Origin of the sequence: Rhizobium ecuadorense (assembly GCF_001187535.1) — a bacterium.
Taxonomy (GTDB): domain Bacteria; phylum Pseudomonadota; class Alphaproteobacteria; order Rhizobiales; family Rhizobiaceae; genus Rhizobium; species Rhizobium ecuadorense.
In genome coordinates this window covers 53,047-93,830 of the sequence record NZ_LFIO01000935.1, presented here as the reverse complement: position 1 = coordinate 93,830, position 40,784 = coordinate 53,047, and the positions used below count along the sequence as shown (strand labels likewise).

Genomic DNA, 40,784 nt, shown 5'->3' with positions numbered 1-40,784 from the left:
GATTGACCTGCTTCAGCCGGATCGCCGCAGAAAGACCGGCCGGACCACCGCCGACCATCACCACGTCGAATTCCATGCTCTCGCGGCTCTCGTCTGCGTGTTCTTCGGTCATGATAAATGCCTGATAATCTCGATGTTGGAATGCGATGGGGTCAGCGAGTTGGCCGAGCCGGCGTGTAGCTGTAGTCATAGAACCCGCGTTGCGCCTTGCGACCGAGCCAGCCGGCCTCGACATATTTGACCAGCAGCGGGCACGGGCGGTATTTGCTATCGGCCAGCCCTTCGTGAAGGACCTGCATGATGGAAAGGCATGTGTCCAAACCGATGAAGTCGGCCAGTTCAAGCGGCCCCATCGGATGATTGGCGCCGAGTTTCATGCCGGTGTCTATGGCTTCCACGTTTCCGACCCCCTCATACAGGGTGTAGATCGCTTCGTTGATCATAGGGATGAGGACGCGGTTTACGATGAAAGCCGGAAAATCCTCGGAGACGGTGACGGTCTTGCCGATGGATTCGGCGAAATCCCTGGCGATGGCAAACGTCTCTTGATCCGTTCCGATGCCGCGAACCAGTTCGACCAGCTTCATAACCGGTACCGGATTCATGAAGTGTATCCCTATAAAGCGATGGGGCCTGTCGGTCGACGCGGCGAGCCGCGTTATGGAGAGCGACGATGTGTTCGTCGCCAGGATCGCCTCGGGCTTCAGGACGGGGCAGACGCCCGTAAAGACTTTCCTCTTGACGTCTTCATTCTCGCTGACCGCTTCGACGACCAAATCGGCGCTCGCCAGATCCGAGAGCGAGAATGCTCCCTTTATTCGGGAGATCGCCTGCGCAGCCGCCTCGCCCGGCATTTTGCCGGATTCGACCTGCCGTTCGAAATATCCGGCACTTGCTTCGATGCTCGCGCGAACCCGATTGCCATCGAGGTCGTAGACCATTGCCTCGTACCCGTGTTTCGCCACGACTTCCGCGATGCCAGTCCCCATCTGGCCGGCGCCGATGACGGCGACGGTAGATATCTTATTCGCTATAGGCATGCTGCCTCTCGTTGATCCGGAGATTGAAGGACGATCTCTGCCAAACAGTTTATGGGGAATTAGAAGAACGCCTGGAGGCCCGTCTGGGCCCGTCCAAGGATCAGGGCGTGGACGTCGTGGGTGCCTTCATATGTGTTGACCGTTTCCAGGTTCTGCGCATGGCGCATGACATGGTATTCGATCTGAATACCGTTGCCGCCATGCATATCCCGGGCCTGCCGCGCGATATCCAGCGCCTTCCCGCAGTTGTTGCGCTTGACGAGCGACACCATTTCCGGGGCCATCTTGTGCTCATCCATCAGGCGGCCAACCCGAAGCGAACCCTGCAGTCCGAGCGTGATCTCGGTCATCATATCGGCGAGCTTCTTTTGATAGAGCTGCATCCCTGCAAGCGGTTTGCCGAACTGCTTGCGGTCCAGGCCATATTGACGAGCGCGGAACCAGCAGTCCTCGGCCGCTCCCATGACGCCCCAGGAGATGCCGTAACGGGCGCGATTGAGACAGCCGAACGGCCCCTTGAGACCGGAAACGCCGGGCAGGAGCGCATCCTCGGTAACCTCGACACTGTCCATCACGATTTCGCCTGTGATCGAGGCACGCAGCGAAAGCTTGCCGCCGATCTTCGGAGCCGAAAGTCCCTTCATGCCCTTTTCGAGAACGAAGCCGCGTATTTCATTGTTGTGGGCCTCGGACTTTGCCCAGACGACGAAGACATCGGCAATCGGCGAGTTCGAGATCCACATCTTCGAGCCGCGCAATCGGTAGCCGCCTTCAATTTTCTCGGCGCGGGTTTTCATGCCACCGGGATCAGAGCCGGCATCAGGCTCGGTCAGGCCGAAACAGCCGATCAGCTCACCCGAGACGAGGCCCGGCAGGTACTTTTTCTTCTGCTCGTCGGAGCCGTAGGCGAAGATCGGGTAGATGACCAGCGAGGATTGCACGCTCATCATCGAGCGATATCCGGAGTCGATGCGTTCGACCTCGCGAGCGACAAGGCCGTAAGCGACGTATGATGCGTTCGCGGCCCCGTATTCTTCCGGCAGCGTTATACCGAGAAGACCAGTCTGCCCCATCAACCTGAACAGCTCCGGGTCGGTCGTTTCGTCGAGATAGGCGTCGTGGACGCGCGGCAAGAGTTCGGATTCAGCGAAAGCCGCGGCGGACTCGCGGATCATCCGTTCATCTTCGGTCAGCTGGTCATCGAGCAGAAAGGGGTCATTCCAAGAAAAGGCCAAGATCGTCATCCTCCCGTTGAGGTTTTTGGCAGTTCGATTTGGTGGAATGAAAGCCGTTTTTCCGGCATTGCGAAAGCGAGGTTTACTCATTGGCCCATGAGCTATAGTAATAGCCTATGGCAAACCTTTCGCGACGACTGCTTCCCTCGACCTCCGCTCTGGCGGCCTTCGATTCCGTCGCACGGCTGAGCACCTTCTCCGCGGCGGCCGCGGAGCTTTCCCTGACGCAGGGCGCCATCAGCCGGCAGATTGCTGCGCTGGAAGAACAGCTGGGCGTTTTGCTGTTCGAGCGCACCAGCCGCGGCGTCATTCTCACAGAGGCCGGCACCGATTATGCGCGGGCTATTGCCAGCGCTCTGGCGGAAATCCGCTCCGCTTCATTGCATGCCATGACCAAACAGCATAACGATCAGCTCAATCTCGCCATCTTGCCAACATTCGGCACCCGCTGGCTGATGCCGCGCATTCCGCAGTTTGTCGCCAGACATCCGGAGATCACATTGAACTTCGCGACGCGCATAGGAGTGTTCGATTTCGACCGCGACGACATCGATATGGCCATCCATATCGGCCAGCCTGACTGGCCGGGTGCGGAAAGCACATTTCTCATGGAGGAAATGGTGGCACCGGTCGCCTCCCCGTCTTTTCTCAGTTCGCATCCCATCTTGAAGGCCGAAGATCTGCTTCGCCTGCCGCTACTGCAGATGGCGTCCCGTCCGGGGGCCTGGGGCCATTTTTTCGAGAGCCTCCAGGTCAGCGGCACCCCATCGCAGGCCATGCGGTTCGAACAGTTCAGCAACGTGGCCCAGGCATGCATCGCCGGACTGGGGCTCGCGTTGATGCCGCTTTTCCTCGTCGACTCCGAACTCGCGAATGGCCAGCTCGTTCAAGCCTTTCCGCATCAGGTCAAAAGCCCCAGCGCCTATTATGCGGTTGCGCCACTCAGCAGGAAGGACTTCCGTCCTGTCGTGGCGTTCCGTGCATGGCTTCTGGAAGAGGCAGCGCGTTATCAGAAAGACGTTGCCGGCTGATGTGGATTGGTTGCAATAGCGGCCGGTAATCCGGGCCTATTGGACCGCTACCCAAGTTCGATTGCGAGCGTTCTTGACTCATCGGCCAAATCCTGCCAGTTTATGCTAACGTTAGCACAAGGAATGCGCATTTGCACCTTCAGTTGAAGAAAGCAAGCCTGCAGGGCAGACACCTTTCGGCCAGCAGAGCCCTGGTGAAGGACGTTCGGCTCCTTGGCCGCCTGTTGTGCGACGCTATTGAAGCAAGCGACGGCAAGGAGGCCCGCGAGATCGTGGAACAGGTCCGCACGCTCTCGGTGACCGGCCACGGAAAGACCAGCCCGCGGTTGAGCGACAAGCTCGCCCCGTTTTGCGCGGACATGCCTCCCCGCACCCTCAAGCGCGTGATCCGCGCCTTCAGCCAGTTCTCTCAGTTGGTGAACATCGCCGAAGACGCTCATCAAGCCAGAGTGCAGCGCTTCGGCATCGTCGATGGCGAACCTGCCATGTCGGGAACGATTGCCAGATCGCTTTCCGTTCTGGCCGCCGCCGGGGTAGAGGCGGAAGATATCCGCAAGCTGCTGTCTGAAGCGGTCGTCTCGCCTGTTTTCACGGCACACCCGACCGAGGTTCGGCGCAAGAGCGTTATCGACATCGAGCAGGAGCTTGCCCGATGCTTGGGCCGGCTCGATCAGGCCGGCCTGACTGCAAAGGAGGCGGATCGATATCAGGAGGATTTGGAAAGAGCAACGACAACGCTTTGGCAAACGAACAGCTTGCGAGGTCGGCGACTGCAGGTCGTGGATGAAATCCTCAATGGCTTGTCCTATTACGACAGCACCATTTTCCGCGTTATTCCGGAAGTTTATGAAGCTCTCGAAAATCAACTTCGCGCTTCGTCTTGGAGCCTCGGTCAAGAGGCGCTGCCGCCGTTCCTGCGCATGGGTTCGTGGATCGGCGGCGACCGCGATGGCAACCCCTATGTCAACGGCGAGACCCTGAGGGAGGCGCTCCGGCTGCAGAGTGAGAGGGTTTTCTCTTTCTATCTCGGCGAACTGCACAGCCTCGGAGCGGAACTTTCCTTGGATGATCGGTATGTGAAGGTCTCGCGGGACCTTCAGCGCCTAGCGACCGACTCTCCCGATCGATCGGAGCAGCGCCGGCACGAGCCATATCGCCTGGCGATCTCGGGTATCTATGCTCGCCTGGCGGCCACGGCCCGTAAGTTTGGCAGCACGGAATTGGTGCGCGAACCCGTGGCGATTGCCCCTTCCTACCCGTGCCCTGCTGAGTTCGCCGACGACCTGGCGACGATCAGCAAATCCCTGACAGCCAATGGCGCAGAGAAGATCGCTGCTGGAAAATTGCGCAGGCTGCAACGCGCCGTGGACGTCTTCGGATTTCACCTTGTCAGCCTCGACCTCAGACAAAATTCCGAGGTCCATCAGCGGGTTGTTCACGAGCTTTTCGAGAAGGTGCGACCTGGCACCGGCTACGAGGCGCTCACCGAGGGTGACAAGATGCGCCTGCTCACCGAGGAGCTCCGCTCATCTCAGCTGCTGATTACACCGCTCAAGACCTATTCGGCCGAGATGATGTCCGAGCTTTCGGTGCTGCGTGAAGCCGCCGAAGCCCACCAGCATTATGGCCGCGGCAGCATCCCGAATTACATCATTTCGAAGGCCGCAAGCCCTTCCGACCTTTTGGAGGTCATGGTCTTGTTCCGCGAGGTGGGGCTGTTCCGGCCCGATGAGCCTGACGCGGCGTCAGTCAACATCATACCGCTTTTCGAGACGATCTCGGATCTTTCAAGGTCGCATGACGTGATGCAGACAGTTTTGGCCAGCGAGGCCTATCGGCCATACCTGGAAGCGCTCGGCGGCAAACAGGAAATCATGCTCGGCTATTCCGACAGCAACAAGGATGGCGGTTATCTGACGTCGGGATGGGAGCTTTATAAGGCAGAGATGGCCTTCATTCAGCTCTTCGAGCGTGAAGGCATTCGCCTCAGCCTGTTTCACGGCCGCGGCGGTTCCGTCGGACGCGGCGGCGGTCCAAGCTATGAAGCCATCACTGCCCTGCCTCCCGGCGCGGTTGCCGGATCGATCCGGCTGACGGAGCAAGGTGAAGTCATTGCAGCGAAATATTCCAATCCGGCACTCGGTCGCCGAAATCTCGAACTTCTTATCGCCGCGACGCTGGAAGCGTCCTTGCTGCCTTCCGACGCACAAGAGCCGGATCCCCGCTATCTTGATGCCATGGAGGAGCTGTCCGGCCTGGCTTTTGCCGCCTATCGCTCTTTGGTTTACGAAACCGAGGGATTCGAACGGTTCTTCTGGGAAGCCACGATCATCGGCGAAATCGCCAAGCTGAATATTGGCAGCCGCCCAGCCTCACGCAGTTCGTCACGCCGCATCGAAGACCTTCGTGCAATACCCTGGGTGTTCGGCTGGTCACAGAGCCGTATCATGTTGCCGGGCTGGTTTGGATTTGGCTCGGCCGTCAGACAGTGGCTGGCCAGACATCCCGATGGATTGCAAACCCTCCAAAGGATGCATCGGGACTGGCCTTTCTTCCAGACGCTGATTGCGAACATGGAGATGGTGCTGGCCAAAACCAACATGGCGATCGCGGCCCGGTACGTGGACCTTGCCCCCGACGCTGCCGGCCATGAGAAAATCTTCGCGCGCATAAAAGACGAATGGGAAGCGACGACGGCCGCGCTCTTCGGCATCACGGATCAGGCCTCGCTGCTGGAGAACAATCCGGCGCTGAAACAGTCGATCCATCACCGCTTTCCCTGCCTCGATCCGCTGAACCACATGCAGATCGACCTTCTTCGCCGTCACCGAGCCGGCGAACGCGACCAGGATACGGAAGAGGCGCTGCATCTGACCATCAACGGAATTGCCGCCGGGCTGCGAAACAGCGGCTAGCGAGCCGCCAATGCGGATGGCGTAAGCCTATTTTTCTTGACCTCGGCAAAAATATTGCGCTAACGTTTGCACAAACTGGGAGGAAATCATGACACGGACCGTGCTGTTGACGGACTACGCCTGGCCGGATGACAAGGTGGAGCGCGAAGTGATCGAGGGGGCCGGTTTCACCCTCGTCAGCGGCCCTGCCGAGCCGTCTTCGTCTGCTGAGATCGACGCTTTGGCGGCAGAGCATCGGCCGGACGCCATCCTGACCTGCTGGGCTCAGGTCAGCGAGAGGGCGATCGATGCGTCCCCCAATCTGAAGATCGTCGCTCGCCTCGGAGTCGGCCTGGACAATATCGCTGTCGATGCGGCGACCGAGCGGGGGATTTGGGTCACCAACGTTCCCGACTATTGCGTCGCAGAAGTGTCCGACCATGCCGTCGGTTTTGCAATTGCCTGGGCCCGCGGCCTGATCCACTTCGATCGCGACGTTCGCAAGGGCCGCTGGGACCCTGCTTCGGCAAATCTCCGCAGGCTTTCGGAGCTGACCTGCGGCATCGTCGGCTTTGGTCGCATCGGCCGTGCGACGGCGGCAAAAATGCAGGCACTCGGTTGCCGGGTGGTTGCACACGATCCCCATGCCTCGAATATCCCTGCCGATGTGGAGCTTGCCGACTTCGACACGCTTCTGGCCAGGAGCGATATCGTCATTGTCCATGCGCCGCTTTCGCCTGCGACGCGTCATCTGATCAACAAGGACGCCATCTCTAGGATGCGTCGTGGAAGCCTGCTGATCAACGTTAGCCGAGGCGGCGTCGTCGACACTGCCGCGGTGATCGAAGGCTTGGACTCCGGCATTCTGAGCGGCGTCGGCCTGGATGTCCTCGAGGATGAGCCACGCGTTCCACCGGAGCTGATCGCTCACCCCGGAGCGATGATCACCCCACACGTCGCCTTCTCCTCGGATGCCTCGCTGATCGAGCTGCGTCGCCGGGCAGCGGAGGAGGTCGTCAGGGTTCTCTGCGGAGAGATGCCTGAACAAGCCCGCAACAGCCCCCGCCGCTAACGCCGCAAGGACGCTCTATTCATGTCTGTAGCCGAGACGACGATTTTCGACGATTTCTTGCTGAAGAGCGGCTTGAAGAGCGCTTCCGAGGAAGCGATCTACAAGCCCCTGACGGGTGGTGTTTCCTCGGATATCTACCGTGTGGAGCTTCCCGGCCGGCTCATCTGCGTGAAACGCGCACTTGCCAAGCTTAAGGTCTCTGCCGATTGGCAAGCGCCGGTGTCGAGAAATGTTTACGAATGGAACTGGATCTCCTTCGTCGCGCAGCATTTCCCTTCTGCCGTTCCGAAGCCTCTCGCGCACGACGCGTCCTCCGGTGTTTTCGCAATGGAGTTTCTTGCCGGCGACGAGTATCCGCTTTGGAAGACCGCCCTGCTCCACGGGAGCGTTGACCGAAAGGCGGCAGAGGCGACGGGCCAGCGGATGGGACAGATCCATTCCGTCAGTGCCCGGACATCTGGATTGCCGCAAAAGTTCGACTCCGGACCGAACTTCTACGCTCTCCGGCTTGAGCCATACCTGGTGGCGACTGCCGTCAAACACCCTTTCGTCAGCGATCGCCTGGCGGAGCTGGTTCGGCGCACGGCCGAAACAAGGCTGGCGCTGGTCCACGGCGACGTCAGCCCGAAGAACATCCTGCTGGGGAAGAACGGCCCCGTGTTCCTGGATGCCGAATGCGCCTGGTTCGGCGATCCGGCTTTCGATTTGGCATTCTGCCTCAACCATCTGCTGTTGAAGAAGATCGTTGTCGGAAAGGCGGCATCCCAGCTCGCATCGTCATTCGCGGCTTTGACGGCAGCCTACATGGATCAGGTCGACTGGGAGGATCGGGACGCTCTCGAGGCGCGGGCCGCAAGCTTATTGCCCGCCCTCTTTCTCGCCCGGGTCGACGGCAAATCGCCCGTCGAATACATCACCGACGAATTTCAGCGCGAAACGGTTCGCAAAGCCGCTATCCCGCTGATCGTGTCGCCTCGGCAAAAGCTGGTTGACGTGGCACAAGCCTGGTTTCCATAACGGAAGCCATTCCTCAGGCAGCGGCATTATTTCTTTGCCGCTGAATATCTCCGGCTCTGCTCATAGCCGTTGACGATAGCGGTGAGCGTGGCACGCGCCATTGCAGGTCGGCCCACGTACGGCCAAAAGCGCGTCGTGATCTCTGGGATTCGCTCCTCGCGCTTTAGCTCTTTGTTTTTGCGCATGTGGCGCAAAACCGCTGCGCACTTTTGCGCGACATGCTTAGGGCTGTCGTTCAATTTCACAGTAGACAACGCTGCGGTTCGCGCCGGGCCAAACAGACACCTTCACATCCGCCCCAGTCACGCTCTCGGTGGCGATCACGCCCATCTCGCGTTCTGACCGCAACAGCAGCGCCCAGTTCATAAATGTCTCCATATAACCATCGACGTCCGTCTCCGGGGAGAAGTTGGCGAATAGGAAGATGCCGCCAGGCTTAAGCATACTGACGCACTTCTTGGTCAGCTTCACGGCCACCGCGTCCGGCAGATAGTCATAGAGACCCGCGGCATAGACGAAATCGAACATTCCCAGCGCATGCCTTCCGCCGAGCAGCGATTTGACCGACCCGTTGACCGCCTCGACGGATGTGCCGGCGAAATCGCGGGCTACGGTTCCAACGCTCACCGGGTCCTGATCCAAAGCCACCCAGCGTTTGATCGCGCCGGCGCCGAGCGCGCGCGACAAGGGCCCCTCCCGAAGATGCCCCGACGCGATGGCCAGGACTTCGGTGGAACCAGGCCGAGCCGAAGCGATTTCGTCTACGCGGCGCGCCAGAATGTCCCGACGCTCCCTTACCGCGATGGATGACGAAGCATTTCGAGTATAGGCGTAGATCGAACGTCCCAAGGTGCTCGACGATGCCACGGCGTCCTCGACCTCAGGCCTGCCGTAGATGAAGTCGAGAAGACGTGCATCGCCGGAATAGCCGCGCGGCTTTTCAAACGACCAGCGGGTCAAAGGATCTTGATGCAGATAGTGAGCAACTGGATGAGATTGCGCGATCGGAACGATGACGTCCCACACCTGCGGATGAAAGCGACGCCGTAACTGATGCAAGGCTTCAGCCAGACGCTCGATTATCGCATTAGGCGCAACGCCGGATTTGAACTGACGGGCTGACACGTCCAGGCTGATGGCAAGCTCCGCCTTCGCGACAACAAGGTCGCTGGGATTTGGCGCAGCAAACCTCCTTGCGGCCTTACGCATTTCACCGGGCACAACAAGACTTTCACCATCCAAGACAAGATTTCGTGCCATATCGAGACCTCGTTGACATCGCGTTAAGCATAATCAACCTCGAAATGGGATGCGACTGGAATCTACACGGGATAGGAGTAATTCTACTATTGCGGGCGGGAACCTGCTCCTCTACGAATGTTAAGTAATAAGACAAACCAGTCGCAGGTTGCCGAATGACATTTTGGAGGGCGCCGAAGCATGGGTTACTTTTTACCTTCTTTAGATCGTAACCAGGCTGGTATCGTTGCATGAACGCGTCTTACGCTCCTGTGCAGCGCGATGAATCAACCGGCGGCTTTTCCTTTTCCGAGGCTTGCAAGTCTCTAGAAGCTGAAAATGATGCTGTCCAAAGGCAAAGCTCACGGCATGGTCTTTGGATCGCGGTCGCCGTTTACGTGTCCTTCGCCGTTCCCGACCAATGGCTTATTCCTGACGTTGCGCCTGTGACGATCGCCGCGCGATTCGTGGTTGCGACGATCGCGCTGTTGGTTTTCGAAGCCTTGCGACTGGCAAAAGCGAAAACCGTCTGGCTGGACGTCACATGCGCCTCTGCACTGCTTGTGGGTTATGTGGGCTGGCTTTACCCGGCGATCGGCACCCGTGACGTCACGGCCATGTCATACTACATGATTTTTGGCGCCATCTTCATGATGGGCGCCAACCTGTTTTTCACTTTTCCGTTTCGGCTGTCGGTGATTACCTCCAGCTTCGTGCTCTGCGCATTTTTCATTACGATCGAGGTGGTTTTTCCTTCGAGCCAGACCTACAAGCTTGCTTTTGGAATGTTCTACATTTCTTGCTTTGTCTTCACGACTTCGATCAATTGGCGATTGAATATCGAGCGTCGAAACGTTTTGCTGAACGCGGCGGAGGCTCGCTATCAGCACTGGGAAGCGTCCGAGCGTGGCCGGTCGCTGCTCGAGCTTTCAAATACCGATTACCTGACGGGCATCAGCAACCGACGCGCGCTGGATCGGCGACTCGACGAATGCTGGGCCGCCTGGAAGGACGAACGCCGCGACTTCGTGGTGTTCCTCATCGACGTCGATTTTTTCAAACGCTTCAATGATCGCTACGGGCATCAGGAAGGAGACCGATGCCTGACTGTCATCGCCAATGCGCTGAAGGCGGTTGTAGAATCGTCCGGCGGCATGATCGGCAGGTATGGCGGCGAGGAGTTCATCGTGGTCATGCCGGCTGGGATTCCCAAGTTCGCGATGAACCTGGCCGAAAAGATCAGAATGGAAGTCGAGCTTCTTGCGATTGCGCACGACGGGCGTCCTGATGATAGCCCGATCGTAACCGTCAGCATTGGCGTCGCCTTCACCCGCGAGAAAGTGGGGGAGAAAGTCGAACGACTAGTGCGTGAGGCCGATCTTGCTCTCTACAATGCCAAAGCAAGTGGCCGAAACTGCATTCGCAGGTTTGATCCGTTGCTGCCCCGCCCCGACGACAATGCCGGTAAACTCGTCCCGTTGCTGACGGCCGCCATTGATCGCAAACTGGTTTCTCTCGTTTACCAACCGATCTTCGACGTGACCAACGACAAAGCAAGAGCCGTCGAGGCTTTGATGCGGCTTCGGATGCCGGACGGCACCGCGGTCTCGCCGAAGACATTCATTCCGGTTGCGGAGCGTACGGGGGCAATCCTCGAATTGGGTAAATGGGCGATCGAGACGGCATGCCGCGATATACTGATGACCGATCGCATGGCGACCGTCAGCGTCAATGTGTCGCCCATACAGCTGCGTTCTCCCGGCTTTGCTGCGAGTGTTGCCGATATTCTTGCCCGGTGCGGGGTCTGCGGGTCGCGGCTGGCCTTAGAAGTCACCGAGGGCCTTGATATGGATATGCAGTCGGAGGTGCTTAAATGCATTGCAGATCTGCGGGTTCTCGGCGTCGAAATCTGGCTTGATGATTTCGGCTCCGGCTTCGCGGGCCTCTCGTGGCTGAGGGCGATCGAGTTTCAGACGGTCAAGGTCGACCGAACCTTCCTGCACGACTGCTCCAACCCGCGCGGGTTGACGATGCTTCAGGACATGATTGCCCTCATCCGTAATCGTGGCAATACGATCCTGGTGGAAGGCGTCGAAACGGCAGCACAATTGTCCCTGCTCAAGGATCTTCGCATTGACCGCGTCCAGGGCTTTCATATGGGAATGCCGGTTAGCGCTGAACTTCTGAGCGCGGCATAACTCGATCCTCAGGGGCCTCGAAGACGGTTGATTGCAGACGCGACGTCGCCCGCGATCTTGAGTAAAAGCCATCGCGCTGTTTTCCGCGATGGCAATTGCGACTTCGCATCTGGCTCGGCTCAGAACCGAGCGACCCAGCTTTCGAACGCAACGAGGAAGCTTTCAATGAATTTCTGGGTTCCTTCGTTGAGGAATACACCATGGTCACCGACCAATTTGTCGGCCGTGCTGAGGTAAACTTCAGGCTGAGGCATGGTCGGCACGTTGATGTTGGTCAGCATAAGCCTAAGCTGAAGTGCGGCGGCGGCGCCACCAATGAGGCCCGGAGAAGCCCCGGCCACCGCACCGGGCTTGTGATCCCACACGCTTTTCCCGAACGGCCGGGAACCGATTTCGATCGCATTCTTCAAGGCCGCGGGTACGGATCTATTGTATTCCGGCGTCACGAAGATTGCGCCATCGCAAGCCTTGATGCGCTCACGGAAGGACGTCCACTCCGTCGGCGGCGTGTCCGTCTCCAGGTCCTGATTATAGAGCGGAAGATCGCCGATCGGTACGATTTCCAGATTCAGTCCGTCGGGCGCCACTTTCTGCATTGCACGGGCAAGCTTCAGGTTGATCGAAGCCTGACGAAGGCTTCCGACCAGGACCGCGATATCTTTCATGGACATGTTCTCTCTTCTCGCGTGAGGTAGGCGCCGGCTATCGCCGGCGCCGGTCATTGTTACTGACAGGAGGCAGGGATCGGCGGGACGACCACGTAGTTGCTGAAGCCGCCATCGCGCTCCCCAATGCCTGAAATGGCTTCGTTCACTCGCTCGAGCGGATAGATCTTGTGCTCGAGATACGACAGGTCGAGCGCGCCGGTGCGAACCATGTCGGCCATTTCCTGCCCCTGGGCAGCGCTGAACCAGTTCGAGCCGATGAGCTGAACCTGCTCGTCCATCAGCCACTTCACATCGACCGGAACATCTTCCGCGACGCCGCCAACGACAACCACACGGCCGCCGCGACGCACGCCGCGCATCGAGTCGACGACGGTCGCGGCGGGGGCTCTGGCACCCAGCGCACTGATAACGAAATCCACTCCCTCGCCGCCGGTCTGGGCCTTCGCCCATTCTCCAGTCGAGCCTTCGCCGAGCATGATCGTGTCGATGCGGTCGGGAGCGATCGCCTTGATACGGTCCATCAGCTCCTTGTTTCTGCCGGTGCCCAGAATTTTGGAGAGGCCCATTGCAAGAGCGAGCTTGGTGGCCGCGACGCCGAGCGTGCCTGTGATCCCGTCGATCAGGCAGACCTGGCCGGGTCCGGCCTGTGCATTCTTCAGGGCGCCGTAGGATGTCCCGAGGTAACCGAAGCGACCGGCCTGTTCGAAGCTGAGATTGTCCGGCAGGCATACGAGTGAGTATTCCGGGGCCGTCATGTACTGGCTGAAGCCGCCGTAGGGATAAAGATCAAAGATTCTTTGACCGTCGCGGCTGGTGCTGAAGTACCCATTCAAGGTGTAGTAGCGGCATTGACTGCGGTTGCCTGAGCGGCACGCCTTGCAGGAACCGCAGGATCTGAGAGGGCTGACATAGACACGGTCGCCAATTTTGACATTGGTGACCGCTTCGCCGACTTCGGCGACGACCCCGGCCGGGTCCAGGCCAAACACCGCCGGAAACTTCGGCAGCGGCTGGTGGGGAAACCAGGTCGGCCAATTGTTGATGACGTTGGCCATGTTGGGCACGATACCGCAGGCCCTGACCTGCACCAGGACGTCGTTGGGCCGGGGCGTGGGAACCGGAATCTCATCCAGCGACATCGGCTGATGCAGAGCATGCAGCCGAGCGGCGATCATAGTCTTAACCATTAACTCCTCCATAGGGACATCGGTCGGACCTTGCCCGACCGAATGCATTTTTTCAGTTTCAGACAGGTGCGCGGCAGTGCCGTGCGGCTTTCGTCAGAGGGCCAGAAACTCCTTCCCAGCCGGTCGGAAATCCGCAGGCCAGACAGTCACCCAATCCTTCCCTTGAACTTGCTTGAGCTTCGTCGAAGGCTTGCCGGCATTAAACTTGCCGTCGAAAGTCCTTGGACCGACGACCGTCTCGACGGTGTTTGCGCGCAACCACGCAGCCATCGCGGCATCGTCCAACGTCCCTGCCCCTTCTGCCGCCGCTGCAAGGATTTGCCACGCGGCATATTCGACAGCGGCCTGATACTCGGCGTGCGGATACGGGAAGCCCGCCGCCGCCGCCTTGCTGTCATAAGCTGTTGCGAATTCCTGAGCGCCGTGATTTTTGAGGAACGGCTCGTGCTCTTCGAACCAGGTCAGCGAGGTCAAGCCGTTGGCTTTGGGGTGCGCTGCGGTCGGGCCGGGCGCCGGGAACAGGTAGAATTGATTCCGTGGCTGGTATTCGATCCGGCTCATGGCATCGAGAAGCTGCACGGCCTCCATGCCGATCGCACCGGACCACAACAGATCCGGATCTGCCGCCTTGATGCGGTTGGCGATGGCGCCGAAGTCCTTGGTACCGAACTCGTATTCAAGCTCCAGCACGTTCTTGATGCCACGCTTCTCGGCGACCTGTTGGCCGCCCTTGGCGATCGTCAGAGCCGACGGGAATTTGCTGGTGATGAACGCGATCGTCTTCGGAGGAGTCGGCAGGCTGGCATAGGCATCGAGAACGATCTCAGTGTCGGTCAACTGCGGCTCGGCCCCGATCGGAAGAGACGGGAACTGCAGCGGATAGGGTGCGAGACTCGGGTCCCCGAGGCTGCTTTGAACAAGCATCTTCTTGAAACGGGCGGCGACGCCCATGGCTGCGATAATCGAGGATGTGCCATACGGCCCCATCAGCAGGTCGACCTTATCGGCCGTCACCAGGCGCTCATAGAGCGTTCGAGCATTGGCGGGAAGCGATTGGTCGTCGAGAAGGACGAACTCCACCTTTCGTCCGAGAATACCGCCTTTGGCGTTGATCTGTTCGACGAACAGTTCTGCCGCGAGCTTATGGATGGCGCCGACGCCCGCAAGCGGTCCTGTCAACGGCAGCGTTCCTCCGACTCGGATCGGCCCTGCTTGCGCGAAAGCCCTCGGCATCGAGCCGAAAGCTGCCACGGCGGCGGCAGATCCGAGAAATGCACGTCTGTTCAATATAATGGAGTTCGCACTCATCTCATCCTCCCAAGTGCTTCCAGCATGTCATCGCGCTCACGGCTGTCGCAGCACGTCAGTCTCCTGCCATCCGCGATACCGCAGCAGGTCTCAGCTCTTCGCCAGCTCTTCTGCGTAGCGTTCCAGCGTCATAGGGTTCGGCATTTTGTCGGGGTGCTTCAGCGGTACTCCGGTAAATTCGCTGGCCTCGAAGAACCACTTCGACACCGCCGGCATCCCCCAATGCACATTGGTGCTCAGGGATGCCGCGTCCCAACGAATGGGCTCCAATTCCGCGTCAATCGTGGTGTAGTGGCTGTTGAAGAACTCCACCCGATGTCCATCCGGATCGCGCAGATAGACGAACAGGACTCCCGATGGTCCATGGCGCCCGGGGCCGCGCTCGACACTGTCTCCATATCCATAACGGCTGGCAAAGTCGCACACCGCGAAGATATCGCTGCTTTCCCCAACCGTGTAGGCAAAATGATGCAACTGCGGGCCGATGCCGGGCACCAATGCCAGATCGAGGCAGACACCTTTGCGATACATGAAGTTCGCGATGAGATTGTCTCCCGCCGCGATATATTCGGACGTCCGGAAACCGAGTTCGCCGTAGAACGCGCTTAGACCGAGCGGATCGGCAACCATGACCTGGCAATGGTCCAGGCCCTGGGCCTTGGCGCCACGATGTTCATGCACCTCGAGAAACTTGCGGGGATGGACGCTCATGCTGGAGCAAAGCTCGATGCGAGCGCCCGACGGATCGCTGACCAGCAACGTGCGTCCCTGATTTCGAACTTCGACCCATTCCGCCGGCAGCCCTTTCTCGTCAAAGAAGACCTTGGCCTTGTCGAGGTCCTCCTCCAGAAATACCCGATACCCGATCCGCCTGCATGTCGGCCGCCCGCCGGCAGGCGCCAGGACGAGGCTGTGATGGCAGGCTTCGGACAATCCGCGGAGATATGAAACACCATCCGCGAATTCCGTTTCAACCAGGCCGCCGACATTCACGTAGAAATCGCGGCTAAGCTCCACATCGTTGACTTCAAGCACGACGTGGCTGAAGCGCGTGATGTTGAAGGGAGGTTTCAAATTAACAGCCGGAAGCATGTTGTCCTCATCTGCGTTGCTAACGTTAGCATAAAATGGCCGATTGTTTTGTCAACGTCCGTTTTTGAGCGAGACCCGCAACCGGCCCATCCAAATCCTAACCTACCGCGGCAACCGCGGCCGGCTTTTCAGCCAAGTCCAGCGCCGACCAGCCGGCGAATGAAGCCTCTTTTCCAAGCGCCTCCTCGATCCGGAGAACCTCGTTCCACTTGGCCATCCGTTCGGAGCGGGAGAACGATCCGACCTTGAGCTGCCTGGCATCCCAGCCGACCGACAGATGGGCGATCGTCACATCTTCCGTCTCACCGGATCTCGCCGAAACGATTGTCCGAAAACCCGCCTTTTTGGCAACCGAGAGCGCGTCGAACGTCTCTGTGATCGTGCCCGCCTGGTTCGGTTTGATCAGAACCGCATTGGCGCTTTTATCCTTGATCGCTCCGGTCACCCGCGCCGCATTCGTGACGAAGAAGTCGTCGCCGATGATCTGGCAGCTGGAGCCGTAACGGGCGGTAAATTCCTTGAAACCATCAGGATCGTCCTCGGCGAGCGGATCCTCGATCGAGACGATCGGGTAGGCCTTCAACCAGCCGCCAAGCATGTCGATCATCTTGGCCGTATCGAGCTGCCGATCTTCCAGCGCCAGCGAATACTTGCCCTTACGGCCGAATTCGGAAGCCGCAATGTCAAGGGATATCGCAACCTCGGCGCCTGGCTTCAGCCCCGCGGCCTCGATCGAGCGCACCAGGGCATCGAGAGCCTCTTCGTTGCTGGTGAAGGCTGGCCAGTAACCTCCCTCGTCCGCCACGCCCTGGAGCTTGCCGGCACGTTTCATAATCTCACCCGCAGCGCGGTAGACTTCTGCGGTCCACTCCAAAGCCTCCGAGAATGTCGAGGCGGCGGGGCACATGATCATGAAATCCTGGACGTCGACCCGGCGCGCCGCGTGTGCTCCACCGCCGAAAATCTGGATTTCCGGCAGCGGCATGGTAATTCCCTTGTCGGAGCCTGCAAGATATCGCCAGATCGGTTGATCGGCCGCCGCCGCTGCGGCGTGAAGCAGCGCCATCGATGTTGCCACCGATGCATTTCCACCCAGCCTGCTCCGGTTCTTAGTGCCGTCAAGCTCGATGATGGCGTGGTCCAGCTCGGCTTGATCCCTGGCATCCCGGCCAACCAGCAGCTTGGCGATCTCGCCGTTGACGGCAGTCAGGGCCTTGTTGATGCCCAGGCCGGCAAAGGCGCTGCCGCCGTCACGAAGGTCGAGAGCTTCGCCGGTGCCGGTCGATGCGCCGGCGGGTGCGATGGCCCGGCCGATGGCACCGGAGGCCAGCTCGATTTCTACCTCGACGGTGGGCCTGCCACGAGAATCCCAGACGCGGCGGCCCTGCACTTTTCGGATTTCGGTGTTGGTCATGTTCAGTTGGTCCACATGGTCAGATTGAAATTTTGGCTCATCGAGGCCTCGGAGGCCGTCCTCTTAATCCGTCGTATCGGCGGTCCGTGCGCCAACCAGCACCACGGCGATGGTTGCCGGTCCGTCGCTTTTGTTTCGCCAGGCATGGCACGTTCCATTCTGTACGAAGGCGTCGAACTGGCCCAAGCGGGTCTCGTTGCCATCGTCGAGTTCCATCCAGATCTCGCCGTCGAGAACGATTCCATAATCGACGGTGGGCGTTTGATGTTTGCCATCCGGTTCGAAGCGTTCGGCCAAACCGGGACTGACCGCCAGATTCTCCGCCATAGCTGCCGGACCGTCAAAGTCCGGCGACATAAAAACGGCATCCGGTGGGAACGTTAGCACTAGAAACCGCGTTTCGCCGGGCTCCGGGACGAAGCTTGTCACCTGCGAAGTGGGATCGGTTCCGTTGAACGGCACGGCCGTCGAAGCCGACGTCGACCAGATCATCCGCGACACCAATCCGGGCACCGTCCTGAATATGTCCGTGCGCGGCACGGCACCGTCCTCAGCGAAGCTGGCAGCACCCTTATTGCCGTGCTCGGTCACAACGCGCCTGATATGCACGGGAACTCTCCCGCTCGACGTTTCAGATGCCAAGATAGGCCTCCCTGATGCTTGGATCGTTGATGAGAACCTCAGGCGTTCCGGAGGCCGTCACGCGGCCCTGCTCGATCACGTAGGCCTGATGGGCGATTTCCAGCGCCTTGTTGACGTTCTGCTCGACGAGCAGAACGGCTACGCCTCGCTCGTTGATCATCTGGATGATTTTGAACATTTCCCCGACGATCAACGGCGACAGCCCGAGCGACGGCTCGTCCATGAGCAGCACGCGCGGCTTGGCCATCAGGCCACGGCCGATCGCAACCATCTGCTGCTGCCCGCCCGACAAGGAGCCCGCCAATGAAGCCTGGCGCTCTTTCAAAACAGGGAAAAGCTGAAACACCTCAGCGAGCGTGGCGTCGCGCTCCGCACGAGCGAGCGAGCGGTAGGCACCGAGCAGCAGGTTATCGAGGACCGTCATTGCGGTGAAGAGACGGCGCCCTTCCGGGACCACCGCTATGCCGTAGTCGCAGACCCGGTGGCTCGGCACTTTGGAAACGTCGTTACCCTCGATAACGATCTTTCCTTTGTGCGGCCGAAGAATGCCGGCGATGGCGTTTACCAGCGTGCTCTTGCCTGCGCCGTTCGGGCCGACGACCGAAACGATCTCGCCTGGCCTTACACTGATGGACAGGTCCCACAGAGCGATCGCATCTCCGTAGCCGACCTCGATCCTATCGACCTCAAGCAGCATGACTGCCTCCCAGATATACGCGGACCACTGCCGGATCCCGCATCGTTTCGCTTGGTTGTCCAAGCGCCAGAACTTTGCCCTGATCCAGCACCGCGACACGGTCCGCCAGCGCGACAACCGCCCTCATGAGATGTTCGACGAAGATGATCGTCGTACCGCCGGCCTTGATCCGCTTGATCATTTCGACCGCGTGGTCGACCTCGGCCGGATTCAAGCCGCAAAGCACCTCGTCGAGCAGGAGCAGCCGCGGTTTTGCAGCCAGCGCCCTGGCGAATTCGACAAACTTCCGGTCATGCAGGTTCAGTGCGTCGGGCAGAACGCTGGCCTTGTCGGCCAGGCCGGTGAAGGCGAGCGCCTCCCTGGCGACTGCGTCGGTCGCAGCCGGGCCCATGCCATCCGCACCGCCGAATTTCGCGCAGAGCTCAACGTTTTCGAGGACGGTCAGATTGTCGAACAAACGCGGGATCTGGTAGGTCCGCGCCACGCCCTGCTGCGCGATCCAGTGCGGTGATCGACCGGAGATCTCCTCGCCCTCGAGAGTGATCGTACCTGAGGTCATGGCGTAGTGGCCGCTGATCATGTTGATCAGTGTGGATTTGCCGGAGCCATTCGGCCCAACCAGGGCCAGGATTTCGCCGCGCCAGACGTCCAGGCTCACGCCGGTCAAGGCGCGGATACCGCCAAAGGACTTGGTGACATCCTCGCATTTGAGCAGCACCGGATCCGAACCTGCCGCGGTTGATGGGGCGAGCTCAGTAACGGCCTGGGCAGCCGCCTTAGCTGCGCCAATTCCGCTGCGTTTGCCGGCGTACCTGCGAATAAGGCTGGGAACGATGCCTGACGGCAGCACCAGAATGACGACGATCAGCGCAAGGGCCACGCCCGCACGGCCGAATTCCGCATGAGCGCCGCTGACGATAGCGCTCTGCAGCACGGTGATCATGACCGCGCCGATCGCAGGCCCGGCCCAATGGCGCGTACCGCCAAGAATGCTCATGAGCACGACATAGAGGGGCACGGTCACAGCAAATGTCTCACCAACCGTGACGTATCCGACATATACGGCGTGGATCGCACCCATTGCACCGGCAAGCGCCGACGAGACGGCAAACGAGATCAGCTTATAGCGGAACGTCGGAACGCCCTTCACCTCTGCGACGTCTTCATCGTCGTGGATTGCCAGCAAGCCCAGACCGAATTTGCTGTGAAAGATGAAGTATGAGGTGGCCAGCGCCGCAAGAGCCGCGATAAGCCCGAACATGTAAAGGGAACCGGACGCCGTCGCGCCGATCATCGGGATTTCGATCCCCGAGAGGAAGACGCCTGTGCCGGAGTCCAGAGAGGTGTTCGACACAATGGCCGCGATGACAAACGTCACCGACAGCGTCAGCAGCGCGAAAAACTCACCGCGCAGAGCGCCTGAGCGAAAGACAACCAAGCCAATCAGAACGGCGACCGCGGCCGCCAGCAGGGCCGCGGCAGGAATCGTGGCGACGAAAGGCCAGGACAACTGCGTCGTCAACGTGGCCGTCGTATAGACACCAATCCCGAAGAATGCGGCGTGACCAAAGCTCCAGTAGCCCGTGTAACCGCTGAGGATGCCCCAGCTCGTTGCCAGCACGACCCAGAAGAAGATGATGTACAGGTAGGAAAGGTAGTAATCCGCCATTCCCAGATAAGGCAGCGAGGCCAAAATCGCCACGATCGGTGCTGTGATGAGAAGCTTTTTCATGGTCAAATCACCGGTTTACGCAGGAGGATGACGATGAGCACGCTGAATGCCACGAGCGGCGCCCAGGCGGGATTGACGACGGACATGGTAAGGCTCTCGGCCACGCCAATCAGCACTCCGGCACCCAGCGCCCCGATGGGGCTGCCCAATCCGCCAATGATGGCGACAGCAAATACGACGCCGATCCAGGCCTCGATTTGAGATGGCGCCAAAGTTCCGATCAGGGCAATGAAGACGCCGGCGATCCCGGCTGTCGCCGAGCAAAGGCCGGCCAGAATATATGACACACGCGTGGCATTGATTCCGAATGCCGACGCTACGGGGGCGTCATGGGCAGCGGCACGCAGCGCCTTGCCGAGCATGGTCCTGTTCAACGCGTACCAGGCGCTCCCAGCAAGCACGCCGGCGCAGACAAAGGCCGAAAGGTCCAGCACGGGCACGAAGATCGGGCCGAGCCGGATGGTGGTCTGGGCATAGGGTGTTTCGTAACGAAGGAAGTCGGCCGACCAGACCCATTGGATCAGCGACTCGATCAGGATCGTGACGCCGAACGTCACCAGCAGAGAGGCGAACTCCTTCACCTTGAAGTGCACGAACACGCTGTGCAGGGCAACGCCGAGCGCAAAGAACAGCGGTGCAATCAGAAGAGCGCTCAAGAATGCCGGAACGCCATAAACGGTGCCAAGCTGGTAGGTCAGGTAAGCGCCAAGGAAAGCCAGCGCGAAGTGGCTGAGATTCACCAGCCTCAACAGGCCCCAGCTCAGGCTGAGACCCATCGCCAGCAGGCCATAGATCCCGCCCAACAGGACGCCGCCAACAGCGGATTGCAAGAAGAGAGCGGCGGTCATCGGGATCCACGCCCTGCTGAGGTGATGACCGATGCCAGGAATACCAGAACACCCATACGTTATGCCTCCTCCCGTTTGCGCTAACGTTCGCACAAACATTCGTCCCACAGCACAGCCCTCATGTCAACGGCTTTGACGACGTTAATTGGCACCCAAGCTCCGCGGCGACCGTTGCGCCGTTGGCACGGCAAGCCCGGGACCGGGATTAATGGACTGAAATATTTCTATTTTATCCGGCAATCCATCATCGCGACCGAGTAGCACGGGCAAAAATAAAATCATTGCTACTTAAACGGTATGGAAGGTTTGACATCTGCGACATCAATGCTATCGTTGGCCAAAGCGATCATTCGAGCCAGGCACAATGGTAACAATTAAAGACATAGCCGCGATACTTCAAGTTTCCCCCTCGACCGTCGGCCGCGCTCTTGCCGACGATCGCCGCATCAGCGCCGAGATGAAGCGAAAGGTGAACGAAGCGGCAGCTCAGGCGGGGTATGTTGCCAATCGCGCCGCACGGATGATGCGCGGCGTTCAGAGTAATCTCGTCGGGCTGATCGTTCCAGATATCAGGAACAGCTTTTATTCAACGATCGCCCATGCTCTCTCGCGCTGCCTTCTATCGGCGAATTACCAACTGACTTTGTGTGAAACCGACGACGACCGCATGCACGAGCTTCGTCACATCAAGGAACTCACAAGCGTCAACGTCGCCGGGATCATTCTCGTCCCGAGCGCCAAGCCTCATCCCGATTCTGCGCGGATCCTGAAGATGACGCCTCATATCCAATTGCTGCGAAAGGCACCGCTGCTCGGCGACCAATGGTTTGGGATTGATGACAGACGGGCGCTTTACGAGAGCACTGAACATATCATCAATGCAGGTCACAAACGGATCGCTTATATCGGCGGCACGGAAGAACTGCCCACCGGCGCGGCGCGAGTGCAGGGCTTTCGGGACGCCGTCAAAAGCTCCGGCCGAGCCATCATCGTTCACGAGGAGCTGGGCGCGCCCTCCTCGCCCGAATTCGGACGGGAAGCCGTGCGCCGCCTGCTTTCCCTGAAGGATCGACCGACAGCGCTTGTGATCGGTGCGGTACAAAACACCTCCGGAGTCATTGACGAAATCCAGGACCAGGCCTTGAGCGTTCCTCGAGATATTTCGGTCGTCGGATTTGGCGATGAGCTCGGATATCGGTGGTGGGGTCCGGGACTGACGACCGTCCAGTTGCCCGTTTCGGAGTTGGCGACCGCCTGCGGGCTTTGGTTCCTGCACCACCTGCAGAACAAGGGCGACCTCAGCAAGCCCTATAGCTTCATTTCCCCGCCCCAACTGGTCATTCGCGGCAGCACCGGCGCTCCATAGGTCGGTAAACGCCTGCTCAAGAGCGGAGAGGTGCACGTCTCACGCAACGTGCACCTCTCTTGTTTGGCCGTGATTCATCCGCCAGCCCAGGGCAAGACGCTGATAGCTCCGGATTGCGAAGATGAGCCGCCGCCAAAATCATGTGGCAAGCCAGCGAGGTTAAAAGCGCCCCGTTGACCGATCCATCATCGATACCCCTCTTCGAGATCGATCTTCAGCGCGCCCATCAGACGAACACCGGAGTTATACCAGGCAACGTTGATGGCGAGCTCGACAAGCTGCTTTTCGGTCAAAAACCTCGCCAGCTCCTTCCATGCCTCATCGGAAACATCGACGTTGAGCGTCGACTCCTTGGCAAACGCCATTACGGCCTTTTCCTGTTCGTCAAAAAGCTCGGAAGTTTCGAAGTTCGGTATCGCGTGAAATTGCTCCTCCGACAGCCCGGCCTTGAGGCCATGAGAATGATGGTGCCTCACCTCGTATTCGGAATTTGTGCAATAGCCGACGGTAAGGATAGCCATTTCTCTTAGCTTGGGACTGAGATCGGCTGCACGCACGGCATTGGCGTAAGTCAGGAAGTCGTTGAGGATCGCCGGGGCATTGGCGAGCGCAAGGAAGATGTTTCCCGTTGGAACTTTCCTTTCGTTCAGCAGGCGCGCGTTGAGCGCCGGCTCCGTCTCGGCCAACTCCGAATTCGAGACATATCTTACTCGTGCCATTTCTCCACCCTTAGTTTGCCGTCGTAAATCGACTTGCCCAAATCGCCTAGGCAAACGCCTCAAACGCAGCCAAGTGCTAACGTTTGCATAAATAGCATTCCGAGACCTGAGGTCAATCGAAATCTTTCCGCATGCAAAACTAGGCCTGGCGAGAGGCGGCGACGACAGGATTGTTCAAGATGCCGATGCCGGGAATTTCGACTTCGAGCTCGTCGCCCGGCTGGATTGGGCCAACGCCGGGCGGCGTGCCGGTCATGATCACATCGCCCGGCAGAAGCGTCATGAAACGGCTGAGATAGGCAACGATGTCGGCCACCGAGTAGACCAGATCTCGCGTGTTTCCCGACTGTTTGACCGTCCCGTTTTGACGAAGGACGACGTCCAGATCGGTCGGATCAAGATCGGTGATGATGGCCGGGCCCATCGGGGCAAAGGTATCGTAACCCTTGCCTGCCAAAAGGCAGCCGAACTTGCTTTCCTGGCGTTGAATGATGCGATCGCTGATATCGTTGCCGCATGTGTAGCCAAGGACGTGCTGCAGGGCATCTTCCTTACCGATATGGCGTCCGCCCTTGCCGATGATGGCGACAAGCTCAGCTTCATAATGCACGATTTCACCGTCGCACGGATATTCGATGGCATCTCCGTTTCCGCTCGCTGCCGTGCTGGGTTTCATGAACAGAACCGGCAGCGTCGGCTGCTCTTTTCCGGATTCACTGGTGTGCTCTCGGTAATTGTAGGCAACCCCAAAAATCCGGGGTCGATCGACCGGGCATAGCAGCCTGACGTTGGACAGGTGATCCACCTCGCCGGTCCGCTCGATAGCCTTGAAGGGATCGCCGGCGATCCGTTCGACCCTGCCTTGGGTTTCGACCCCGTAATGTATGCCATCGGCGGACTGGTAGCGCACAATCTTCATATCGACCTCCTTTTTTTGCTAACGTTAGCGCATTCCCTTGTGCCTCGTCAACGCCTGGCTCGGCCATCCCTCGACAAGTCGAGCGCTCCGGAAGCAGGACTGGGCTTAGGTCGACAGCTAGTTCAACGGCACATAGGCGCAGGTCTTGTCGCCGCTGTCGCGCACGTGGCCGAGGCCCGGAAAGGGAAGGTACGCGCCGCCGATCATGTTCCGGTTCCTTGCTGCGTCGTCGAAGACGCGCCAGTTCTCGCGTTCGGCCTCAGCCTGGTCGACATCGTATCCGATCGTGACCGTTGGGTCGGCAAACTGCACTGCGGCGACATGGACGATATCGCCCCACAGGGGAAGCCGGTATGGGGCCTTATAGAGTGCCGGCGCCCGCATCGACCAGCACCAGTTTCTGACTTCCGTCTTCCCGCGAGACATTGATGTTCAGGGGCTTTGGACGGATCATTATGCGTAATGCGCCCTGGGCACGCAGTGGCGGACACGATGGACCTGGACCAGTTCGTCGCGGCGTCGCACGTGCTGCTCACTCCGTCCGGGGTGTCGTCGACGGCCGGCGGAGCCCGCATGGGCGCACAAGGACGGTCGCGGCGGTCATCAATCACCTTGCAGATGCCATGAGGATCGTCGCGGGAAGCGACCTGCTGACCTGCGTGCGAGAGGGTTTCATGAATGGACCTGGCGGAGCGCGTGCAGCCCAGCACGGATTAATCTGTCGGGAGATACCATTTGAGACGGAGAAGCTGATCTACAAGCTTGTCTGGCATGAGCGGCTTCACACTCATCCCGCTCACCAATAGTTCCGAGTGTATGCGGAACCCCGGAGAAGTCAGACAGCTGATCTTGGGGCCGCAGAGAAATCGCTTTCTGCCGATCGACGCGCCAGACCTGACGAACTGAAAGAAAAAGAATGGTGCCCAGGACCGGAATCGAACCAGTGACACGCGGATTTTCAATCCGCTGCTCTACCAACTGAGCTACCTGGGCTAACCTGCTTCCGATGGATCTTCTTTAGAAAAAGAACCGCGGGGCCTTGGTGCGCCCCGGAAGCGAGCGGGGTTATAGCATCTTGTTCGCCCATGGCAAGCGTCAAATGACTCTTTTTTGACGGTCTTGCGCGTTTTGCGGATTCATGAGGAAAAATAAGAGGTTCGCGAAGTGATCCCCTAGAGCGGTGCAGCTTTTGATGGAAGCGCGGTACCGCTCTAGCTTCTTGTTTTTACGCAATTCCGGACGGAAAACCGCTTCGCACTTTTCCTGGAATTGCTCTAGTTTTCCTCGTCCGGATATTCGGCCTTCGTCTCGTCGTCGGCAACCGGAATGGCATAGGCGCCCGTCAGCCAGCGGGAGAGATCGACCTCGCGGCAGCGGTTGGAGCAGAAGGGGTAATGTTCGCGGTGTGAGGGTTTGCCGCATTCGGGGCAAGGGCGCGCCTTGCGCAGCGGTTCGACCTTGGCGGCGGCTTTCTTGTCTTCGGGCATGATCGGTCCGTCCTAGTTCAGGAGCCGCGGGCTTCAGCCCTCCGGCCACCGGCTATGCACGTCGAAGCCTTCGCCGGTCAGAAGTACAATGGTTTCATACAGCGGCAGGCCGACGACATTGGTGTAGGAGCCGACCATCTTCTGCACGAAGGTGCCGGCCAGCCCCTGGATGCCGTAGGCGCCCGCCTTGCCGCGCCACTGGCCGGAGGCCAGGTAGTTTTCGATCTCAAAACCGGAGAGCCGCTTGAAGCGCACCTTGGTCTCGACGATCTTCTGGCGGATCTTGCGATCCGGCGTCACCAGGCAAACGCCGGTATAGACGAGATGGTTGCGTCCCGACAAAAGATGCAGCGAACTCAACGCCTCGTCGGCGAACTCGGCCTTGCCGAGAATGCGCCGGCCGACGGCGACCACCGTATCGGCGGAGAGGATATAGCTGCCCTTCCAGGTGATATCGCCCTTGATGGCGGCAAGGGCGGCTTCCGCCTTCTCGGCCGAAAGCCGGCGCGCCAGCGAACGCGGATGCTCCGACTTCTTCGGCGTCTCGTCGATATCCATCGGCATCAGCCGCGATGGTTCAATGCCGGCCTGGTTGAGCAGGTCGACGCGGCGGGGCGAGCCCGAGGCCAGAATGAGCTTGTATTTCAGCGCCATGGAACCTCGACCATCGGCAGACGGGGGGAACCCCTTTGCAAGACCTTGGACAAGCTTACTTGAAACGGTAGGTGATGCGGCCCTTGGTCAGATCGTAGGGCGTCATTTCCACAAGCACCTTGTCGCCGGCAAGAACGCGGATGCGGTTCTTGCGCATGCGGCCGGCGGTATGGGCGATGATCTCATGTTCGTTTTCGAGCTTCACGCGGAACGTCGCATTCGGCAGAAGTTCGGTGACGATTCCAGGGAATTCGAGGACTTCTTCTTTCGGCATATAGTGGTTTTCTTCCTGTGGGTTGAAGAGGCAGCGCAGCGCGCGCCCTTAAAATTTGGGCGGAAACTACACAATCAACGAAGGTTTGTGAACCTTGTTGATCAGGCTTTCCTTTATTTGTTTTCATGCCGATTGCGCGGCAATGCCATTTCGTTTGAGCAGCCGGCTTTCGATGAGGCCGGTGAGGTGATCGCGGACCTCACGGTAGCTCGCCAGAATCTGCTCGCGCGTGCCGCTGACAACCGTCGGATCCATGGTCGGCCAGTAGACGACATCGATCGCATTCGAGCGCGTCAGCTCGAGGGCTGCGTGATGGGCCGGCGGCGACAGCGTGATGATCAGATCGAAATAATCGTCCTCGAGCTCTTCCAGAGTCTGCGGCAGGCGGCGCCCGAGGGAAAGCCCGATCTCATCGAGCACGACATCGACGAAGGGATCGCGCTCGCCGGCGCGAACGCCGGCCGACCTTATATAAGTGTTGGACGGCAGAATGCTACGGGCGATGGCTTCGGCCATCGGCGAACGGATGGCATTCATCCCGCACATGAAGAGGATGGCGCCCGGTCTCTTCCCCTGCTCGATGTCGGCGGCGCGATCCATTGCCGTCATCCGCGCCAGTGGAGCACGCAGACCAGGGTGAACAGGCGCCGGGCGGTGTCGAAATCGACCTCTATCTTGCCGGCCAACCTGTCCTTCAGCGTCTGCGAACCTTCATTGTGGATGCCGCGCCGGCCCATGTCGATCGCCTCGATGCGGCTTGGCGTCGCCGAACGGATCGCTTCGTAATAGCTCTCGCAGATCATGAAGTAATCCTTGACGATCCGCCGGAAGGGGGTGAGCGACAGGATATGGGTGGCGACATTGCCGCCTTCCTCAGTGGTGATGGCGAAGACCAGCTTGGAATCGACCAGCGATATGTTCAGCCGGTAAGGCCCGCCGGCGTGGCCGATCGGCGCAAAACTGTTCTCCTCGATCAGATCGAAGATGGCGACGGCGCGCTCATGCTCGACATCGGGCGTCGAACGGCCGATCGTATCGTCGAGGACGACGTCGCAAAGCCGGAAAACGCCCGCCGCCATCCCCTCACCTTTCGAGATTGAGGCGGATCGCGACCGATCGCGCATGGGCATCGAGGCCTTCGGAGACGGCGAGCGCAATCGCTGCCGGGCCGAGGGTGCGCAACTCGCCCGGCCCGAGCCGCAGGATCGAGGTGCGCTTGACGAAATCGAGCACCGAAAGGCCGGAGGAGAAGCGCGCCGAACGCGCCGTCGGCAGCACATGGTTCGAACCGCCGACATAATCGCCGATCACCTCGGGCGTATGGGCGCCGATGAAGATCGCGCCGGCATTGCGGATGCCGTCAAGCAGCCGGTCGGGATCGGCGACGGCAAGCTCCAGATGTTCGGCGGCGATACGGTTGGCCAGCGGAATGGCCTGCTGCAGATCGGAAACCAGGATGACCGCGCCGAAATCGCGCCAGCTTATTGCCGCCGTCTCGGCGCGGTTCAGCGTCTTCAGCTGGCGTTCGACCGCCTGCTCCACAGCCTTGCCGAATTCGGCATTATCGGTGATCAGGATCGCCTGGGCGCTGACATCGTGCTCGGCCTGCGCCAGGAGATCGGCGGCGATCCAATCCGGATTGTTGTCCTTGTCGGCAATGACCAGCACTTCGGAAGGGCCGGCGATCATATCGATGCCGACGGTGCCGAAGACATGGCGCTTGGCGGCAGCGACATAGGCATTGCCGGGGCCGGTGATCTTGGCGACCGGGGCTATGGTCTCGGTGCCATAGGCAAGAGCGGCGATCGCCTGGGCGCCGCCGACACGATAGACTTCGGTGACACCGACAAGCTTGGCGGCGGCAAGCACCGCCGGATTGACCGCCCCGCCGGTGGCGGGAACGGCGATGACGATGCGATCGACGCCGGCGACCTTGGCCGGCACGGCATTCATCAGCACTGAGCTCGGATAGCTCGCGGTGCCGCCCGGAACGTAGAGCCCGACCGCTTCGATCGCCGTCCAGCGCGAGCCGAGGCCGACGCCGAGATCGTCCTCGTAGATATCGTCCTTCGGCAGCTGTCGGCGATGATGAGATTCGATGCGCAGCGCCGCAAGCTTCAACGCCCCCAGCACTTCCGCAGGCACCGCCTCGACGGCCGCGTCGAACTCCTCAGGCGTGACGCGCATCGGCACGGCGGCGAAATCGATGCCGTCGAACTTCCGCGAATATTCGGCAAGCGCCACATCGCCGCGGGCCCTGACATCATCGATGATGGCGCGAACGACTGTGTTCACATCCTCGGAGACTTCACGCTTCGTCGTCAGAAAGGCGGCAAAACGCTGCTCGAAACCTTCCGATGCCTGATCCAGCCAGATTGCCAAGGCCGATATTCCTTCTCAACTCGAAACTGCGATGTTCAAACGTCAAGCGTCAAACACTCATTGTTTTATGCATGTCGTTATCCCGGAACCGCTGCACACTTCCGGGCGACATGCATTAGCGGTGACGAGGCTTGGACGAAGCCTCCCAGGCACCGCCGATATCGGCGAGCTGCACCTCGATGCATTCGACATCGAGCGCAATCGAGGCGGTGCCGGACAGCGACAGCTCGATCGTGCCCTCCGGCCCCTCGCCCTTCTGCTCGAAACGCAACGCCAGCAGCGACAGTACCTCGTCCCGCTTGCCACGATCGATGCCGAGCGAGCGCACGGCCAGCACCCGCTTGAACACCAGGGCGGCGCGACGGCGCTCGAAACCCCGGCGCTTGCGCTCGGCACCTTCCCAGACGAAACGATTGACGGCAAGGGCGAACTGCGCGTCGCGCGGCGACCAGTCGATATCACCGACCTTGAAGACGCTGTCCTGCATATGCGCGGAAATGATCGCGAGGTCCTCGTCATCGAGCGCAACAAGCTTCAGGTCGGTCATTCAGGCTCAATCCCCAGCAGGCACCGCCGGAATGGCGATGCGTAGACAAGGGAAATAAGATGCTGCGGGCAATTACGCAACCGGGATGAGCGCTGCTTACTCGCTGATGCGCTCGACGACTGCGCCGCAGCGGGTCAGCTTTTCCTCGAGCCGCTCGAAACCGCGATCGAGGTGATAGACGCGAGAGACCGTGGTTTCACCCTCGGCGGCAAGGCCGGCGATGACGAGCGAAACGGAAGCGCGCAGATCGGTCGCCATGACGGGCGCGCCGCGCAGCCGCTGGACACCCTCGATCTTCGCCGTCTGGCCGGAGAGCGTGATCCTGGCGCCGAGGCGGGCAAGCTCCTGCACATGCATGAAGCGGTTTTCGAAGATGGTCTCGGTGACGTGCGAGATGCCGGAGGAGCGGGTCATCAGCGCCATGAACTGCGCCTGCAGATCTGTGGGGAAACCCGGGAAGGGATCGGTGACGATATCGACCGGCTTGATGCCGGCGCCATTGCGCCTGACGCGCATGCCGTTGTTGGTCGACGAGATCTCGGCGCCGGCGCGGCGCAGCGTCTCCAGCGCGGTGTCGAGCAGCGCCACATCGGTATTTTCGAGCACGACGTCACCGCCGGCCATGGCGACGGCCATGGCATAGGTGCCGGTCTCGATACGATCCGGCAGCACGCGGTGGCGGGCGCCGGAGAGCGAGGTGACGCCTTCGATGGTGATGGTCGCGGTGCCGGCGCCGGAGATCTTGGCGCCCATGGCGTTCAGGCAGTTGGCGAGATCGACGACCTCTGGCTCGCGGGCGGCGTTGCCGATGACCGTCGTGCCGCGGGCAAGCGTTGCCGCCATCATCATCACATGGGTGGCGCCGACCGAGACCTTCGGGAAGGTGTAGCGCGCGCCGATCAGGCCGCCTTTCGGCGCCTTGGCGTTGATATAACCGGCTTCGATCTCCATGGTGGCGCCGAGCGCCGTCAGGCCGTCGATGAAAAGATCGACGGGGCGCGTGCCGATGGCACAGCCGCCCGGCAGCGACACGCGGCAATGGCCTTCGCGCGCCAGGAGCGGGCCGATGACCCAGAAGGAGGCGCGCATCTTCGAGACCAGTTCGTAGGAAGCGGTGGTATCGACGATGGTGCGGCAGGTGAAATGGATCGTGCGGGCGTAGGAATCCTCCTGGCGCTCGCGGCGGCCGTTGACGGCAACATCGACGCCGTGGTTGCCGAGGATGCGCATCAGGAGTTCGACATCGGCCAGATGCGGCACGTTTTCGAGCGTCAGCGTATCGCTGGTCAGAAGCGAGGCGATCATCAGCGGCAATGCGGCATTCTTGGCGCCGGAAATCGGAATGATGCCATTCAGCTCATTACCGCCGACGATTCTGATACGATCCATGTGCGCTTACGGGCCGCGCCCGCCTTTCCTGAAAGTTCTGCCTTGAAAGAAGGTGAGGTGTTTAGGGGATTTCTTGCGAGGCTTCAATTCGTCCGGGACGGAACATTACGATTCGTCCATTTTTGCGGCGGGCAGTCCACTTGTTTCATCGGCCTGGCCGGAACGTCGGGCGCGCACCTGCTGTTTGCGTCTTGAAAGATTTTCCCGGAGTTTTTCGGCGGCGCGCTCGCGGCGCAGTTTCGCCTGTGCCTCGATTGCCTCTTTGCGGCTCTGCTGGCCGGTTTCGGTCTTGTCGTTCATGTCACAGGATTAGCCGAATTCGCGCCGATCCAAAAGGCCCTTGCATGCCAATCCACGCGAAGTTGGAATTTGCTGCTTGCGCTTGCCGCCAAGCTGTGGCAATAGCCGCCCCGTTCCCGCAATTGAGCCACCCGGCTCTACGGGTTCTGGTCCTGCTGCCGTAGCTCAGTGGTAGAGCACACCCTTGGTAAGGGTGAGGTCGGTGGTTCAATCCCACTCGGCAGCACCAGTTTTTCCCCTGAAAGACAAAGGGTTTCGTGCTATAAAAGCGAAACCAGATCTAGAACAAAAGTGCACCGGCATGCATGGATTAGCACAGCGATGTGGCACAGATTCGGCACAGTCCGTTCGCTGCGCGTTCCCTACGGCATAGGAGATAGGTGAATGGAGAGCATGGTGGAGAAGGTGGCTCGGGCTATCGAGGGGCAGGATGTCCTAGACGACGACGATAAATACCGCTCGATGGCTATAGCGGCAATTGCGGCCCTGCGCACCCCTACCGAGGCGATGATCAAGGCTGAGGCAGAATTCGACTATTACGAAGGCAACCGAGGCCGTACGAAATCTGAGGCAGAAGAGGTTTGGAGCGCCATGATCGACGCCGCGCTGAAGGAAGCAGGGGAGAAGCTGGATGCCAACGACACAAAGCCAAGTCCCGAGCGCCCTTACTCAAAGATCGATGACGATGGGTCGGTCTATTACGTCAGCGCTGAGTTCAAAGGGACTCATTTATAGTGACACAGCCCTCAAGGAAGCAGGGGAGAAGACGGAATGACGCAACCACGATGGACTGATGAAGAGCGCGCCAAGTGGCCGTATGGAGAGCCGCCAGTCAACTATGGAATTGGCATCCAGCAAGTCGGCCGCTACGCTCAATTTACAAACACATCGCGAAACTCGGTGTGGGTTTTCGCTAAGGACGGTCAAAAAATAGAGATTAAGCCGGGGGAAAGCACTGTCATCGAGATTTAGCCATTCCCGGCTAACTGATCTTCAGCCAGTGGCGAAAGGCTGAAACGGCCCCATCACTTGCCCAAGTGACAATCGCGCCCGTCGTGAGGCCAGCAAATGCGATCAGCCCTGAGACGCCGTAGCCGATAGCCTTCATGCGTTTCCATTCTTCAAGGGCTGGCTGTGTGGCCGCGTGGTTCTTGTCCACTGTTTCCTTCAGCGCCTTGATCTCCTCCCGAAGGGTGACATCTACCCCGCTGCTGATCTCCACCACCTTGTCGAGCAGGTGTATTTGTTTCATCTGCTCATCGAGGCGACGATGGATCACCGATCGGCTCTCGTGGGCGTTTTCCTTTTCGTCGCTTACATCCTCCCGTAGGAGAGCAACCTTTTCATCTATGCCGGTAAGCTTTCCTTCGAGCCGCCCGAGGGCCAGCATAAGATCTTCATTGGATGTCATTAACCCGCTGCCCTGCCCTGTCATGCCATTTACGTATGAGAAAGCTTCTTGCCGTTACTATACGCCAGCCTATTCGCGATCCCGGTGATCGTGGGTGGTTAGGCTCACCGCATTGTTAGCGCAGTGCGGTGAGCTGCATTTATGCGCTTTCAAAACAGCCGATGTCGTAGAGCCCTTGGGGGATCGCGTTCCCGTACAGATCCTGCGACCCCACAGTGATGCCGTAGAGGGCGTTGATGTCCTGGCCCCCGTTGCGACAGACCGAAGCCCCTTGCGTCTTGTAGGCGCCGAGGAGTAAGGGGTCGAAGCCGTTGATATTGCCTACGGGCACGGTCCCCACCAGCGTCGGGTTGGCGGCCTTGAAGGTAGCGCCACCGGCCACAGTCTCCTGAGTGGGGAAGGCAGTTCGCCAGTTCGAGAAGGTGGTGTAAGTGCTCGCCCCCCACTTGATGGACGTGGATGGGGACGAATAGCAGTTGCCGATGCACAGGATCGCGGGCGTGGTGCTGGTCGAGGAGTTGATGACCTTGGAGCCAGCGCCAGTCAGATACACGATGTTGTTGGAGAAGTAGGACGTGGTGAACTGGTTCGGGTTGGTGCCGATGTACAGCCCGTTCATCGAGGCCACGCTGCTGAAGATTGTGTTGCCGTAGACATTGTTCCCGGAGGATGCGCGGGCCTCCCCATTGCCGAGCAGGATAGCCCCTTTAGTCGTGGTGTTCTGCTGAGCGTCATTCTCGGAGATGTTGTACCGGATGGTATTGTTGAGCATCTGCTTGATGTTGGCGGCATCGGCATACTGGTACATCTGGAGGCCAGAGCCATAGTTGTCGTGGCTGTAGCAATACTGGATGATGCACCCTTGGCAGCCGCCATCGATGTCAAAACCTCCACCATCGGCCGTGCCGAGCCCGGTCTTGTTGTGGTGGCTCTCGCACTTCTGGATAATGGAGTTGATGCAATCGTAGAACCAGATGCCAACCGGGCCTGAGGAGTACGTGTTGTTTGCTCCGTTGTTGTATGCCTCGCAGAACTCCACCAACGCTCCCGAGCATTGGCCCAGCAGGATGCCGTTGCCGGAATGGGAGTTTGCCAGGCCAGCCTTACCAGTGTTGTTGTAAGCCTTGCAGTTCCGAATGACGGGGTTGGTATGAGACACTGGGTAGAGGTTGAGGCCGTAGATGCCCTGGATGCTGATCCCGTTGCCGTAGTAGTCCACGGCGTTGCCGGTGTTGTCGTGGGCGACACAACCATCGATCAGGATGCCGTTGAATCCAGAGGCGGATCCTGCCGCTTGCGCTGTATCCCCAGTGTAAACGGCTATGCCATCGACCCCATAGGCTGAGACGTCCAAGCGAAGCAGGGATACTCCATCGAGCTTGGAGTTGCCCAGGAGGTCATTCACCACGTAACAACCTCGGGCCGTGCTTACGGCGGAGCCGGTGCCGACGAGGATGAGATCCTGGATGGTCACGTGGTGGGGGTTCAGGGCATAGACGCCCTTGTCAGTATTCGCCCCGGCCTGGATGGTCGCTTTGCCGGTGCCATATGACCCGAACGTGGTCACCAGCCCCGAACTGCCGAAGTGCTTCCCCTCGCTTAGGTTCAACTGGCCGGTGAACGTCGAGCCGCCCTTGAAGAGAACCGAGGATCCTGGCGTGAGCGTGGCCGCATTGACCTTGCTCAGCGTCTGCCACGGGGCGGCCTGCGAAAGGCCGTCATTGGCGTCAGAGCCCGCCGGATCAACATAATAGACAGCGGTTGCCGAGCCACCAGTGCGACGGAGCGCGGTCAAGGCAGTCGATAGGCCGAGCATCATGGGCGTGTTCCGAGTTTTGAAGAGAGATCGTCGAAAAAGGTCACAGTGCGCCGCTGACGGGCATTGGCCCTATCGAGGGCTTGCCGCTCGCGTGCGAGGATCGAAATCAACGGCTGGCCTTCTGTGACCGCAGCGTGGGCTTCCTGCCGGCGCAGATCATCCGGCAATGGCGGAAGCAGCAGACCGGCCGACGCCTGCCCTTTGGCGGAAGCCGCACGGTTCAGCCGCTCAGTGGCGGAGCAGGAAGTCAACGTCGCCGCGATCAAGCACGCACTGGCGATTCTTCTGCGAAAGCTGGAGTTCATACGATTTTATCTCGGTTTCCAGGGTGTCTTTGGCGAACTGCTCGGAGGCTTGCGCGGCTTCGAGGCGCTTGCGGTGCTCTTCGGTGGCTTGGGCGGCGGCATTGCGCTGGCGCTCCATTTCGGTCGCCTTGGCTTCGGCTGCGGTCTTCTCGGCCAAAATCACATACCCAGCCCGCGCTTCTCTCGCAGCCGAGGGATAGCCGATCGCAATGGCGTACAGGTGATAGAGGAGCAAGCCGGCGGCGATGCCTGCCCCGAGCTTCAATCCGTCAAGGAGCCCGAACATTTTACAGGCCCTCAAGGCAGAACTGGCGTTCCTTCTGCCGGCGGCGAGTCAGGCCGGGGAAGGTAATGCCTGCGGCCTTATTCCACTTCAACAGCGCTTCGCAGCCTTCAGCGGTCTTGCCCTGGTTGATGAGCTTGATCGCGCTCGATCCGCAAGCTGCCTTGATGCCTACGTTATATCCGAATGACGTGAGCGCCACGAAACGCGAATCCGGCAGCGGGACCGTGACGCACTGCTCGATGCCCTTGGCGTAGGTTTGCAGTTCGAGCGAGAGAAGCGCCTTGCACTGCTCGACGGTCTTGCGGTCGCCAGGCTTCACGCCATTGGTGCTGCCATAGCAGATCGTCCACGGCTGCCCCTGTGTGGCCGGATCGGGATAGGCGTTCTGCCTCAGCCCTTCGAAGCTGCCGACGAGCGCCACGGCCATTGCAGCCGCAGCGCTACCCTTCTGAAGGCGGTTTGCCATTCAAATCTCCAGAGACCTTTTGCTGAAAGACGATGCGGGCGACAATCGCGGCCGCGGTGAGGAGGCCGGTCGCAACCGACATCCCAAGCTGGATATAAATGTTGTGGGATACCCAGGTGGCGGCGACGAAATTGTAGATCGGCTCAAGCACGATGAAGATGAGCGCGAGCACCATGAATCGAACAGACCAGGCGCGTTTCAGCACCTCGGCCCAATTGTGGACGAGCATGGATGTCTCCGGTGATGTGAGAGAGTTTCAGGCTACTGGCAGGGCTTTCCGGTCACTGCGATCTGGTGCTGAAGCGCGTTGTCCAGCATCTTGTAATCAACGCGGTAGGAGTCCGGCGTGAAGTGGATGCCGTCTGTGGTGGAACCCGAAACCGCTTTGCCGTTGATCGTCATCTTTGCGTAGAGATCTACGTATTCCAGCCCGCGAGGGGCGGCGATCTCGTCCTTGATGATGGCGTTCATGGCGGCAATTGCATCCATGGAACGCTTTACGAGAAGCTTTTCAGGCTCAACCGGTGGGATGCTGACGAGGATTACGGTTGTCCCCGCCTTCGAAAGCCTGCCGACTATATCGGAATACCGCTTCCTGAACGTCTCCAGATTAACGTCTGGATTGGATCCGAGCATGACGACCGCATATTTTGGCGCTCCGTCTTGCAGGAGTATGTCCATGTATCGAGCCATGCCCGCAGCGTTTATTCCACCGAACCCGGCATTGACGACGCTGCAATCACCGATCTTGTTCCAATAGAAGCCTTCGGTAATGCTATCGCCAATGAGAAGCGTCGCATCAGGACCGGCGATCGACCGGTGCATGAGGTAAACTGCTGATCTGACTTCCCAATGGGTTTCGATAGCGTCCATGGCACATTCGCGTGCCAGTATTCCGTGCAGAAATCAAGGGATGATGCGGATCTTCGAGAGATATCCGGTGGCATAGTTCAGGTGTCCGATGTTCGTCGGATGTATGCCATCCGTATCGCAGCCGGTCACAGCGTCGTAGAAATCGTTGGTATTGACGCACTCGACCGGGAAACCGGCAGCTTTCCACTCATCGACGGCATTAGCAATGATGATGTTTGCAGCATCGACGTCGGCCTTTGTGCCGATCGCGCCGTATTGCGTCCAGTTGGTGATATATGGGATCTGGCCGACCAGAACCGGCGCGAAGTTCGGCGCGTAAGGAATGCCGATGCAGTCAACCACGGTATTACCGGCACCAACAGGGCTGATTTTGATGGTATGCGCCCCAGCCCCTAGCCCGAAGAACGCTTTTGCGGCCGCACATGCTACATCTGCCGCTTTTGCCTTCCCCTGGATTTCGAAGACCGTAGAAACGCCGTCGATCTCTATATTCAGATTGCCGTAGTTCCCCACTCCGCCCGTCGAGAAGGCGTGCACCGAAATATTCGGGCCGGTGAAGCTGAACGTCAGGCTTGCGTTCGGATCTGTGGTAAGAAGAGGCGTCCCGGAGAGCGGGAACGCCTTCCCGCCCCAGGCATTCGAGAGCGCAGACCATGTCCCGCTCCTGATAACCTGAGAGTGTGATGCCGGCCGGCCGCCGCCCATGAAGGCGGAAGACAGAAAGGCATCGAGAGCCGGCTTGATGCAATCGAGAGCGGCTGCAGATGCACCACGGATATCATTGAGAGGCCCATCCCAGATGCAGAGCTTCGAACGAGACCCATAGGGATGATAGGTGTATCCCTGCTCGGCAATGCTCTTGACGCCCGTGCTGCCGATCGCACGGTTCTCGACCGCGCCGCCGACCCAAGCTGACATTCTGTTGACATAGCCAGCCCCCGAGGAGGCATTATAGCCGAATGGAATGCTGTTGCCGAAAGCTTGGATACCGGAGCCGTATTTGATGGTGAGCATAAATTTTCCCTATCGATGAACGCGCCCAACAATATTCGTACGTCGGCCATCGGCGTCACCGCGCCAGCGACCGGTCGAAACGATATTTGTGGATGCGAACAGAGTTGCGAGATGATAGCCCTGTGCAAGGCCAGTTTTGATCGCCGAGACGGAGAACGGCAGATTTTGGCTGATAGCCGTGGTCAGAGAGATGGCGCCAGCGGTTTCGCCAGTTCCGTCAAAGGCAATCGTCGAGATGTTACCCGCGTCTGCCGTGTTGTTGAAAACGGCGCCGGAAGAGGTAACATCGAAGACTTCCCCACTCCACAGAAGCGCCTCGATGTCAAGATTCGTCGATAGCTTTGATGGCGAAGTGCTGGCCGCATCCGTGCTTGCTGCAAGCACGCCACTCAGGGTGACGCCTTGGTCATTGAACCACGAGCGGACAAATCTTTGCTGGTTGCTGTCTGCCCATGCTGGCCCGGTGATAGGCCGAGCCATGCCGACAAGCGTTCTGGTGGCGTCTCCTGTCTTGATCTGCATCCCGGTGACGGTGTCTGTAGCATTCGCCGTTGCCGAGGCTTCAAGCGTCATCGTGCCTGAGTTCATATAGGCGTAGATGTAATAGAGCGTGGAAGGCGTGAGGGAGGTGGCAGCGAGGGTGACGCCGGCAGATGGGATTGAATAGTGAAGGCCGTTGATGGTCAGGAGCTGACCATTGAACCTGGACAGCAGGAGATTGCCGCCGGACAGGGTCACGCGGCACTCGCCGAAACTCATCGTCGCCTTGTTCTGCACAAGGGAAACGAATTTGTTGGTGTAAAACGCCGTCCCACTGCACACGATGAGAGCGCTAAACCCATTGGGAACAACGAGGGTTGCCGCCCCGTCGATCGTCTCGGCACCATTCGGATCGATCGTCACGTCTGCACCGTCGGCGATGACAGTGAGGTGCCAATTCGCCGCCAGGGTAGCAGCCGCGGTGAGAGAAAGCGTTGCGACCGCCGTGAAGCGGATGATGGCGTTATTGTCGTTCGCCACCGCCGTATAGTTGCCGGCTTTGGTGACATAGACCACCTCACCGTCAACGCCAGCGCGCAACTGCGCCATGAGGGTTCGGAAGGCGTCGTCGAAGTTGGAAACCGCATTGGTTCCGAGAATTCCGACGCCGCCAATATCGGTGTTGTTCGAGGCGGTTTCGGACCAATCGAGGAATGTATTTTTTGCCATATGATATTTTCCTTACCAGAGCCCGGCGCTCATCTTTCCGTCGACGGCATCGCGGAATTGCTTGCTTTCGGAGTAGGCGCGGCGGCCGGATTCGTTGAGGCCGGCGAAACCGGTCTGCTGTTTCCCGTTGTTGTTCGGATTAGCCGGAGGGGCCTCGGGGTAGAAATTCCGCTGTGCGATGTTTTTCCCGAGAAGACCGCCGGCAATTGCACCGATTGGCCCAAGGACAAGGCCGCCGAGTAGGCCGCCGCCGAGGCCGCCAAGCATGTTTTGCCGGTCCATCGCCTTTTGCGTGCGATCGACATAGGCTTGGAATTCCGCAGGAGTGGAATGCTGGAGCGGGCCGCCCATCAAGCCTTGCTGCTGTTGGAGCCGCGCGGCTTCGGGATCGGACAGGAGGCCGCTGTGAACCGCTGGCGTCTCGGGCTGAACCGCCGCCGTTTGGATCGAGTCCGGCGCATGCGTCACCGTTGGATCGGCATAGGCAACGGCGCTTGGCGCTGGCGGCGTCTGCGGAGCGACCGGTGAGCCAGGCCAGTTCGTTGCCGGCGCGCGTAGATCCGGGAGAATGCCGGCGTTAAGCTGCTGGTCGAGAAGACCGCGTTGTAGCTGTTGCGGCGTCGTGGCGACAGGTGCGGTCGAAGGGAAGCGTTCGGCATCGAACCCCACCAGAGACTCGGGGCTGAGAAGGCCGCCCGTGTAGGCGAGCGCCGGGGGATTGCCGAACCGGCTATTGTCGAATGAAACGGGGCTCACGTCGGCAAGCGCTCCTCTCTGGACAGGGGACGGGGTTGCAGGAAAGGATGGCTGGGAAAGGATGGCGTCGAATGGGTTGGCCGGCGCCTTTGGCACGTCGAGAAGGGTCGGCACCGGAATGCGGCCGTTCGGTATGCCTTCCGCTGACACCGAATAAGGTCCGGCTGGCTGCTGGCCGGGAGGCGTGCCGTGATAGTGGACGCTCTTGCCGACGCCGAAAGCCTGGGCGCCGGCGTTGATCATCGGATCTATCCAGCCGCGAAGGCTGCTTTTCGAGGAAAAATTCGGGTTGGCATAGTTCAGCGCGCCACCGATCGCAGATGGTTCGCCGGCAGCCGCACCCGCGATACGATCGGCAACCATATTGCGCACGCTCTCAGGTGCCCGCGGGGTTTGCTGCACCGAGCCATACGGGTTGAGGAACGACGGCCCCGTGATCTTCGAGAACTGCCGCGATTGGTTGAGAACGCCGGTTGCCGACGTCGGATATGACCCCGAGGCCATGCGGTTTGTGACGGTGTCCACCACGGCGCCGACCATCCGCTGATATTCCTGCGGGTTGGAGCGCTGCATAGAGCGGGGTACTTCCGTATCGACAACCCGTGCGATATAGTCGATATCGCGCTGGCTCAGATTGACGTTAGCCATGCTGCCACCTGAAGGGGTAAATATTGAACGACGATTTCCGCAAGAATCTCGATCTTCACGAGAGCGAATGGCGGCGCGAGGGGAAGAAAGAACCGTTTTGGGGGCCGGGAGCCTTCTGGTTTTTCAATGTGACGTTGCCGCTGTTTATTGTGGCAATCGTCCTTTCCCAAATATCAAAGTTTATCTACGCCGCTGTACTTGGCTACTGACGGCCGCCGCCCCTGGACCGATCAGAGGCAGCGCACGGTTTGAAATGGCGTTGAGGACCGGCGCCGTGCCGCTGGCTGCTGCGTTGCGAACCGCCTGAATGCCTCGAAGAGCCGCGTTGTCCACTGACCTGGCGGCCACGTGCCCAATTGCGCCAGGAGTAGCGAACCCGATCGCCGTCCCCGCAGGCCCGAAAAGCGAACCGATCGACGCCCCTAGTGCAGAACCAGCGCCTGCAGAGACAACCCCACGCGGCGCGAATTTGGCAACCCATTTCGCCACTGCGCCGCTCGTTTCAGCTTTCGCCAGTTGCCGGATGACGCCGATTTCCTCGGCCGTGAACCCTTTGACCTTGCCCTTGACGATCTGCGTATAGAGCTGCGATGCCTTGTCGCGAAGTGCGTTTTCCATGCCGGATTGGGAATACCTGCCCGACTTC

Annotated in this window: 43 protein-coding genes and 2 tRNA genes (1 of these 45 running past the window's edge); 9 read left to right on the top strand and 36 right to left on the bottom strand. The window is 59.7% G+C overall.

The features are described 5' to 3' along the window. Nucleotides 1-152 precede the first annotated feature (152 nt). Together AF337_RS16625 and AF337_RS16620 are read right to left on the bottom strand one after the other, a co-directional pair. Nucleotides 153-1,040, bottom strand: a complete 888-nt coding sequence (locus AF337_RS16625; protein WP_049732901.1) for a 3-hydroxybutyryl-CoA dehydrogenase — start codon at nt 1,038-1,040, stop codon at nt 153-155. 59 nt (nt 1,041-1,099) lie between these two features. Next, complete coding sequence (locus AF337_RS16620; protein WP_049732900.1) at nt 1,100-2,284, bottom strand: acyl-CoA dehydrogenase; 1,185 nt, start codon at nt 2,282-2,284, stop codon at nt 1,100-1,102. Nucleotides 2,285-2,391: 107 nt separating this feature from the next. On the opposite strand from AF337_RS16620, the gene AF337_RS16615 reads away from it, so the two are divergent. From AF337_RS16615 to AF337_RS16600, 4 genes are all read left to right on the top strand, one after another. Then, complete coding sequence (locus AF337_RS16615) at nt 2,392-3,306, top strand: LysR family transcriptional regulator (protein WP_049732899.1); 915 nt, start codon at nt 2,392-2,394, stop codon at nt 3,304-3,306. Nucleotides 3,307-3,437: 131 nt separating this feature from the next. Beyond that, nucleotides 3,438-6,221 (top strand): phosphoenolpyruvate carboxylase, encoded by a 2,784-nt coding sequence (gene ppc, locus AF337_RS16610; RefSeq protein WP_244471276.1) that lies wholly within the window; start codon nt 3,438-3,440, stop codon nt 6,219-6,221. Nucleotides 6,222-6,309: 88 nt separating this feature from the next. Then, nucleotides 6,310-7,272: a C-terminal binding protein gene (locus AF337_RS16605; RefSeq protein WP_049732898.1), complete on the top strand. Its 963-nt coding sequence runs from the start codon at nt 6,310-6,312 to the stop codon at nt 7,270-7,272. Between the two features lie 21 nt (nt 7,273-7,293). After that, on the top strand, nt 7,294-8,289 hold the full coding sequence (locus tag AF337_RS16600) for a phosphotransferase family protein (protein ID WP_049732897.1): 996 nt from the start codon (nt 7,294-7,296) through the stop codon (nt 8,287-8,289). A gap of 222 nt (nt 8,290-8,511) precedes the next feature. Here the strand turns inward: AF337_RS16600 and AF337_RS16595 are convergent, their stop codons facing one another. Continuing rightward, nucleotides 8,512-9,549 carry a class I SAM-dependent methyltransferase gene (locus tag AF337_RS16595; protein WP_049732896.1) on the bottom strand — a complete coding sequence of 346 codons (1,038 nt, stop codon included), beginning with the start codon at nt 9,547-9,549 and terminating at the stop codon, nt 8,512-8,514. 230 nt (nt 9,550-9,779) lie between these two features. Between AF337_RS16595 and AF337_RS16590 the strand changes: the two genes are divergently transcribed. Then, nucleotides 9,780-11,726: a putative bifunctional diguanylate cyclase/phosphodiesterase gene (locus AF337_RS16590; protein ID WP_049732895.1), complete on the top strand. Its 1,947-nt coding sequence runs from the start codon at nt 9,780-9,782 to the stop codon at nt 11,724-11,726. A gap of 119 nt (nt 11,727-11,845) precedes the next feature. On the opposite strand, the gene AF337_RS16585 is transcribed toward AF337_RS16590, so the two are convergent. The 9 genes from AF337_RS16585 to AF337_RS16545 all read right to left on the bottom strand — a co-directional run bounded on the left by AF337_RS16585 (nt 11,846) and on the right by AF337_RS16545 (nt 21,314). After that, nucleotides 11,846-12,397, bottom strand: coding sequence for an NADPH-dependent FMN reductase (locus AF337_RS16585; protein WP_049732894.1), 552 nt, complete (start codon nt 12,395-12,397; stop codon nt 11,846-11,848). A 53-nt stretch (nt 12,398-12,450) separates the two neighbouring features. After that, nucleotides 12,451-13,569, bottom strand: a complete 1,119-nt coding sequence (locus tag AF337_RS16580) for an alcohol dehydrogenase catalytic domain-containing protein (RefSeq protein ID WP_190238022.1) — start codon at nt 13,567-13,569, stop codon at nt 12,451-12,453. Nucleotides 13,570-13,674: 105 nt separating this feature from the next. Continuing rightward, complete coding sequence (locus tag AF337_RS16575; protein WP_244471275.1) at nt 13,675-14,832, bottom strand: amino acid ABC transporter substrate-binding protein; 1,158 nt, start codon at nt 14,830-14,832, stop codon at nt 13,675-13,677. Nucleotides 14,833-14,979: 147 nt separating this feature from the next. Continuing rightward, on the bottom strand, nt 14,980-15,981 hold the full coding sequence (locus AF337_RS16570; protein ID WP_049732892.1) for a VOC family protein: 1,002 nt from the start codon (nt 15,979-15,981) through the stop codon (nt 14,980-14,982). A gap of 97 nt (nt 15,982-16,078) precedes the next feature. Further along, on the bottom strand, nt 16,079-17,395 hold the full coding sequence (gene eno, locus AF337_RS16565; protein WP_049732891.1) for a phosphopyruvate hydratase: 1,317 nt from the start codon (nt 17,393-17,395) through the stop codon (nt 16,079-16,081). A gap of 63 nt (nt 17,396-17,458) precedes the next feature. Next, a complete protein-coding gene (locus AF337_RS16560; protein WP_244471274.1) occupies nt 17,459-17,986 on the bottom strand; it encodes a cupin domain-containing protein in 528 nt (175 codons plus the stop codon). A 40-nt stretch (nt 17,987-18,026) separates the two neighbouring features. Then, nucleotides 18,027-18,734, bottom strand: coding sequence for an ABC transporter ATP-binding protein (locus AF337_RS16555; protein ID WP_049732889.1), 708 nt, complete (start codon nt 18,732-18,734; stop codon nt 18,027-18,029). After that, nucleotides 18,724-20,466, bottom strand: a complete 1,743-nt coding sequence (locus AF337_RS16550) for a branched-chain amino acid ABC transporter ATP-binding protein/permease (protein WP_049732888.1) — start codon at nt 20,464-20,466, stop codon at nt 18,724-18,726. Before AF337_RS16550 ends, AF337_RS16555 begins: the two co-directional genes overlap by 11 nt. Nucleotides 20,467-20,468: 2 nt before the next feature. After that, entirely contained in the window at nt 20,469-21,314 is an 846-nt protein-coding gene (locus AF337_RS16545; protein WP_193393632.1) for a branched-chain amino acid ABC transporter permease, read from the bottom strand. A 364-nt stretch (nt 21,315-21,678) separates the two neighbouring features. Here AF337_RS16545 and AF337_RS16540 point away from each other — a divergent pair, with 364 nt between their 5' ends. Beyond that, nucleotides 21,679-22,680, top strand: coding sequence for a LacI family DNA-binding transcriptional regulator (locus AF337_RS16540; RefSeq protein WP_049732887.1), 1,002 nt, complete (start codon nt 21,679-21,681; stop codon nt 22,678-22,680). A gap of 185 nt (nt 22,681-22,865) precedes the next feature. On the opposite strand, the gene AF337_RS16535 is transcribed toward AF337_RS16540, so the two are convergent. The 13 genes from AF337_RS16535 to AF337_RS16475 form a co-directional block, all read right to left on the bottom strand. Beyond that, complete coding sequence (locus AF337_RS16535; protein WP_244471273.1) at nt 22,866-23,366, bottom strand: carboxymuconolactone decarboxylase family protein; 501 nt, start codon at nt 23,364-23,366, stop codon at nt 22,866-22,868. Between the two features lie 172 nt (nt 23,367-23,538). Beyond that, nucleotides 23,539-24,318, bottom strand: a complete 780-nt coding sequence (locus AF337_RS16530; protein WP_049732885.1) for a fumarylacetoacetate hydrolase family protein — start codon at nt 24,316-24,318, stop codon at nt 23,539-23,541. 117 nt (nt 24,319-24,435) lie between these two features. Beyond that, nucleotides 24,436-24,744, bottom strand: coding sequence for an MBL fold metallo-hydrolase (locus AF337_RS16525; RefSeq protein WP_193393631.1), 309 nt, complete (start codon nt 24,742-24,744; stop codon nt 24,436-24,438). A 491-nt stretch (nt 24,745-25,235) separates the two neighbouring features. Beyond that, a tRNA-Phe gene (locus AF337_RS16520) sits at nt 25,236-25,311 on the bottom strand. 281 nt (nt 25,312-25,592) lie between these two features. Continuing rightward, a complete protein-coding gene (gene yacG, locus AF337_RS16515; RefSeq protein WP_049732883.1) occupies nt 25,593-25,805 on the bottom strand; it encodes a DNA gyrase inhibitor YacG in 213 nt (70 codons plus the stop codon). A gap of 33 nt (nt 25,806-25,838) precedes the next feature. Continuing rightward, nucleotides 25,839-26,459, bottom strand: coding sequence for a Maf-like protein (locus AF337_RS16510; protein ID WP_010028866.1), 621 nt, complete (start codon nt 26,457-26,459; stop codon nt 25,839-25,841). Nucleotides 26,460-26,514: 55 nt separating this feature from the next. Beyond that, complete coding sequence (gene infA / locus AF337_RS16505; RefSeq protein ID WP_003545338.1) at nt 26,515-26,733, bottom strand: translation initiation factor IF-1; 219 nt, start codon at nt 26,731-26,733, stop codon at nt 26,515-26,517. Between the two features lie 123 nt (nt 26,734-26,856). After that, nucleotides 26,857-27,342: an arsenate-mycothiol transferase ArsC gene (locus AF337_RS16500; RefSeq protein ID WP_193393630.1), complete on the bottom strand. Its 486-nt coding sequence runs from the start codon at nt 27,340-27,342 to the stop codon at nt 26,857-26,859. Beyond that, complete coding sequence (locus AF337_RS16495) at nt 27,339-27,812, bottom strand: UPF0262 family protein (RefSeq protein ID WP_049732881.1); 474 nt, start codon at nt 27,810-27,812, stop codon at nt 27,339-27,341. The genes AF337_RS16500 and AF337_RS16495 overlap by 4 nt, the downstream gene beginning before the upstream one ends. A gap of 4 nt (nt 27,813-27,816) precedes the next feature. After that, complete coding sequence (gene hisD, locus AF337_RS16490; protein WP_049732880.1) at nt 27,817-29,115, bottom strand: histidinol dehydrogenase; 1,299 nt, start codon at nt 29,113-29,115, stop codon at nt 27,817-27,819. 115 nt (nt 29,116-29,230) lie between these two features. After that, a complete protein-coding gene (locus AF337_RS16485; protein ID WP_049732879.1) occupies nt 29,231-29,662 on the bottom strand; it encodes a DUF2948 family protein in 432 nt (143 codons plus the stop codon). Between the two features lie 96 nt (nt 29,663-29,758). Next, the gene (murA, locus tag AF337_RS16480; RefSeq protein WP_049732878.1) at nt 29,759-31,051 is read right to left on the bottom strand and encodes a UDP-N-acetylglucosamine 1-carboxyvinyltransferase; all 1,293 of its coding nucleotides are present in this window, start codon (nt 31,049-31,051) and stop codon (nt 29,759-29,761) included. 105 nt (nt 31,052-31,156) lie between these two features. Next, nucleotides 31,157-31,351: a hypothetical protein gene (locus tag AF337_RS16475; RefSeq protein ID WP_049732877.1), complete on the bottom strand. Its 195-nt coding sequence runs from the start codon at nt 31,349-31,351 to the stop codon at nt 31,157-31,159. 154 nt (nt 31,352-31,505) lie between these two features. Here AF337_RS16475 and AF337_RS16470 point away from each other — a divergent pair. Together AF337_RS16470 and AF337_RS16465 are read left to right on the top strand one after the other, a co-directional pair. Next, nucleotides 31,506-31,580 (top strand) — tRNA-Thr (locus tag AF337_RS16470). A 155-nt stretch (nt 31,581-31,735) separates the two neighbouring features. Then, nucleotides 31,736-32,086, top strand: coding sequence for a hypothetical protein (locus tag AF337_RS16465; protein WP_049732876.1), 351 nt, complete (start codon nt 31,736-31,738; stop codon nt 32,084-32,086). A 247-nt stretch (nt 32,087-32,333) separates the two neighbouring features. Here the strand turns inward: AF337_RS16465 and AF337_RS16455 are convergent, their stop codons facing one another. The 10 genes from AF337_RS16455 to AF337_RS16415 form a co-directional block, all read right to left on the bottom strand. Continuing rightward, entirely contained in the window at nt 32,334-32,762 is a 429-nt protein-coding gene (locus AF337_RS16455; RefSeq protein ID WP_049732907.1) for a hypothetical protein, read from the bottom strand. 139 nt (nt 32,763-32,901) lie between these two features. Then, nucleotides 32,902-34,581, bottom strand: coding sequence for a right-handed parallel beta-helix repeat-containing protein (locus AF337_RS16450; RefSeq protein WP_049732874.1), 1,680 nt, complete (start codon nt 34,579-34,581; stop codon nt 32,902-32,904). Beyond that, the gene (locus AF337_RS45460; protein ID WP_082336822.1) at nt 34,578-34,805 is read right to left on the bottom strand and encodes a hypothetical protein; all 228 of its coding nucleotides are present in this window, start codon (nt 34,803-34,805) and stop codon (nt 34,578-34,580) included. Before AF337_RS45460 ends, AF337_RS16450 begins: the two co-directional genes overlap by 4 nt. A 4-nt stretch (nt 34,806-34,809) precedes the next feature. After that, a complete protein-coding gene (locus tag AF337_RS16445) occupies nt 34,810-35,172 on the bottom strand; it encodes a hypothetical protein (RefSeq protein ID WP_049732873.1) in 363 nt (120 codons plus the stop codon). A 1-nt stretch (nt 35,173) separates the two neighbouring features. Beyond that, on the bottom strand, nt 35,174-35,638 hold the full coding sequence (locus AF337_RS16440) for a lysozyme (protein WP_049732872.1): 465 nt from the start codon (nt 35,636-35,638) through the stop codon (nt 35,174-35,176). Then, nucleotides 35,613-35,867, bottom strand: coding sequence for a DUF7940 domain-containing protein (locus tag AF337_RS16435; protein WP_049732871.1), 255 nt, complete (start codon nt 35,865-35,867; stop codon nt 35,613-35,615). Before AF337_RS16435 ends, AF337_RS16440 begins: the two co-directional genes overlap by 26 nt. A 32-nt stretch (nt 35,868-35,899) precedes the next feature. Beyond that, nucleotides 35,900-36,511, bottom strand: a complete 612-nt coding sequence (locus tag AF337_RS16430) for an SGNH/GDSL hydrolase family protein (RefSeq protein ID WP_049732870.1) — start codon at nt 36,509-36,511, stop codon at nt 35,900-35,902. Nucleotides 36,512-36,544: 33 nt separating this feature from the next. Continuing rightward, the gene (locus AF337_RS16425; RefSeq protein ID WP_049732869.1) at nt 36,545-37,525 is read right to left on the bottom strand and encodes an SGNH/GDSL hydrolase family protein; all 981 of its coding nucleotides are present in this window, start codon (nt 37,523-37,525) and stop codon (nt 36,545-36,547) included. 9 nt (nt 37,526-37,534) lie between these two features. Beyond that, complete coding sequence (locus tag AF337_RS44000; RefSeq protein ID WP_049732868.1) at nt 37,535-38,734, bottom strand: hypothetical protein; 1,200 nt, start codon at nt 38,732-38,734, stop codon at nt 37,535-37,537. A gap of 12 nt (nt 38,735-38,746) precedes the next feature. After that, complete coding sequence (locus AF337_RS16415) at nt 38,747-40,138, bottom strand: cell wall hydrolase (protein ID WP_049732867.1); 1,392 nt, start codon at nt 40,136-40,138, stop codon at nt 38,747-38,749. A 23-nt stretch (nt 40,139-40,161) separates the two neighbouring features. On the opposite strand from AF337_RS16415, the gene AF337_RS42300 reads away from it, so the two are divergent. Next, the gene (locus AF337_RS42300) at nt 40,162-40,347 is read left to right on the top strand and encodes a hypothetical protein (protein WP_152971109.1); all 186 of its coding nucleotides are present in this window, start codon (nt 40,162-40,164) and stop codon (nt 40,345-40,347) included. Here the strand turns inward: AF337_RS42300 and AF337_RS16410 are convergent. After that, nucleotides 40,319-40,784 carry the final stretch of a hypothetical protein gene (locus tag AF337_RS16410; protein ID WP_049732866.1) on the bottom strand. 1,169 nt of this gene lie beyond the right edge of the window, so only the last 466 of its 1,635 coding nucleotides appear in the window; its start codon lies beyond the right edge, outside the window; the stop codon is at nt 40,319-40,321. The genes AF337_RS42300 and AF337_RS16410 overlap by 29 nt on opposite strands.

Excerpts from the sequence above, each read along its gene's own strand:
- AF337_RS16625 (WP_049732901.1), bottom strand. The coding sequence starts at position 1,040 with ATGCCTATAGCGAATAAGATATCTACCGTCGCCGTCATCGGCGCCGGC.
- AF337_RS16450 (WP_049732874.1), bottom strand. The coding sequence starts at position 34,581 with ATGATGCTCGGCCTATCGACTGCCTTGACCGCGCTCCGTCGCACTGGT.
- AF337_RS16425 (WP_049732869.1), bottom strand. The coding sequence starts at position 37,525 with ATGCTCACCATCAAATACGGCTCCGGTATCCAAGCTTTCGGCAACAGC.
- AF337_RS16510 (WP_010028866.1), bottom strand. The coding sequence starts at position 26,459 with ATGGCGCTGAAATACAAGCTCATTCTGGCCTCGGGCTCGCCCCGCCGC.
- AF337_RS16570 (WP_049732892.1), bottom strand. The coding sequence starts at position 15,981 with ATGCTTCCGGCTGTTAATTTGAAACCTCCCTTCAACATCACGCGCTTC.
- eno (WP_049732891.1), bottom strand. The coding sequence starts at position 17,395 with ATGACCAACACCGAAATCCGAAAAGTGCAGGGCCGCCGCGTCTGGGAT.
- AF337_RS16465 (WP_049732876.1), top strand. The coding sequence starts at position 31,736 with ATGGAGAGCATGGTGGAGAAGGTGGCTCGGGCTATCGAGGGGCAGGAT.
- AF337_RS16440 (WP_049732872.1), bottom strand. The coding sequence starts at position 35,638 with ATGGCAAACCGCCTTCAGAAGGGTAGCGCTGCGGCTGCAATGGCCGTG.
- AF337_RS16495 (WP_049732881.1), bottom strand. The coding sequence starts at position 27,812 with ATGGCGGCGGGCGTTTTCCGGCTTTGCGACGTCGTCCTCGACGATACG.
- AF337_RS16475 (WP_049732877.1), bottom strand. The coding sequence starts at position 31,351 with ATGAACGACAAGACCGAAACCGGCCAGCAGAGCCGCAAAGAGGCAATC.
- AF337_RS16415 (WP_049732867.1), bottom strand. The coding sequence starts at position 40,138 with ATGGCTAACGTCAATCTGAGCCAGCGCGATATCGACTATATCGCACGG.
- murA (WP_049732878.1), bottom strand. The coding sequence starts at position 31,051 with ATGGATCGTATCAGAATCGTCGGCGGTAATGAGCTGAATGGCATCATT.
- AF337_RS16445 (WP_049732873.1), bottom strand. The coding sequence starts at position 35,172 with ATGTTCGGGCTCCTTGACGGATTGAAGCTCGGGGCAGGCATCGCCGCC.
- AF337_RS16500 (WP_193393630.1), bottom strand. The coding sequence starts at position 27,342 with ATGACGGCAATGGATCGCGCCGCCGACATCGAGCAGGGGAAGAGACCG.
- AF337_RS44000 (WP_049732868.1), bottom strand. The coding sequence starts at position 38,734 with ATGGCAAAAAATACATTCCTCGATTGGTCCGAAACCGCCTCGAACAAC.
- AF337_RS16530 (WP_049732885.1), bottom strand. The coding sequence starts at position 24,318 with ATGAAGATTGTGCGCTACCAGTCCGCCGATGGCATACATTACGGGGTC.
- AF337_RS16540 (WP_049732887.1), top strand. The coding sequence starts at position 21,679 with ATGGTAACAATTAAAGACATAGCCGCGATACTTCAAGTTTCCCCCTCG.
- AF337_RS16580 (WP_190238022.1), bottom strand. The coding sequence starts at position 13,569 with ATGATCGCCGCTCGGCTGCATGCTCTGCATCAGCCGATGTCGCTGGAT.
- infA (WP_003545338.1), bottom strand. The coding sequence starts at position 26,733 with ATGCCGAAAGAAGAAGTCCTCGAATTCCCTGGAATCGTCACCGAACTT.
- AF337_RS16590 (WP_049732895.1), top strand. The coding sequence starts at position 9,780 with ATGAACGCGTCTTACGCTCCTGTGCAGCGCGATGAATCAACCGGCGGC.
- yacG (WP_049732883.1), bottom strand. The coding sequence starts at position 25,805 with ATGCCCGAAGACAAGAAAGCCGCCGCCAAGGTCGAACCGCTGCGCAAG.
- AF337_RS16545 (WP_193393632.1), bottom strand. The coding sequence starts at position 21,314 with ATGACCGCCGCTCTCTTCTTGCAATCCGCTGTTGGCGGCGTCCTGTTG.
- AF337_RS16485 (WP_049732879.1), bottom strand. The coding sequence starts at position 29,662 with ATGACCGACCTGAAGCTTGTTGCGCTCGATGACGAGGACCTCGCGATC.
- AF337_RS16615 (WP_049732899.1), top strand. The coding sequence starts at position 2,392 with ATGGCAAACCTTTCGCGACGACTGCTTCCCTCGACCTCCGCTCTGGCG.
- AF337_RS16430 (WP_049732870.1), bottom strand. The coding sequence starts at position 36,511 with ATGGACGCTATCGAAACCCATTGGGAAGTCAGATCAGCAGTTTACCTC.
- AF337_RS16550 (WP_049732888.1), bottom strand. The coding sequence starts at position 20,466 with ATGAAAAAGCTTCTCATCACAGCACCGATCGTGGCGATTTTGGCCTCG.
- AF337_RS16435 (WP_049732871.1), bottom strand. The coding sequence starts at position 35,867 with ATGCTCGTCCACAATTGGGCCGAGGTGCTGAAACGCGCCTGGTCTGTT.
- AF337_RS16605 (WP_049732898.1), top strand. The coding sequence starts at position 6,310 with ATGACACGGACCGTGCTGTTGACGGACTACGCCTGGCCGGATGACAAG.
- AF337_RS16600 (WP_049732897.1), top strand. The coding sequence starts at position 7,294 with ATGTCTGTAGCCGAGACGACGATTTTCGACGATTTCTTGCTGAAGAGC.
- AF337_RS16595 (WP_049732896.1), bottom strand. The coding sequence starts at position 9,549 with ATGGCACGAAATCTTGTCTTGGATGGTGAAAGTCTTGTTGTGCCCGGT.
- AF337_RS16620 (WP_049732900.1), bottom strand. The coding sequence starts at position 2,284 with ATGACGATCTTGGCCTTTTCTTGGAATGACCCCTTTCTGCTCGATGAC.
- AF337_RS16585 (WP_049732894.1), bottom strand. The coding sequence starts at position 12,397 with ATGTCCATGAAAGATATCGCGGTCCTGGTCGGAAGCCTTCGTCAGGCT.
- AF337_RS16455 (WP_049732907.1), bottom strand. The coding sequence starts at position 32,762 with ATGACATCCAATGAAGATCTTATGCTGGCCCTCGGGCGGCTCGAAGGA.
- AF337_RS16525 (WP_193393631.1), bottom strand. The coding sequence starts at position 24,744 with ATGTCTCGCGGGAAGACGGAAGTCAGAAACTGGTGCTGGTCGATGCGG.
- AF337_RS16555 (WP_049732889.1), bottom strand. The coding sequence starts at position 18,734 with ATGCTGCTTGAGGTCGATAGGATCGAGGTCGGCTACGGAGATGCGATC.